At 67.9% G+C, this 56,301-nt stretch carries 57 protein-coding genes and 2 tRNA genes (2 of these 59 running past the window's edge); 23 read left to right on the forward strand and 36 right to left on the reverse strand.

Features of this window, described 5'->3' with window-relative positions; genetic code table 11:
* On the reverse strand, positions 1-948 hold the 5' portion of the coding sequence (locus ACLJRM_RS27050) for a ParB/RepB/Spo0J family partition protein (RefSeq protein WP_101610577.1). It extends 9 nt beyond the left edge of the window; only the first 948 of its 957 coding nucleotides appear in the window; it begins with the start codon at positions 946-948; its stop codon lies beyond the left edge, outside the window.
* A gap of 343 nt (positions 949-1,291) precedes the next feature.
* Here ACLJRM_RS27050 and ACLJRM_RS27055 point away from each other — a divergent pair, with 343 nt between their 5' ends.
* Entirely contained in the window at positions 1,292-2,260 is a 969-nt protein-coding gene (locus ACLJRM_RS27055) for a LysR family transcriptional regulator (protein ID WP_199192892.1), read from the forward strand.
* On the opposite strand, the gene ACLJRM_RS27060 is transcribed toward ACLJRM_RS27055, so the two are convergent.
* The 5 genes from ACLJRM_RS27060 to nfi form a co-directional block, all read right to left on the reverse strand.
* Entirely contained in the window at positions 2,208-2,540 is a 333-nt protein-coding gene (locus ACLJRM_RS27060) for a RidA family protein (RefSeq protein ID WP_199192890.1), read from the reverse strand. The genes ACLJRM_RS27055 and ACLJRM_RS27060 overlap by 53 nt on opposite strands.
* Positions 2,541-2,876: 336 nt before the next feature.
* Positions 2,877-2,950 (reverse strand) — tRNA-Leu (locus ACLJRM_RS27065).
* A gap of 137 nt (positions 2,951-3,087) precedes the next feature.
* The gene (locus tag ACLJRM_RS27070; RefSeq protein ID WP_101610579.1) at positions 3,088-4,416 is read right to left on the reverse strand and encodes an NAD(P)/FAD-dependent oxidoreductase; all 1,329 of its coding nucleotides are present in this window, start codon (positions 4,414-4,416) and stop codon (positions 3,088-3,090) included.
* Between the two features lie 84 nt (positions 4,417-4,500).
* Positions 4,501-5,193, reverse strand: coding sequence for a uracil-DNA glycosylase (locus ACLJRM_RS27075; RefSeq protein WP_410664627.1), 693 nt, complete (start codon positions 5,191-5,193; stop codon positions 4,501-4,503).
* A complete protein-coding gene (gene nfi / locus ACLJRM_RS27080; RefSeq protein ID WP_410664628.1) occupies positions 5,190-5,870 on the reverse strand; it encodes a deoxyribonuclease V in 681 nt (226 codons plus the stop codon). Before nfi ends, ACLJRM_RS27075 begins: the two co-directional genes overlap by 4 nt.
* A gap of 28 nt (positions 5,871-5,898) precedes the next feature.
* On the opposite strand from nfi, the gene ACLJRM_RS27085 reads away from it, so the two are divergent.
* Both ACLJRM_RS27085 and ACLJRM_RS27090 read left to right on the forward strand, forming a co-directional pair.
* Entirely contained in the window at positions 5,899-7,395 is a 1,497-nt protein-coding gene (locus ACLJRM_RS27085; protein WP_101610582.1) for a S10 family peptidase, read from the forward strand.
* Positions 7,396-7,679: 284 nt separating this feature from the next.
* Entirely contained in the window at positions 7,680-8,498 is an 819-nt protein-coding gene (locus ACLJRM_RS27090) for a hypothetical protein (RefSeq protein WP_410664629.1), read from the forward strand.
* Between the two features lie 106 nt (positions 8,499-8,604).
* On the opposite strand, the gene ACLJRM_RS27095 is transcribed toward ACLJRM_RS27090, so the two are convergent.
* The 12 genes from ACLJRM_RS27095 to ACLJRM_RS27150 form a co-directional block, all read right to left on the reverse strand.
* Positions 8,605-10,326 (reverse strand): S8 family serine peptidase, encoded by a 1,722-nt coding sequence (locus ACLJRM_RS27095; protein WP_101610584.1) that lies wholly within the window; start codon positions 10,324-10,326, stop codon positions 8,605-8,607.
* A gap of 76 nt (positions 10,327-10,402) precedes the next feature.
* The gene (locus tag ACLJRM_RS27100) at positions 10,403-11,401 is read right to left on the reverse strand and encodes an ABC transporter ATP-binding protein (RefSeq protein WP_410600451.1); all 999 of its coding nucleotides are present in this window, start codon (positions 11,399-11,401) and stop codon (positions 10,403-10,405) included.
* The gene (locus ACLJRM_RS27105) at positions 11,394-12,395 is read right to left on the reverse strand and encodes an ABC transporter ATP-binding protein (protein ID WP_101613508.1); all 1,002 of its coding nucleotides are present in this window, start codon (positions 12,393-12,395) and stop codon (positions 11,394-11,396) included. Before ACLJRM_RS27105 ends, ACLJRM_RS27100 begins: the two co-directional genes overlap by 8 nt.
* 5 nt (positions 12,396-12,400) lie before the next feature.
* Positions 12,401-13,354 carry an ABC transporter permease gene (locus ACLJRM_RS27110; RefSeq protein ID WP_101610586.1) on the reverse strand — a complete coding sequence of 318 codons (954 nt, stop codon included), beginning with the start codon at positions 13,352-13,354 and terminating at the stop codon, positions 12,401-12,403.
* Positions 13,347-14,273, reverse strand: coding sequence for an ABC transporter permease (locus ACLJRM_RS27115; RefSeq protein WP_101610587.1), 927 nt, complete (start codon positions 14,271-14,273; stop codon positions 13,347-13,349). The genes ACLJRM_RS27110 and ACLJRM_RS27115 overlap by 8 nt, the downstream gene beginning before the upstream one ends.
* 93 nt (positions 14,274-14,366) lie before the next feature.
* The gene (locus ACLJRM_RS27120) at positions 14,367-15,983 is read right to left on the reverse strand and encodes an ABC transporter substrate-binding protein (protein ID WP_101610588.1); all 1,617 of its coding nucleotides are present in this window, start codon (positions 15,981-15,983) and stop codon (positions 14,367-14,369) included.
* Between the two features lie 257 nt (positions 15,984-16,240).
* Positions 16,241-17,194, reverse strand: coding sequence for a Ppx/GppA phosphatase family protein (locus ACLJRM_RS27125; RefSeq protein WP_101610589.1), 954 nt, complete (start codon positions 17,192-17,194; stop codon positions 16,241-16,243).
* A gap of 75 nt (positions 17,195-17,269) precedes the next feature.
* Entirely contained in the window at positions 17,270-18,466 is a 1,197-nt protein-coding gene (locus tag ACLJRM_RS27130; protein WP_410664630.1) for a lytic transglycosylase domain-containing protein, read from the reverse strand.
* A gap of 184 nt (positions 18,467-18,650) precedes the next feature.
* Entirely contained in the window at positions 18,651-19,166 is a 516-nt protein-coding gene (locus tag ACLJRM_RS27135) for a DUF501 domain-containing protein (RefSeq protein ID WP_369862179.1), read from the reverse strand.
* 18 nt (positions 19,167-19,184) lie between these two features.
* The gene (locus ACLJRM_RS27140) at positions 19,185-19,547 is read right to left on the reverse strand and encodes an FtsB family cell division protein (protein WP_101610591.1); all 363 of its coding nucleotides are present in this window, start codon (positions 19,545-19,547) and stop codon (positions 19,185-19,187) included.
* A 186-nt stretch (positions 19,548-19,733) separates the two neighbouring features.
* Positions 19,734-21,020: a phosphopyruvate hydratase gene (gene eno, locus ACLJRM_RS27145; RefSeq protein WP_101610592.1), complete on the reverse strand. Its 1,287-nt coding sequence runs from the start codon at positions 21,018-21,020 to the stop codon at positions 19,734-19,736.
* Between the two features lie 93 nt (positions 21,021-21,113).
* The gene (locus tag ACLJRM_RS27150) at positions 21,114-21,590 is read right to left on the reverse strand and encodes a VOC family protein (RefSeq protein WP_410664631.1); all 477 of its coding nucleotides are present in this window, start codon (positions 21,588-21,590) and stop codon (positions 21,114-21,116) included.
* A 72-nt stretch (positions 21,591-21,662) separates the two neighbouring features.
* Here ACLJRM_RS27150 and ACLJRM_RS27155 point away from each other — a divergent pair, with 72 nt between their 5' ends.
* On the forward strand, positions 21,663-22,076 hold the full coding sequence (locus ACLJRM_RS27155) for a tetratricopeptide repeat protein (protein WP_101613510.1): 414 nt from the start codon (positions 21,663-21,665) through the stop codon (positions 22,074-22,076).
* A 9-nt stretch (positions 22,077-22,085) separates the two neighbouring features.
* Here ACLJRM_RS27155 and ACLJRM_RS27160 read toward each other — a convergent pair whose 3' ends face one another.
* Positions 22,086-22,655, reverse strand: coding sequence for a helix-turn-helix domain-containing protein (locus ACLJRM_RS27160; RefSeq protein WP_101610594.1), 570 nt, complete (start codon positions 22,653-22,655; stop codon positions 22,086-22,088).
* A gap of 54 nt (positions 22,656-22,709) precedes the next feature.
* Between ACLJRM_RS27160 and ACLJRM_RS27165 the strand changes: the two genes are divergently transcribed.
* On the forward strand, positions 22,710-23,630 hold the full coding sequence (locus ACLJRM_RS27165) for an NAD(P)/FAD-dependent oxidoreductase (protein WP_101610595.1): 921 nt from the start codon (positions 22,710-22,712) through the stop codon (positions 23,628-23,630).
* Here ACLJRM_RS27165 and ACLJRM_RS27170 read toward each other — a convergent pair.
* The gene (locus ACLJRM_RS27170; protein ID WP_101610596.1) at positions 23,603-24,310 is read right to left on the reverse strand and encodes a murein transglycosylase; all 708 of its coding nucleotides are present in this window, start codon (positions 24,308-24,310) and stop codon (positions 23,603-23,605) included. The two genes, ACLJRM_RS27165 and ACLJRM_RS27170, sit on opposite strands and share 28 nt — an antisense overlap.
* A 262-nt stretch (positions 24,311-24,572) precedes the next feature.
* On the opposite strand from ACLJRM_RS27170, the gene efeU reads away from it, so the two are divergent.
* From efeU to ACLJRM_RS27190, 4 genes are read left to right on the forward strand one after another with little or no spacing between them, the layout of a single operon-like run.
* A complete protein-coding gene (gene efeU, locus ACLJRM_RS27175) occupies positions 24,573-25,415 on the forward strand; it encodes an iron uptake transporter permease EfeU (RefSeq protein WP_410664632.1) in 843 nt (280 codons plus the stop codon).
* 5 nt (positions 25,416-25,420) lie between these two features.
* Positions 25,421-26,551 (forward strand): iron uptake system protein EfeO, encoded by a 1,131-nt coding sequence (efeO, locus tag ACLJRM_RS27180; protein WP_410664633.1) that lies wholly within the window; start codon positions 25,421-25,423, stop codon positions 26,549-26,551.
* A complete protein-coding gene (gene efeB, locus ACLJRM_RS27185) occupies positions 26,548-27,813 on the forward strand; it encodes an iron uptake transporter deferrochelatase/peroxidase subunit (protein WP_410664634.1) in 1,266 nt (421 codons plus the stop codon). The genes efeO and efeB overlap by 4 nt, the downstream gene beginning before the upstream one ends.
* A gap of 34 nt (positions 27,814-27,847) precedes the next feature.
* Positions 27,848-28,258, forward strand: a complete 411-nt coding sequence (locus tag ACLJRM_RS27190; RefSeq protein ID WP_101610599.1) for a PPOX class F420-dependent oxidoreductase — start codon at positions 27,848-27,850, stop codon at positions 28,256-28,258.
* Positions 28,259-28,323: 65 nt separating this feature from the next.
* Here ACLJRM_RS27190 and ACLJRM_RS27195 read toward each other — a convergent pair whose 3' ends face one another.
* From ACLJRM_RS27195 to ACLJRM_RS27220, 6 genes are read right to left on the reverse strand one after another with little or no spacing between them, the layout of a single operon-like run.
* Positions 28,324-28,896: a hypothetical protein gene (locus ACLJRM_RS27195; protein WP_410664635.1), complete on the reverse strand. Its 573-nt coding sequence runs from the start codon at positions 28,894-28,896 to the stop codon at positions 28,324-28,326.
* The gene (locus ACLJRM_RS27200) at positions 28,893-30,263 is read right to left on the reverse strand and encodes a hypothetical protein (protein WP_410664636.1); all 1,371 of its coding nucleotides are present in this window, start codon (positions 30,261-30,263) and stop codon (positions 28,893-28,895) included. Before ACLJRM_RS27200 ends, ACLJRM_RS27195 begins: the two co-directional genes overlap by 4 nt.
* Positions 30,260-31,063: an ABC transporter ATP-binding protein gene (locus ACLJRM_RS27205; protein ID WP_410664637.1), complete on the reverse strand. Its 804-nt coding sequence runs from the start codon at positions 31,061-31,063 to the stop codon at positions 30,260-30,262. Before ACLJRM_RS27205 ends, ACLJRM_RS27200 begins: the two co-directional genes overlap by 4 nt.
* A gap of 17 nt (positions 31,064-31,080) precedes the next feature.
* Positions 31,081-31,899, reverse strand: coding sequence for a zf-HC2 domain-containing protein (locus tag ACLJRM_RS27210; protein ID WP_101610601.1), 819 nt, complete (start codon positions 31,897-31,899; stop codon positions 31,081-31,083).
* Complete coding sequence (locus ACLJRM_RS27215; protein WP_101610602.1) at positions 31,896-32,438, reverse strand: RNA polymerase sigma factor; 543 nt, start codon at positions 32,436-32,438, stop codon at positions 31,896-31,898. Before ACLJRM_RS27215 ends, ACLJRM_RS27210 begins: the two co-directional genes overlap by 4 nt.
* A gap of 54 nt (positions 32,439-32,492) precedes the next feature.
* A complete protein-coding gene (locus tag ACLJRM_RS27220) occupies positions 32,493-32,909 on the reverse strand; it encodes a winged helix-turn-helix transcriptional regulator (protein WP_101610603.1) in 417 nt (138 codons plus the stop codon).
* A gap of 67 nt (positions 32,910-32,976) precedes the next feature.
* On the opposite strand from ACLJRM_RS27220, the gene ACLJRM_RS27225 reads away from it, so the two are divergent.
* The gene (locus ACLJRM_RS27225; RefSeq protein ID WP_410664638.1) at positions 32,977-33,891 is read left to right on the forward strand and encodes an NADP-dependent oxidoreductase; all 915 of its coding nucleotides are present in this window, start codon (positions 32,977-32,979) and stop codon (positions 33,889-33,891) included.
* Here ACLJRM_RS27225 and ACLJRM_RS27230 read toward each other — a convergent pair.
* From ACLJRM_RS27230 to ACLJRM_RS27245, 4 genes are all read right to left on the reverse strand, one after another.
* The gene (locus ACLJRM_RS27230; protein ID WP_101610605.1) at positions 33,888-34,808 is read right to left on the reverse strand and encodes a MazG family protein; all 921 of its coding nucleotides are present in this window, start codon (positions 34,806-34,808) and stop codon (positions 33,888-33,890) included. The two genes, ACLJRM_RS27225 and ACLJRM_RS27230, sit on opposite strands and share 4 nt — an antisense overlap.
* A complete protein-coding gene (locus ACLJRM_RS27235) occupies positions 34,805-35,809 on the reverse strand; it encodes a hypothetical protein (RefSeq protein ID WP_101610606.1) in 1,005 nt (334 codons plus the stop codon). Before ACLJRM_RS27235 ends, ACLJRM_RS27230 begins: the two co-directional genes overlap by 4 nt.
* Before the next feature lie 68 nt (positions 35,810-35,877).
* Positions 35,878-39,432, reverse strand: a complete 3,555-nt coding sequence (mfd, locus tag ACLJRM_RS27240; protein ID WP_101610607.1) for a transcription-repair coupling factor — start codon at positions 39,430-39,432, stop codon at positions 35,878-35,880.
* A gap of 56 nt (positions 39,433-39,488) precedes the next feature.
* A complete protein-coding gene (locus ACLJRM_RS27245) occupies positions 39,489-40,403 on the reverse strand; it encodes an LLM class flavin-dependent oxidoreductase (protein WP_101610608.1) in 915 nt (304 codons plus the stop codon).
* Positions 40,404-40,489: 86 nt separating this feature from the next.
* On the opposite strand from ACLJRM_RS27245, the gene ACLJRM_RS27250 reads away from it, so the two are divergent.
* Both ACLJRM_RS27250 and ACLJRM_RS27255 read left to right on the forward strand, forming a co-directional pair.
* Positions 40,490-41,254 carry a helix-turn-helix transcriptional regulator gene (locus ACLJRM_RS27250; RefSeq protein ID WP_101613514.1) on the forward strand — a complete coding sequence of 255 codons (765 nt, stop codon included), beginning with the start codon at positions 40,490-40,492 and terminating at the stop codon, positions 41,252-41,254.
* 47 nt (positions 41,255-41,301) lie between these two features.
* Entirely contained in the window at positions 41,302-42,486 is a 1,185-nt protein-coding gene (locus ACLJRM_RS27255; protein WP_410664639.1) for a PQQ-dependent sugar dehydrogenase, read from the forward strand.
* On the opposite strand, the gene ACLJRM_RS27260 is transcribed toward ACLJRM_RS27255, so the two are convergent.
* Positions 42,483-43,208: an SDR family NAD(P)-dependent oxidoreductase gene (locus tag ACLJRM_RS27260; protein WP_410664640.1), complete on the reverse strand. Its 726-nt coding sequence runs from the start codon at positions 43,206-43,208 to the stop codon at positions 42,483-42,485. The two genes, ACLJRM_RS27255 and ACLJRM_RS27260, sit on opposite strands and share 4 nt — an antisense overlap.
* Before the next feature lie 92 nt (positions 43,209-43,300).
* On the opposite strand from ACLJRM_RS27260, the gene ACLJRM_RS27265 reads away from it, so the two are divergent.
* On the forward strand, positions 43,301-43,822 hold the full coding sequence (locus tag ACLJRM_RS27265; RefSeq protein ID WP_410664641.1) for an isochorismatase family protein: 522 nt from the start codon (positions 43,301-43,303) through the stop codon (positions 43,820-43,822).
* 3 nt (positions 43,823-43,825) lie between these two features.
* Complete coding sequence (locus ACLJRM_RS27270) at positions 43,826-44,218, forward strand: NUDIX hydrolase (RefSeq protein ID WP_410664642.1); 393 nt, start codon at positions 43,826-43,828, stop codon at positions 44,216-44,218.
* Positions 44,219-44,224: 6 nt separating this feature from the next.
* Here ACLJRM_RS27270 and ACLJRM_RS27275 read toward each other — a convergent pair whose 3' ends face one another.
* The 3 genes from ACLJRM_RS27275 to ACLJRM_RS27285 form a co-directional block, all read right to left on the reverse strand.
* Positions 44,225-44,857: a hypothetical protein gene (locus ACLJRM_RS27275; protein ID WP_410664643.1), complete on the reverse strand. Its 633-nt coding sequence runs from the start codon at positions 44,855-44,857 to the stop codon at positions 44,225-44,227.
* A gap of 81 nt (positions 44,858-44,938) precedes the next feature.
* Positions 44,939-45,532, reverse strand: a complete 594-nt coding sequence (locus ACLJRM_RS27280; protein ID WP_146044282.1) for a TetR/AcrR family transcriptional regulator — start codon at positions 45,530-45,532, stop codon at positions 44,939-44,941.
* A 98-nt stretch (positions 45,533-45,630) separates the two neighbouring features.
* Positions 45,631-46,581 (reverse strand): acyl-CoA desaturase, encoded by a 951-nt coding sequence (locus tag ACLJRM_RS27285; RefSeq protein WP_101610615.1) that lies wholly within the window; start codon positions 46,579-46,581, stop codon positions 45,631-45,633.
* A 174-nt stretch (positions 46,582-46,755) separates the two neighbouring features.
* Between ACLJRM_RS27285 and ACLJRM_RS27290 the strand changes: the two genes are divergently transcribed.
* From ACLJRM_RS27290 to ACLJRM_RS27310, 5 genes are all read left to right on the forward strand, one after another.
* Positions 46,756-46,827, forward strand: a tRNA-Gln gene (locus ACLJRM_RS27290).
* A 43-nt stretch (positions 46,828-46,870) separates the two neighbouring features.
* Positions 46,871-48,619 (forward strand): sensor domain-containing diguanylate cyclase, encoded by a 1,749-nt coding sequence (locus ACLJRM_RS27295; protein WP_101610616.1) that lies wholly within the window; start codon positions 46,871-46,873, stop codon positions 48,617-48,619.
* A gap of 44 nt (positions 48,620-48,663) precedes the next feature.
* Complete coding sequence (glmU, locus tag ACLJRM_RS27300; RefSeq protein WP_101610617.1) at positions 48,664-50,151, forward strand: bifunctional UDP-N-acetylglucosamine diphosphorylase/glucosamine-1-phosphate N-acetyltransferase GlmU; 1,488 nt, start codon at positions 48,664-48,666, stop codon at positions 50,149-50,151.
* Positions 50,148-51,128: a ribose-phosphate diphosphokinase gene (locus ACLJRM_RS27305; RefSeq protein WP_101610618.1), complete on the forward strand. Its 981-nt coding sequence runs from the start codon at positions 50,148-50,150 to the stop codon at positions 51,126-51,128. Before glmU ends, ACLJRM_RS27305 begins: the two co-directional genes overlap by 4 nt.
* Before the next feature lie 130 nt (positions 51,129-51,258).
* Complete coding sequence (locus tag ACLJRM_RS27310) at positions 51,259-52,134, forward strand: TIGR03621 family F420-dependent LLM class oxidoreductase (protein WP_410664644.1); 876 nt, start codon at positions 51,259-51,261, stop codon at positions 52,132-52,134.
* Here ACLJRM_RS27310 and ACLJRM_RS27315 read toward each other — a convergent pair.
* Positions 52,128-52,745, reverse strand: coding sequence for an NAD(P)-dependent oxidoreductase (locus tag ACLJRM_RS27315; RefSeq protein WP_101610620.1), 618 nt, complete (start codon positions 52,743-52,745; stop codon positions 52,128-52,130). The genes ACLJRM_RS27310 and ACLJRM_RS27315 overlap by 7 nt on opposite strands.
* Before the next feature lie 94 nt (positions 52,746-52,839).
* Positions 52,840-53,961, reverse strand: a complete 1,122-nt coding sequence (locus tag ACLJRM_RS27320) for a hypothetical protein (RefSeq protein WP_410664645.1) — start codon at positions 53,959-53,961, stop codon at positions 52,840-52,842.
* Positions 53,962-54,302: 341 nt separating this feature from the next.
* Here ACLJRM_RS27320 and ACLJRM_RS27325 point away from each other — a divergent pair, with 341 nt between their 5' ends.
* The 4 genes from ACLJRM_RS27325 to ACLJRM_RS27340 all read left to right on the forward strand — a co-directional run.
* Entirely contained in the window at positions 54,303-54,914 is a 612-nt protein-coding gene (locus ACLJRM_RS27325) for a 50S ribosomal protein L25/general stress protein Ctc (protein WP_101613515.1), read from the forward strand.
* A gap of 10 nt (positions 54,915-54,924) precedes the next feature.
* Positions 54,925-55,521: an aminoacyl-tRNA hydrolase gene (gene pth, locus ACLJRM_RS27330; RefSeq protein ID WP_101610622.1), complete on the forward strand. Its 597-nt coding sequence runs from the start codon at positions 54,925-54,927 to the stop codon at positions 55,519-55,521.
* Positions 55,522-55,680: 159 nt separating this feature from the next.
* A complete protein-coding gene (locus ACLJRM_RS27335) occupies positions 55,681-56,040 on the forward strand; it encodes a DivIVA domain-containing protein (protein ID WP_101610623.1) in 360 nt (119 codons plus the stop codon).
* Positions 56,040-56,301, forward strand: partial view of a DivIVA domain-containing protein gene (locus ACLJRM_RS27340; RefSeq protein ID WP_101610624.1) — the 5' portion only. 68 nt of this gene lie beyond the right edge of the window; 262 of the gene's 330 nt are visible here — the first part of the coding sequence; the start codon lies at positions 56,040-56,042; its stop codon lies beyond the right edge, outside the window. Before ACLJRM_RS27335 ends, ACLJRM_RS27340 begins: the two co-directional genes overlap by 1 nt.

Consider the following 56,301-nt stretch of genomic DNA (forward strand, 5'->3'; position numbering starts at 1 on the left):
GGCCGCCGGCCTTTCCGGCCGGTGCTGCTCCAGCTGACGGGCGAACTCGCGCCAGGATTCGGCGCAGCTACGGGCGATGTCCGCCACCGCGACACTGCAGTGCTCGGGGATACCGTCGACCAGCCTGTCCCAGCCCTTCGTCCCGAGTACATGGACATCGAGCAACCGGAGCACGGTGCGTCCCGCTTCGGTGAACCGCAAGGACGGGTCCATGCGCAAGGCCTCCAAGGCCGCGACGGCGTCCTCGGCGAGCGAATCGGCCGTATACCCGTCACCGGCCTCGGAGGCCGCCTGGCCGCGATGCGGCGGAGCCGGGAACTTCTTGGCACGACGCTGCCGCAACGGAACCGGATCCTGACCACGCCGAAGCCGTTCGCGCACATCCCTCGCCGTGCTCACGGAGACGCCCGCGGACTGCGAGATCTGACGCAACGGAGCCTTCGGGTCACTGGCGATCAGGTCGCGTGCGCGGAGGCGGCCCTGTGCGGCGTTGAGCGGGCGGACGCGCCCGTCCAGGCCGACCCGCGTGTCCGGTTGCGGGACGTCCCCCGCCGAACGGGACCGGATGGCGGCCACGGTCTTGTGCGCGAGTCCCGTGGACTCCGCGATCGCGCGGTCCGACAGATGCGGATGGGAGCGGATGATCCGTGCCGCCGCGGACGCGCGATCGATGGGGGACAACGGCAGCCCGTGCGTGGAATTGAGCCGGACCGCCAGCAGGAACGCGTCCAGGTCGGTACCGTCGAAATACCGCACCGCGATCTGCTCTTCACCACGGAGCACGGCCGCCCGCAACCGGTGCATCCCGTCGATCACCCGCATCGTCACGCGATGCACGACGATCGGCGGCAAACTCGTGTCCAGCTCCGCCAGCTCACGCACATGCTCCACGTCTTCGCCACCGATCCTGGGCGAATCGGAGGGCAGCAGTGAGGCGATCGGCGCCATGACGACAGGGCCCCGATCATCTTCATGCCCGTATTCCCCGGCATCTCCGGTATTCACGTCCAAGACCTGTCCCCCGTCGAATCCCACGTTGGAAACGTCCGACCCGGATACCGCCCCCAAGACGGCATCTGACCTATGACTATCGTTTGACGCACCGAAAAGGAAATCGGTTGCCCTCGAAGGAAAAATTCCCCACCGGCGCGCGTTTCCCTTACATCCAACCAGATTCGTGTACTTCACCCTCCCACACCGGCCCCGGCACCACGCTCGGCTGCCCCCTCCTCTGCCCTTTCGTCGCCGAAGTCAAGCCGTCGCGTCCACGAACGGCGTAAGATCGATCGCTGTGCCTTCAGAGCTACCGGACCCGGTTTTGCTGCGAACGTTCGTTTCGGTCGCCGAACGCGGATCGTTCACCGCGGCGGCCTCCGCGGGTGGATACACCCAGTCCGCGGTTTCACGGCAAATGGCTTCCCTAGAAGATGTTTGGGGGGTGGAACTGTTCGCCCGGCGGGCTCGAGGAGTCCGGCTCACCCCGGCCGGAGAACATCTGCTGCCCCACGCGAAAGCGCTCCTCGAACGTTTCTCCGACACCATTCGCGCACTGGACGCCGTCCGGCGGCTCGACGTCGGGCACTTGCGGATCGGCGCTTTTCCCACCGCGAACCTGGCGCTGGTTTCCGGCGCGCTGAAACGTTTCCAGTCCCGGCACGAGGGAATCTCGCTGGCGCTACAGGAAGGGACCACCGAGCGCCTGCTGCGCCTGTTGGGTGCGGGCGACCTGGACATCGCCGTGGTCAGCACCCACAAGAATCCCGATCTCACCGGCATCCACCTGGATCATCTCGTCGAGGACCGGATACACGTCGCCCTGCCCGGAGAACATCGGCTGGCGTCGCGGGACGAGGTCCCCCTGGCCGAACTGGCCGACGAGCACTGGATCGTCGCGGACACGGTCGAAGCCGTGTCCGCGCTGCAGGCCACCTGCGCCACCGCCGGGTTCATCCCGCACACGCCGCTGCGCGCCGGCGAGTGGATGGTCAAACTCGAACTGGTGGCCGACGGGCTCGGCGTGGCCCTCGTCCCCGGCATGATGACTCCCCACATCCCGGCGAGGATCGCCGTGCGGCCGCTCGCCCCCGATCCGCCGAGACGGACCGTGTACGCGGCGGTTCCCCCGCACGCGCACCGATATCCGGCGGTGTCCGCGTTCCTCGAGGATCTGCGTTCCGTGGCCGCCGATCTGGCGAAGACCCCGGACCTCACGCCGGAAGCGAAACGACGAGATCGACTTCCAAAAGCGCGTCGGGATTGAACAGCCTGCTCACCTCGACGGTGGTGCTGGAGGGCGGCGTCCCGGTCAGATGTTGTTTACGAATGGCCAAGTAGCCCTGCAATTGGTCCATGTCGGTCAAGAACGTCCGGATGTTGACCACGTCGTCGAAACCGGCGCCGTGCGCGGCGAGGATCCTGCCGAGAATGTCGAAAACCTGCTCGGTTTGCTTGCCGACGTCGCCCTTCCCCACCAGCGCGCCTTGGTCGTCGACGGCGATCTGCCCGGAAACGTACAGCAGGGCGCCGGAGTCTCCATTCACGCGAACGGCGTGAGAGAAGGCCCCCGGAGGCGGCGCGGGTACGCCGGGCGGGTCACTGTGCACAATACGAGGCATTGCCGGACTCGTTTCGATCGACGCGGGCTCGCGGGCGGGAATCCTTTATGGCTACCGGAAATCCGCCGGCCGCTATGTTTCGGCCGACGGGTCCAGGTCATCGCACGACCACCTTATGGTCGTCCGCGGCACGCGACCAACGAGCGTTTCTCATGGCAATCATGCGAGATCGGCATGGCTCATCGGGGAATCGGTTCAGTTGAATTTTCACCCGACCGGCCACACTAGCCTGCCGAAGCGGCTTCGTGAGGATGCTGTTTGTGCCCCGGACGGGGATCGAACCCGCACTGGGTCGATTTTAAGTCGACTGCCTCTGCCAGTTGGGCTACCGGGGCACAGGCAAGCCTAGGCGATGCCCCGGGCGGGTGGTCACCGAGGCCAGGGGCTAGTTCTCCTGGCACACCCTGAACGCCGTGAAGGCCTCCTTCCCTACCTTGAGAGTAGGGAAGGAGGCCTTCACGGAGCTACGAGCTCAGGACTTCGACAGCCTGTCGAACTCTTCGCGCGGGTTGTTGATCTGGCCGAGCGAGATGACCTCGCGCCGGAACAGGCCACCGAGCATCCAGTCGAACAGGATGCGGATCTTGCGGTTCCACGTCGGCATCGCCTTGAGGTGGTACGCGCGGTGGAAGAGCCAGGCCGGGAAGCCCTTGATCTTCAGGTTCAGCGCGTCGGCGACACCCTTGTGCAGGCCGAGGCTGGCCACCGCGCCCAGGTTCTTGTGGTAGTAGTCCTTCGGCTTGCCGCCGCGGATCACCTTGATGATGTTCTTCGCCAGCAGGCGCGCCTGGCGAACGGCGTGCTGCGCGTTCGGCGGGCAGGTCGCCGTCGGATCCTGCTCGGTCCGCGAGAGGTCCGGCACGGCGGCGTTGTCACCGGCGGTCCAGACGTCGGGGTGCCCGACGACCTGCATCGCGGCGGTGGCCTCGACGCGGCCGCGCTTGTCCAGCGGCAGGTCCGAGCTCGCGAGCACCGGGTTCGCCTTCACACCGGCGGTCCAGATGATCGTGTCGGTGTCGAATTCGGTGCCGTCCGAAAGCACGACGTGGCCGTTCTCGAACGACTTCGCCGCTGTCGACAAATAGACCTCGATGCCGCGCTTCTCGAGCTGCTCGACGGTGTACACACCGAGCGTCTCGCGCACCTCGGGGAGGATCCGCCCGGCCGCCTCGACGAGCACCCAGCGGATGTCGTCGACCTTGAGGTTCGGGTAGTAGTTCTCCACCGCGAAGCGGGTCATGTCCTCGAGTTCGGCGAGCGCCTCGATACCGGCGAACCCGCCGCCGACGACGGTGAACGTCAACAGGCGCTTGCGCTGCTCGGGGTCGAGTGTGCTGGCGGCCTCGTCCAGCTTCGTCATGACGTGGTTGCGCAGGTAGATCGCCTCGCCGATGGTCTTGAAGGCGATGCCTTCCTCGACCAGGCCCGGGATCGGCAGGATGCGCGCGACGGCACCGAGCGCCACGACGAGAACGTCGTAGTTCAACTGCTCGACGTGCCCGTCGGCGGCCTCGACCGTGACGGCCTTGCGCTCGTGCTCGATCTTCGTCACGCGCGCGGTGAGCACGTGGCAGCGCTTGAGCACGCGCCTCAGCGGCACGACCACGTGCCGCGGTTCGATCGCACCGGCCGCCGCCTCGGGCAGGAAGGGGGCATAGGTCATGTGCGGCTGCGGATCAACGACCGTCACGGACGCTTCGTTGGCCCGGAGCATCTTCTGGAGCCCGTACGCCGTGTAGAGCCCGACGTACCCACCACCAAGGACGAGGATCCGTGTCGGTTCCGACTTAACACCAGCCATATTTCTATAGTCGCACCCATGCGCTGAGATCGCTCGTGTACCCCATCCCGCTGTGACCAGCGTCGCCACGGTTTCCGCACCGATTCAGTTCAGGCCCGCCGCCGAGGTCGCGGAGGCCATGACGTCGCACACCATGTCAAGGGTCAGCCTCCCGGTCTGGACATTGCGCTGCGACACGTGGTAGCAGCCGAAGAGGCGCAGGTCGCCGAGCCGTACCTCGGTCCCGTGGCCGAATTTCGGGCGTGGCGCGGGCACCGGCCAGCCCGCCTCGGCGAGCACCGGCAGCAGCGCCTGCCACCCGAACGCGCCGAGGACCACGACGGCCTTCAGCGTCGGTTTCAGCAACGCGAGCTCGTCCGCGAGCCACGGACGGCAGTTGTCCCGTTCCTCAGGTTCGGGCTTGTTCGCGGGTGGCGCGCATCTCACCGGGGCGACCATCCGGGTGCCCCTCAGTACGAGACCGTCACCCGGATGGGTCGACGTCGGCTGCGAGGCGACGCCGACCCGGTGAAGAGCCTTGAACAGGACGTCACCGGAGGGGTCGCCGGTGAACATCCGGCCGGTCCGGTTCGCACCATGCGCCGAGGGGGCGAGGCCGACGATCGCCAGCGACGCGTCCGGCGGCCCGAAGCCGGGCACCGGCCGGGCCCAGTAGGTCTCGTTCGCGAAGGCCGCGCGTTTGACCACGGCTATCTCCTCGCGCCACGCGACCAGCCGCGGGCAGGCGCGGCAGCCGACGACCTCGGCGTCGAGTTCGGCGATGGAGCGGTACCTCATAACGCCTCCTTCAACGCGTCTCGGGCGAGGCGGTCGGCGTGCCGGGTCGTCTCCGGCTGACGGAACGCGGGCGACAACCGCAACACCTGGCGGCACGCGTTGTCCAGGGAGATCTTGTGGCCGGTGGAGACGTAAACGGGCTTCACGCCGTCCTGGGTGCGCAGGACCATGCCGACGACCTCGCCGTCGTCCACGAGGGGTTCCTTGGCGCCGCGCTCCCGGCCCGGCTCGCCGTGCTCCCCGATGAAGCGGGTCTTGCCGACGCCGAGGGTGGGCAAGCCGGTCACGACGCCGAGATGACACGCCAGCCCGAACCGGCGCGGGTGAGCCAGGCCGTGCCCGTCGCAGACCAGGAGGTCCGGCGTGTGGTCGAGCGCGCGCAGGGCTTCGAGCAGCGACGGCAGCTCACGGAAGGCGAAAAGGCCCGGTTCGTAGGGGAACGAGACCTCGGAGACGACGGTCCGCTGTTCCACGACGCGGAATCCGGAGGTCTCGAGCGTGACCGCCGCGGCGGCGATGAGGCCGCTGCCCTCGTCGTAGGCGACGTCCAGCCCGGTGACCGTGACGATCTCTTGTGGACATCGATCCTCGGGATCGACCAGGCCACGCAGGGCTTCCTGGATCCCGATCGCTTCGGCGACCGTATTCGGCCGATCATGCGCAGAGACGATGTCCACCCGTACAGAGTGCCAGTAGGTTGGAGGCATGCCGGACACCAATCCCGAGGAAAAGGCCACCGACGAGAAGGACACCCCGTCGGTGGAAGCCAAGGTCGAACCGATCGACGACCTGGTCACCACGAAGCACACCCTGACGCTCAAGCGCAAGAAGCTCGCGTATACGGCCCAGACCGGGCGGATCGTGCTGCGGAAGGAGGTCACCACCGACGGCAAGTCCGAAGGCCACCAGGCCAAGGCCGAAGTGTTCGTGACCTCGTACACGCTCGACGACGCCGAGCCCGGCTCGCGCCCGGTCACGTTCGCCTTCAACGGCGGCCCCGGCTCCGCGAGCATCTGGCTCCACCTGGGCCTCCTCGGCCCGCGCCGCGTGCTGTCCGGCGACGTCGACGACCCGGCGGCGCCGCCGTACGGGCTGACCGACAACCAGGAAACCCTGCTCGCGCACAGCGACCTGGTGTTCATCGACCCGGTGTCGACCGGCTACTCGCGCGCCGTGGACGGCGAGAAGGCCAAGGACTACCACGGGTACACGGCCGACATCGAGTCCATCGGCGAGGTCATCCGGCTGTGGGTCTCGCGCAAGCAGCGCTGGCTCTCGCCGAAGTTCCTCGCGGGCGAGTCGTACGGCACGCTCCGCGCGGCCGGGCTGGCGGCGCACCTGCAGGAACGCCACGGGATGTACCTGAACGGGCTCCTGCTGATCTCGTCCGTCCTGGATCTGGGCACCCTGCGGTTCACCGAAGGCAACGACCTGCCGTATTCGCTCTACGTGCCGACGTACGCGGCGATCGCGCACTACCACGGCCTGCACGGCGAACGCCCGCTCGACGACGTCCTCGCGGACGCCGAGGACTTCGCGGCCAAGGAACTCCCCTGGGCCCTCGCCCGTGGCGCCCGTCTGTCCACACAGGACCGCGCCGAGGCAGTCGCGACACTCGCTTCGCTGACCGGACTGAGCGAGTCCTATGTGGACCGGGTGAACCTGCGGATCGAGCACGTCCGGTACTTCACCGAACTGCTGCGGAACAAGGGGCTCGTCGTCGGCAGGATGGACGGCCGGTTCACCACCTGGGAGCCGGACGGCGGCCGCGAGCACATGAGCGACGACCCGTCGATCTCGCGGATCATCGGCGCCTACTCGGCCGGACTCAACCACTACGTGCGCGCCGAACTCGGCTACGAGAACGACCTGCCGTACGAGGTCCTTTCGACGGACGTCTTCAAGGCCTGGTCGTACTCCGACTTCGAGGGCCGCTCCGTGTCCTCTGTGGACTCTCTCGCGACGGCCATGCGGATGAACCCGCACCTTCGCGTGCACGTCGCCTTCGGTCACTACGACGGCGCGACTCCTTACTTCGCTTCGGAGCACGTCCTCGCGCAACTGCAGATCCCCGAGGAACTGCGGGAAAACATCGACACGGCCTACTACCCGGCCGGGCACATGATGTACGTGCACGAGGCTTCGCGGGTCCAGCAGTCGAAGGACCTGGCCAAGTTCGTGAAGGCAGCCTCAGCCCGCTAACCCCTCCCCCTGCTCGTGTGTGGGCCTCACGCGCGCGCTATGAAAGGCCCGTTACTTGCAAAATTTGCAAGTAACGGGCCTTTCATAGCATCCGGGGGCGAAGTTCTGTCGGTCCTGTCGTTCAGCATGGCGGCATGTACCTATCCAGAGCTCCACTCGAAGATTCACAACTACGTCAACACAGCCGGCACGGCGTCATACGTGTGGCGACCCTGGAGGAACTCGGGGTCTCACAAAGCACGTCGTACCGAAGATGCCAGCCTGGCGGGAGGTGGACCCATCTCTTGCCAGGCATCGTCCTTCTCTCGAGGGAACAACCGAACGCGCGGCAACGAGTCGAAGCCGCGCTCCTGCACACCGCCGACCTGGGAGTCGTAACCGGCTTCGAGGCCGCCCGACGATACGGCCTGCGGCTGGCCGAACCACACGGCACGGTCCACGTGCTGATCCCCGGTTCCCACCACATCCGGAGTTCCAGATTCACGATCGTGGAAAGGACGATCGACATGCCCGCACGTCGCCTGCTCGCCGGTGTTCCACTGGCCGCCCCCGCTCGCGCGGTCCTGGACGGGGTTCGGCGAATACGTGAGGCCGACCCGGTACGAAGCCTGCTGATAGAGACCGTCGAGGCCGGCCTGTGTTCAGTCGGCGAACTCAGCGCCGAACTCGAAGTAGGCAGCAGGCGGGGAACGGCGCTTCCCCGTGCTGTACTCCGGGAACTCGAAGCCGATGTCAAATCCGTACCCGAAGCCGCCGCCTTGGCGATCTGGAACCGCGCGGGGCTGCCTCCGGCCGAGCGGAACGTCAAGATCTACGACGCCCACGGCAACTATGTGGGCATGCCCGACTCATGGTGCGACAAACTCGCCATGGCCTGGGAGATCGACTCGTACGCGTTTCATTTCGGCAGGGACGCGTTCCGGAAGACGCTCCATCGCAACAACCGGTATGCCGCCGCCGGGATCATCGTCGTGCAGACACTGCCCTCGCGGATACGCGACGAACCCGAGAAGGTCATCGCCGAACTGCAGGCAGCCGCGGAGGCCGCGGCACTGCGTCCGCGGCCCGACGTCTCGGTAGCCGAGGTCAAACGCGCCGCCTGAGAACCAGGGTCCCGGATGCTATGAAAGGCCCGTTACTTGCAAAATTTGCAAGTAACGGGCCTTTCATAGCACTACTGAAGCATGTCGAGCACCCAGCAGCGAGAGGTCAGCCTCGCAGGTACTGGGAACCGCGGGTCACGGCCGACCAGGCGTCAACCGCACCATGGCCGTAGAAGCCGTTGAACGAGGCGTCACCCGTGCAGGTGGCGGTGAACGACGCGTCCCGGCCTTCCTTCAGGTAGTCGACGGTCCGCGGCACCGGGCAGGCGATGTCCGAAGCCGTGCCCTCGAGCACCCGCTGCACCGCGTCCGGGTTCATCCCGAAGTCGCGGGAACCCTTGCCGTACTGCGAAACGATGAGCGCCGCGACACCGGTCGCGTGCGGCGACGCCATCGACGTCCCCTGCAGCCACTGGTAGTAGCCGACGCGGCCGTCGGCGGCGGTCGCCTTCTGAACTCCGGCGGTGACACCGTCGGGCGTGATGTTCCCGGCCGCGTCGATGTTGCCTTCCGCGACGCCGACGTTGCGCGGGTAGGTCGAGAGGATCTGGTTCTCGACCGTGCGGTACCACGGGGTGCCGAAGTAGTCACGGAAGTATCCGCCGGGCGCGGAGACCGAGATCTGCTCGACGCCGTAGTTCGAGTAGTCCGCCTTCGCCTGCGACGGGCCGAAGGACGAGACGCCGATCGTGTGCGGGCCTTCGATGGGCAGCGAGAGGCAGCTCGCGTTGTCGATCTGCCGCGAGTGCGTGCTGCCCGACGGGTAGCCCGGGCTCGACGCGTCCGGCTGCGGGGCGGCGAGGTCGCTGTGCTGGTTGCCCAGCGAGACGACCTGCGTGACGCCCTTGCGGTACGCGTAGTTCAGCGCACGGGTCGTCGCCTCGATGATGGTGCGCTGTTCGGCCTGCTGCGCGGGGGTGTCCGCGGCGTTCGCGGAGCAGTTGTACAGCCAAGGATCCGTGTAGAAGCTCATGTTGACGACGTCCACACCGGCGTCACCGGCGTAGGTGATCGCGTCCACGGTCGACTGCAGGAAGAAGAAGCCCGAGTCCTGGCCGGCGCGGATGTTCACCAGCGTCACGTTCGGCGCGACACCCGAGACGCCGAAGCCGTTCGCGGCGGCGCCGATGGTTCCGGCGACGTGCGTGCCATGCCCGTTGTCGTCGTGGTCCGCCGGGTCCTTGCAGCTGCGGAACTCACACGGACCATCGACGACGGCGCCGTTCACGTCGGCGACGATGTCCTTCGTGAAGTTCCGCGACGCGGCGAGGTCGAAGTTCGGCGCGATGTCCGGGTGGCTCGCGTCGACACCGGTGTCGATGATGCCGACCTTCACCCGCTTGTCGCCCGGCTGCTTGGTGCGCGAGAGGTCGGAACGGACGGACTGGAGACCCCAGAGCTGATCGTCGAGGGGGTCCATGCCGACGGCCTTCGGCTTCGCGGGCTTCTTGGCCGACGCGGCGCCGCGGCTCTCCTTCTCGACGACGTTCGGCTTGACCTTCGCCTTGCCGTTCTTCGGCGCGGTGCCGATCGGCTTCGCTTTGGCCGCACCGAAAACGGAGCGGTCGGCGGAGACCCGCTCGGCGAACCCGTTGGCGGGCGCCGACGCGGTGATCAGGCCGACGGCGGCGTTGCTGGTCACGACGGTGCCACCGGCGGCGCGGATCGCCTTTTCCACCGACGCGACGCTCTGGCCTTCACGGGCCAGAACGGAGAATTCGGTCGCCGCACCGGAAAGCTGCGGCTGCGCGGACGCCACCGGAGCCGCGACGATCGCGCCGAACAGCGGCACCGCGAGCGCAACGACAAGAGATCTGGATCTTTTCATTTCCTGCCTCCTGAAGAAAACGATTCATGAAAACTACGTCAGTGATCTCACACGATCAATGAAGTCCCTACCAAAGTCAGGGGACGACAGTTTTTTCCTCCGCGAAATGACAGGCGGACAAATGCCCACCGGTCCGCGTGATCAGTTCGGGTTCCTGATCCGCGCAAAGGTCCTGCGCCTTCCAGCACCGGGTACGGAACCGGCAGCCCGACGGCGGATCCAGCGGGCTCGGTACGTCACCCTCCAGACGGATCACCTGCCGCTGCCCTCGCAACGCGGGATCCGCGACCGGCACCGCGGACAGCAGCGCCTGCGTGTAGGGATGCGACGGATGCTCGTAGATCTCCTCTTCCGTCCCCATTTCCACGATCTTCCCGAGATACATCACCGCGACCCGCGTGGAAAGGTGACGCACCACGGACAGGTCGTGTGCGATGAACACATAGGAAAGGCCGAATTCCTTCTGCAATTCACCGAGCAGGTTCATCACCTGCGCCTGGATCGAAACGTCCAGCGCGGAAACCGGCTCGTCACAGATGATGACCTTCGGCCGCAAGGCCAGCGCCCGCGCGATCCCGATGCGCTGACGTTGCCCGCCGGAGAATTGGTGCGGATAGCGGTTGATGTGCTCGGGATTCAGCCCGACGACGTCGAGCAGCTCCCGCACCTTCGCCGCCCGCGAACCCTTCGGCGCCACCTCGGTGTGGATCTCGAAAGGCTCGCCGATGATGTCGCCGACGGTCATCCTCGGGTTCAGCGAGGTGTACGGATCCTGCAGCACGATCTGGATCTCACGCCGCAGCTTCCTGAGTTCGGCTCCCCGCAACGCGAAGATGTCACGGCCTTCGAAGGTCGCGAGCCCGCCCGTGGGTTCCTCCAGCCGCATCAGCACCTGGGCCAAAGTGGACTTACCGCAGCCGGATTCTCCCACCACACCAAGGGTTTCCCCCGGCATGAGATCGAAGGAAACCCCGTCGACAGCCTTCACGTGGCCGATGGTGCGTTTGAAGAGGACCCCGGCTCGCACCGGGAAGTACTTCACCAGGTTTTCGACGCGCAGAATGGGCTCAGACACGGCCGCTCACCACCTCGTCGGCGAAGTGGCAGGCGCTGACCCGGCCGAAGCCGAGGCTGTGCAGGGCGGGCCGTTCGGACTCGCACCGGCTCTCCGCCCGGGGACAACGCGGATGGAACGGGCAGCCGGGCGGGACGTTCAGCAGGCTCGGCGGCAGGCCCTTGATGGTCTCCAGCGTCTGTCCTTTGAGGTCGAGCCGCGGCAGCGAGGCCATCAGCGCCTCGGTGTAGGGATGCCCCGGCGAGCGGAACAGTTCGGCGACGTCGGCCTGTTCGACGATCCGGCCCGCGTACATCACCGCGATCCGGTCGGCGACCTCGGCGACCACCGCCAGGTCGTGGGTGATCAGGATCAGCCCCATCCGCCGTTCGGCCTGGATCTCCGCCAGCAGGTCCATGATCTGGGCCTGCACGGTGACGTCGAGCGCGGTCGTCGGCTCGTCCGCAATCAGCAGATCGGGATCGAGCGCGAGCGACATGGCGATCATCGCGCGCTGCCGCATCCCACCCGAGAACTGGTGCGGATACTCGCGGATCCGCCGGGCGGCGGCCGGGATGCGCACGGTGTCGAGCAGTTCGATCGCCCGCTTGCGCGCGTCCTTTTTGGACATCCCGAGCCGGACCCGCAGCTGTTCCTCGATCTGGAATCCCACGGTGAAGACGGGATTCAGCGCGGAGAGCGCGTCCTGGAAGATCATCGCGATCTCCCCGCCCCGCACTTCACGCCGCCGCTCCTCGGTGGCGGTGAGCAGATCCTCGCCGCGGTAGCGGACGGCGCCGCCGGTGACGACGGCGGGCGGACTGTCGAGGATGCCCATCACCGTCTGGGCGGTGACGCTCTTGCCCGAACCCGATTCTCCCAGCACGGCAAGGGTTTCCCCGGCGTGCACGGAATAGTCGACGCCGTTGAGCACCGTCGCGACGCCGTCCGAAGTCCGGAACTCGACGTGCAGGTCCTCGACTTCGAGGAGCAGTTCGTTTTCAGTGGAGGACAAGCCGATCACCGGGCCTTCGGGTCGAGCGCGTCGCGGATCCCGTCACCGAGCATGACGAACGCGAGCACGGTGACGGTGACGAACCCGGCGGGGAACAACAACATGTGCGGATTCACCCGGAAGTAGTCCCGCGCGTCGCTGATCATCACACCCCACGAAACGACCGGTGGCCGCACGCCGACACCGAGGTAGGCCAGTGTCGCCTCCGCGCCGATGAACGCGCCGAGCGCGATGGTCCCGTAGACCAGCACCGGGGCGACCGTGTTGGGCAGCAGGTGCCGGAACACGATGCGCGGGGTGCTCGCGCCGAGCCCGCGCGCGGCCTTGACGTAGTCGAGTTGCTTGGCCACCAGCGTCGCCGACCGCATGATGCGCATCGCGACCGGCCAGCTCAGCGCCGCGATCGACACGACCACCTGCACGATGATGGTGACCGCGCCGGGGTTCGTGCCGGGCGCGTTGAACGTGGTCAGGATGACGATGGCGCCGAGCACGAACGGCAACGCCGCGAAGATGTCGCCGATCCGGGAGAACAGGCTGTCGACGAGACGGCCGTAGTACCCGGCGACGATCCCGACGATCGAGCCGATCAGGATCGTCAGCACGGTCGCGAAGACACCGACCAGCAACGACGCCCGCGCACCGTGGATGGTCCGCGCGTAGACGTCGTAGCCCTGGTTGTCGTAGCCGAACCAGGCGTCCGCGGACGGCCCTTCGTTGGCGTGGGTCAGATCGCTGAACCCGGCCGCACGCGAACTGAACAGGTCGGGAGCGATCGCGACGAGCACGACGAACGCGATGATGACGGCGGAAATGACGAAGGACGGCTTGCGGCGCAGGGACCGCCAGGCGTCGCCGCCGAGACTGCGCGGCTTGTGCGCCACCGCGGAATCGTCGGCGACACCGGCGGCGGCGACGTCCACGGAGGACACGCCGCCGGCCACGTTCGGGTCAGTCATAACGGATCCTCGGGTCGAGAACGGCATAGAGCAGGTCGACGGTGAGACTCACCAGCAGATAGACCATCACCAGCAGGACGACGACGCCGGTGACGGTGGCGCCCTCCCGGTTCTGGATACCGCGGAAGATGAGCCCGCCGATGCCGTTGATGTTGAACACGCCTTCGGTGACGATGGCCCCGCCCATGAGCGCGCCGATGTCGGTGCCGATGAAGGTCAGCACCGGGATCACCGAGTTCCGGAGCAGGTGAACACCGACGACGCGGCTGCGCGGCTGTCCTTTCGCGACGGCCGTGCGGACGTAGTCGGCGTGCCGGTTCTCCGCGATACTCGTTCTCATCAGCCGGGCGATATAGGCCATGGACAGGCTGCCCAGCGCGATTCCCGGCACGATCAGTTCGCCGACCGTGGCGTCCTCGGACACGCTCGCCTCGATGAGGCCCAGTTCCGAACCCAGGATGATCTGCAGCACGATCGCGGTGACGAACACCGGGATCGAGATCAGGAACGTGGTGGACATCAGCACGAGGTTGTCGAGGAAACCCTTGCCGCGCAGGCCGGTCAGGATGCCGGCGGAGAGCCCGATGATCGCCTCGATGGCCACCGCGATCAGCGCGAGCCGCACGGTCACCGGATAGGCGTTCCCGATCAGCTCGCCGACCGAGACGCCGTTGAAGGTCTCGCCCCAGTCACCGGTGAACAGGTTCCCGAGGTATTTGAAGTACTGGACGAAGATCGAATCGTCGAGGTTGAACTTCGCGGTCATCATCTCGATGTAGGCGGGCGGGCAGGCGACCTGACCGCATTTGCCGGCGAACGGGTCACCGGGTACCGCCCACACGAGCGCGTAGATGAGGAAAGTGGTGCCGAAGAAGACCGGGATGAGCTGGAGCAGTCGACGGAGGATGTACTGGGACATGGGCGTGCCGTCCTGGAGATCGCGTGGTGGGAGCTGGGGTTCCGGCCGGCCGGGAGCGGTGATCCGCCACTCCCGGCCGGCACGACCACACGGTTACTTCGCGGCGACCTCGATGGACGAGTAGTCCGCGAGACGGCCGTAGTCGAGCTTCGCGACCTTGAGCCGGTTCGACTTGCCGCCGACGCCCTTCTCCTCCCACACGGGGATCTGCGGCAGATCCTTCGCGATCTGGTCCTCCGCCTGCTGGTACAGCTTGATCGCGGCCGCCTTGTCGGCGGTCTGGTCCGCCTGCTTCAGCAGCGCGTCGACGGCCGGGCTGTTGTACGTCGAGTCGTTCGACGAACCGGTGCTCTTGTAGCGCGGGTTCAGGTAGTTCTCGATCGACGGGTAGTCGGCCGACCAGTCGGAACGGCCCATCCCGGTCAGCTTCCGGCCGTTGACGATGCTGCGCCACTGGCCGAAGTCGGTCGCCGGGACGAAGTCGCATTCGACGCCGAGCGCGTTCTTGATGCTGTTGCACGCCGCGACCAGCGGTTCCTTACGGCCGCCGTCGGCGTTCGACGCGATGGTCAGCTTGCCGGTGTACCCGGACTTCGCCCAGTACTCCTTGGCCTTCACCGGGTCGAACTTGCAGAACTCGCAGACGCCCGGCCGGTAACCCTCGATACCGCGCGACACGTAGCCGTCGGCCGCCGCGTAGGTGTCGTTCATGACGGTCTTGACGATCTGCTCGCGGTCGATCGCGAGCGCGATCGCCTTGCGCAGGTCGAGGTTGTCGTAACCCGGGACGTAGTACGGGATGGCGAGCGCGGCGATGCCGAGCAGCTTGCCTTCCACCAGACGGTCACCGAGGTCGGTCTTGTACTTCCCGCCTGCCTTCGCAGCGGGCGGGAGCGCCTCCATGAAGTCGAGGCGGTTGCTCAGCAGGTCCTGGTACGCGGTTTCCTGGCTGGTGTAGATGCGGACTTCGAGGTCCTTGAACTTGACCTTGTCCTCGCCCTGGTACTCGTCGTACCGCGTGAGCTTCATGTTCTGGTTCGGCGTGCGCGAAACGAACTTCAGCGGTCCGTTCCCGATCGGGGCCTTGGCGAACGCCTCCGGGTCGGCGAAGAACTTGTCCGGCAGGGGCGCGAAGGCGAGGTAGCCGATCTTGGTGGCGAACACCGAGAACGGGCCCTTCAGGGTGACCTGGAACTCGTAGTCGTTCACGACCTTGAGCCCGGACATCTCCTTGACGGCGGGCTCTTTCGCGCTGATCTCGTCGTAGCCCTGGATCTGCTCGAAGAAGGACGCGTTCTGCATGCCGTTCTTGCCGTTGGCGCTGTAGTTCCACGCGTCGACGAAGTTCTTGGCCTTGACCTCGGTCCCGTCGTGGAACTTCCAGCCCTTTTTGATCTTGATGTCGAAGACCTTGGAATCGGTCGTGGTGATCGATTCGGCCATCAGGTTGTACGGCTCGGCGGTGTCGGATTTGTAGCCGACCAGCGCCGAGAAGACCGGCTTGAGGGCTTTGGACCCGCCGAGTTCGTTGGTGTTGGCGGGGATCAGCGAGTTCTCCGGCTCGGTGCCGTAGACCGAAACCGCCGCGTTGGCGTCGGTGGCACCGGATCCCTTGTCTTCCTTGGACCCACCACCTCCACAGGCCGTCAGCAGCAGGGCCGCCGTGGCCACCACCGCCGTCGCTCCCCAGAACCCGCGTGAAGCCCGCATGTCCCCTCCAACTCTCGTCGTCGGATAGTCCGGCGAGCGCTGGTCGCGCCCTACCGCCCAGAAGGTGAGACGACGCTATGGGACAGGTGAAGCCGATCACAGTGCGTTGGCGTTGCAAATGTGTGACGGTGTGCCGGACCACCCGGTTAGAGCACAACGTTGGTAGGAACAGGGTTGCGCCGAACGGCCTAATCCGGACTGGAGGTCACCACTTGATCACCGAAAGAAATGGCTTCACGTAAGAGAAAACCGGGCGATCAGGCCAGCGACAGGGCGATCCCGTCGAGGATGTCGTGCTCGGAGATCACCAGTTCGCCGGGACCACTGCGCGTGGCGAACTGCTCGGCCAGCACCTGCACGATCACCGAGCCGCCGCCGATCACGTCGACCCGGCCGGGGTGGATCACCGGGTTCGCGGCACGGGTCGCGTGGTCGGCCGTGAGGAGCGACTGGGCGACGCGGTCGATGTCGGCGCGGGAGAGCTTGGAAAGGTGGGTGCGCTCTGAGTCGTACTCCGAGAGGCCCTGCGCCACGGCCGTCAGGGTCGTGACCGTCCCGGCGACACCGATCCACGTCTTGGCGGTGGACACGTCCACGACGTCGAAGGCCTCGGCGAGCACCTTGGCGGCCAGCTCACGGGCTTCGGCGATCTCGTCCGCGGTCGGCGGGTCGGACTTCAGCGCGCGTTCGGTGATCCGCACGCACCCGATGTCGACCGACTTCGCCGCGATGACCTCCGCCTTGCGGCCGTCCCAGGTGCCGACCACGAGTTCGGTCGAGCCACCGCCGACGTCGACCACCACGAAGGGACCGTCGTCGGGATCCTGCTCGCCGACGGCGCCGGTGAACGACAGCCGCGCCTCTTCGTCGCCGCTGATCACTTCGGCTTCGGTTCCGAGCACCTCGCGCGTCATCGCGAAGAACTCGTCGCGGTTGCTCGCGTCGCGAGTCGCCGACGTCGCGACCATGCGGACCTTCTCCACACCCTTGCGGCGCGCGGCGATCGCGTAGTCGGCCAGTGCCTTGCGGGTGCGCTCGAGCGCCTCGGGGGCCAGCTTGCCAGTGGCGTCCACACCCTGGCCGAGGCGGACGATCCGCATCTCGCGGTGCAGGTCGCGCAGGTCGACCGTCCCGTCGTGACGCGGGGTCAGCTCGGCGACGAGCAGGCGGATGGAGTTGGTCCCACAGTCGATCGCGGCAACACGAGGCATGCCTGGAGATTACAGCGGAGCGAAGCTCCTCCCCTGAGGGTGGTGGCAGGGGCGTGGATGGATAGACAACCCCGGTCAGGTGGGGTCGGGGGCTTTGCTGCTCGATGACACCGTCGTCGTCGTTGTGGTCGTCGTCGGCGAGGAACAGGTCGTCGGCGGCGTGGTCGGGGCCGTGGTCGTCGCGCTCGTGGTCGGACTCGGCACCGTCTCCGTCACGGTGGACGTCGGGCACTGCGGCGGCTTCGAGCTTGTCGGCGGTTTCGACGACGAAGAAGAAGAGCTCGTCCCCGGCTGGGTCGAAGACGGCGGAGGCGTCACCGAACCGGGCGGTGTCGACGGCACCGGAGGCGGCGGCACCGAGGCGGGCGGCGGGGCGGCCCCGGCGTTCGGCGCGCCGATCGGCACCCTGCTGTCCGGTGTCGGCAGCACACCCGTGCGGTAGGCCTCGGCCCAGATCAGCACGGTGTTCACGTAGGTGTCGGAGTTGTTGTAGCGGAAGACGGCCGTGCGCAACTGGTCCGGTTTGGACAGATCGAGCCCACCGGAGCACAGGTACCGGCCGGTGCCCAGCGCCGCGTCGAAGATGTTGTTCGGATTGGACTCGCCGTCGCCGTTGCCGTCGGAGGCGTAGCCCTTCCAGGTGGAGGGGATGAACTGCGTCGGACCGACGGCGCGGTCCCAGACCGTGTCGCCGTCGTACTTGCCGCCGTCGGTGTCCGGGATGGCCGCGAACGGGCCGGCGCCGTTGAGTTGCGGGCCGAGGATCGGTTCGAGGGTGTTGCCCTTGGCGTCGACGTAGCCGCCGCGCGCGTGGTTGGACTCGATCCGGCCGATACTCGCGATCAGCGCCCAGTCGATGTGACAGCCGGGCTGTTCGGCGATGAGGATGTCGGCGGCGTTGCGGTAGGCGGCGAGCGCGGTGACCGGGATGCCGAGTGGTCCGTTGGGGAGTTCGTCCGCGGGGAGCGGGAGCGGCGTCGGCGCGTTCGGCAGGCTGCCGTCGACGCCGATCTGGTGGACGAGCGGGTTCTTCGGGTCATAGCCGCCGACGAGGGCGACGTTGTCCGAATGGATCGTGCTCGCCGTCGCGGCCCAGCTGCCGGCACCGACGACCGCGGCACAGGCGGGGACGATGGCGAGGACACCTCCGGTCACCGCGGCGATCGTGCGGTGCCGGAGACAGAGTCTCCGGGCGGCTCGAGGTACGTGTCTCAGGCGAGAGCCCATGGATACAGCACCGGTCACCGCGCCTGGCACGTGCCTCACGCGCATACCTCAGAACCCTCCCGGCGGATCACGACTCGGCGATCCGTTACTTGCCCACCCCGACAACCCGCAACTGGTGCACAGCCTGCCGCATGCGGTGACCGGTTTCACCCCATAGGGGAGGACCAGTTGGTCGACAACGGGTGAATTAACCCACCTGGAGGAACTATCTGTACAGCAGGGGCAGGTGTTACCCCTGGCAGTCACCCGACGGCCAGCCGTTCGCTTTGAGCAGCGCGAGGGTTTCGTCCCCGAACGGGTTCACCCCGGGGCCGACGGCGAGTGTGTGCGCCAGGTGGACGTGCAGGCATTTGACGCGTCCGGGCATCCCGCCCGCGCTGACCTCGTGCCCGAGCGAATCGATGGCGTCGCGTTCGGCGAGGTAGCTCTCGTGGGTCCGCTGGTAGGCGGCCGCCAGCTCGGGGTCCTCCGCGAGCCGGTCGGTCATCTCCTTCATCAGCCCGGACGCCTCGAGCGTGCCGACCATCGAGGTCAGCTTCGGGCAGGTCAAGTAGTAGAGCGTCGGGAAGGGGGTGCCGTCGTCGAGGCGGGGGCTCGTCTGCACGACCGACGGGTGACCGCTCGGGCAGCGCGCGGCGACGGCACGCAGCGCACGGGGTACCCGGCCGAGCTGTTCCGCGATGATCTCGCGGTCGGCGTCGGTCACAGGGTCGTATGAAGACTTTTCCGTGCTGTTCACGCCCATAAGGCTAAAGGGAGAGCTTCAGTCGCCCGCGACCTGATCCCACAGCTTCTCGTACCAGGAGCCCGCGGGCACCGGCTGCTGGCCTTGCGGCTGCCCTTGCTCGGGCGCCTTGTCCTCGGGGAGCTGCACGATGTACGGCGTCTCGCCGGGCTTCACGAAACCGAAGCGTTTACGCGCCTCCGCCTCGATCTGCGCGGGGTCGCTCAGCTCGGCCTTGCGGCCTTCCAGCTGGGCGACGCTCCGCTGCAGCTCGGACTGCAGCTGCTGCTGCTCGGTCACCTCGGACTTCTGGCTGAGGTACGTGCGCAGCGGGACGGCGATGGTGAACGCGAGCGCGCACACCACGATCGCCACCACCGCGGCCCGGCGGGTGGTGGACATGCCGAGCACCTTCGCGGCACCCGATGCCCGTTTCGCCGCCAGGCTGCGGCGCAGCCGGGTTCGGGCGCGGACCTCCGTCGTCGTCGTACGGCGGGCGCGCTCCGGACGGCGGCCCCTGCCGGAGCCACCGCCTTCCGCGCGCCCGTTACGACGGGTCCGCGCCCTCCCCCGGTCCGCCATAGCTCGTTATCCCTCGGCGCTGAACCGGGGAAATGCCAGGTCGCCGGCGTAGCGCGCCGCGTCGGCGAGGGTTTCCTCGATCCGGAGCAGCTGGTTGTACTTGGCGATCCGCTCGCCGCGCGCCGGAGCGCCGGTCTTGATCTGGCCGACACCGGTCGCGACGGCGAGGTCCGCGATGAAGGTGTCCTCGGTCTCGCCGGACCGGTGGCTCATCATCGACTTGTAGCCGTACGAGGTGGCCAGCGAGATCGCGTCGAGGGTCTCCGACAGCGTGCCGATCTGGTTGACCTTCACCAGCAGCGCGTTGGCGGCGCGGCGGGTGATGCCCTCTTCGAGGCGGTCCGGGTTGGTGACGAACAGGTCGTCGCCGACGATCTGGACCTTCTCGCCGACCTCGGCGGTCAGCTGGACCCAGCCGTCCCAGTCGTCCTCGCTCAGCGGGTCCTCGATGGACACGAGCGGGTAGTCGCGCAGCAGTTCGGCGTAGTAGGCCGACATCTGCTCGGCGCTCTTCTTCGCACCTTCGAAGGTGTACGCGCCGTCGGAGTAGAACTCCGTCGCGGCGACGTCGAGCGCGAGCGCGATGTCCCGGCCCGGGGCGTACCCGGCCTTCTCGATCGCCTGAAGGATCAGGTCGAGCGCCTCGCGGTTGTTCTTCAGGCTGGGCGCGAAGCCGCCTTCGTCGCCGAGGCCGGTCGCCAGGCCGCGGCCCTTCAGGACCGACTTCAGCGAGTGGTAGACCTCGGTGCCCCAGCGCAGGGCCTCGCGGAACGACTCGGCGCCGATCGGCGCGATCATGAACTCCTGGATGTCCACATCGGTGTCGGCGTGCGCGCCACCGTTGAGGATGTTCAGCATCGGCACCGGCAGCACGTGCGCGTTCGGCCCGCCGAGGTAGCGGAACAGTTCCAATTCGGCCGAATCGGCGGCGGCCTTCGCGACGGCGAGCGAAACACCGAGGATGGCGTTCGCGCCGAGGCGGCCCTTGTCCGGGGTGCCGTCGAGATCGACCAGCTTCTGGTCGACGATGCGCTGGTCCACGGCGTCGGTGCCGACCAGGTCCGGGCCGATTTCGTCCAGGACGGCCGCGACCGCGCGCTCGACACCCTTGCCGTTGTACCGGCCGGTGTCGCCGTCACGCAGCTCGACGGCTTCGTGTTCGCCGGTGGACGCACCCGAGGGGACCGCGGCCCGCGCCAGCGTGCCGTCGTCGAGAGCCACCTCCACTTCGACCGTCGGGTTGCCTCGCGAGTCAAGAATCTCGCGAGCGCCTACCTGCTCGATGAGCGCCACGCCATGCTCCTCATGTGGGTTGTGCCTGCGGTGACCGGCCCCAGCCTAGCCGTCGGCACGGTTCACCCGTTGGAGGCACGCGCCACACAGGACCTACTCGGCGACTGGTTCACCTGCGCGGACTTCACGCCAGCCCGACGGCAACTCGACGGTGTCGGAGAACTGCTGCCAGAAGGTCCAGCTGTTGCCGCCGATGTCGGAGACGGTGAACACGCGGGCGCCGTAGGGCTGATCCTGAGGCGCGTCGAGGTCGGCGTCGTCGCCGAGGGCGGCGCGAATCCGCTCGTACTGCGCGTCGGCGTCGGCGACGTAGATGATGTTCAGCTGGCCGACCGGGCCGTCGACACCCTTGCCGTCCCAGTATTCGGGTCCGACCCCGGCCAGCTGGATCTTCGCCGGACCGGCGCACAGCGTGGCCTGGAACACCTCACCGGAGGCGTCGGCGAAGCGCACCTCCTCGGTGAACCCGAACACTCTGACCAGCCACGCGACCGCTTCGGTCGCGTCGGCGTAGTAGAGGTACGGCGCGAGACCGAGGTATTCGGGCCTGTCCTCTTCGGCACTGCTCATGGCAAGACAGTCCACCATGACCGTTTCAGCTCCTCGTGAACGGCCCTGCCCAGGGGTATCGTGGAGCGGACCATGATGGATGCCGAACCCGCCCCAGAACCTGGTCCGGACTCGTCCGGCGAATCGCGGTTCCGTGCCTTCCGACAGGCCGAGGCCCTGGTCGAAAGCCGCAGGCCGCTCGATGCCCTCAAGGCCCTCCAACCGTTGCTGGAGGAGGAAACCGACAAACCGAGCGTGCAACTGCTGGCGGGCCGCGCGTACTTCCACTCCGCACAGTTGCGGCGGGCCGAGCGCGCCTTCAACCGGGTGCTGGAGCTGGACCCCACCGATCATTACGCCCGGTTCGTGTTGGGGCGGACCCTCCAGCGCCTCGGCCGGTTGACCGAGGCGCTCGCGCAGATGCGGATCGCGTCGGCGATGCACCCGATCCCGGAGTACCTGGAGGCGATCAGCGAGGTCAGCGCGCGGATCGCGTTGCGCGACTGACGCCGGTTCTCAGGTGGACTTGGCCCGCAGGTGGGCCCGCTCACCCTGCTTGCCGAAGAGCACCAGCAGTTCCACCGGCCCCGGCCCCGCGCTTCCGAACCAATGCGGCACCCGCGTGTCGAATTCGGCGGCCTCGCCCGGCCCCATCGTGAAGTCACGGTCGCCGAGCACCGCCCGCAACCGTCCACTGAGGACGTACATCCACTCGTAGCCCTCGTGTGTCCGTTGCACCGGTTCGATGTTCTCGACCGGGATCAGCAGTTTGAACGCCTGCGGCTGACCGGGCTGCGCGCTCAGCGACCAGGCGGTGAACCTGCCGAACTTCTGCGGTTTCATCCGGACCCGCGGATCGGACGGCTCGGGTTCGCCGACCAGTTCGTCGAGCGGGACCTTGTGCGCCTCCGACAGCGTCAGCAGCAGCTCCAGGGTGGCCTTCCGGGTACCCGATTCGAGCCGCGAAAGCGTACTGGCGGAGATCCCCGTCGCCTCCGAGAGCGCGGAGAGGGTGGTGCCGCGTTCCTTGCGGAGCTGCTTGAGCTTCGGGCCGACCTCGGCGAGCCGCCGTTCGATGTCCTGCATGCCCCCAGTTTGCCAAACCGGCAATGAACTTTGCCAGATTTCGACGGAAGTCGGATGCTCGGGACCATGAGCAACGAATTCGACGTGGTGATCATCGGCGGTGGTGTCGCGGGCCTCAGCGCGGCCTTGGTACTGGGCAGGGCGCGGCGGAAGGTCGCCGTGATCGACGGCGGGACGCCGCGCAACGCGCCCGCCGCGCACGCGCAAGGTTTCCTGACCAGGGACGGCATCCCGCCCAAAGAACTCCTGGCGATAGGCCGTGACGAAGTGCGCGGATACGGCGTGGAACTCATCGACGACGTCGTCCACCGGCTGCGGCACGACAAAGCGGTGGAGCTGGCGAGCGGCCGGGTCGTCAGCGGGCGCCGGATCGTGATGACCACCGGGCTGGCCGACGAACTGCCGGACGTCCCCGGTGTCGCGGAGCGGTTCGGCACCGACGTACTGCACTGCCCGTACTGCCACGGCTGGGAAGTGCGCGATCAGCGCTTCGGCGTGCTCGCGACCTCCGAGAAGTCGGTCCACCAGGCGCTGATCGTCTGGCAGTGGAGCAAGGACCTGACGTTCTTCACGCACACCCAGGAGATCTCGGCGGACGACCGGGCGAAGCTGACCGGACTGGGCATCCGGATCGTCGACGGGAAGGTGTCCGAGCTCGCCGTCGAAAACGACCGGCTGGCCGGGGTCCGGCTCGTCGACGGCGACCTCGTCGAACGCGACGTCGTGTTCGTCGGCCCGAAGTTCGTCCCGCACGACCGGCTGCTCGCCCAGCTCGGCTGCGCGCGCACCGAAGACGGTTTCGTCGCGGTGGACGCGCAGGGCCGGACGAATGTGGACGGCGTCTGGGCGGCGGGGAACGTCGTCGACCCGATGGCGCAGCTGGTCGTCGCGGCGGGCGACGCCTACCGGATGGCGGCCGCGCTCAACTTCGACCTGGTGCTCGAGGATCAGGGCGCGACGCTGGCGTCCGCGTAGGCGTCGGCCGCGCTGAAGACCTCCTGGGCGTACGGAACGGCGGGGTTGAACATCCGCATCGACTTCCACCATCCCTCCGGGGTGGCGACGTCGTCGCCGGCGGCGCACAGGTAGCGGGCGGTGGCGAAGGCGGCGTCATCGAGGTTCTTCGGATCCGGCGGCTTCCCGTCACTGGTGGCACGGACAGCGTGCTTGGCCCAGATATCGGGCGTGAGCGTGATCGGGCCGGGCCTGCCCTGCGCCGTCTCGACGTGGGAAACACCGGCGAGGGTCGCCCAAGAGAGGTGACAGCCCGGCTTCTGCCGCCGAAGCCACATCTCCGCCCGTCCGTAAGCGGAAAGGTCGGTGGCGGACAGCCGCGTCTTCGCGGCCACCCGGTTCGCCCAGATCTCGAGTTCGGCCGCGTCGGAAACGGTGGGCCGGTCGGGCGGCGCGGCCAGCCCGGCTCGCGGCGTCGCCACCCCAGGCTGCGGTTTCTGGTCGGGAACCGCGAGCGCGGGCTGCGGTTCCGCCGGCGGGGGCGGCTCGTCCCCACCCGGCCGGCTCATCCCGACGGTCATGATCAGCACCACGCCGGTCAGCACGAGCCCGCCCGCGAAAGCGAGCCTGGGGACGTACGGCGGCAGAGGGCGCGCTGGGTGCTCCGGGGCGTCGATGCTCGACTGGGTGGTTTCGGCCACCCGGTCAGGTTACTTCGCCACACTGCCGGGGGATGACCCATTCGGAGGAGCAGGTCAGCGGACGGTAAACCGGCGGTCGTGGCGCCGATTCGTTATGTGATCCGCGCGGTGCGCGCTGACCTGCGGATGCTTTCCGCGCGCCCGTCCGATCAAGGCCCGTTCAAGCGGTTCGTCCACATTCACCATCCCTCGGCTGAGCTGGACTTTCAGGCAAGGCTTACCTAAAACCAGGAGGTTCAGTCAGACGACCAGGGAGAACGACGTGTGGTTCGCGAGTGCGCTCATCGGCCTGCGTGAAGGCCTGGAAGCCGCCCTCGTCGTCAGCATCCTCGTCGCGTTCCTGGTCAAGACCGACCGGAAGCACGCGCTGCGCTGGGTGTGGCTCGGTGTCGGCGTCGCCGTCCTGCTGTCGGTCGGGATCGGCGCGATCCTCACTTACTCCACCGCTCAGCTGTCCTTCGAGCAGCAGGAACTGCTCGGCGGCACCCTGTCGATCGTCGCGGTCGGTTTCGTGACGGCGATGATCTTCTGGATGCGCAAGGCGTCGAGGACGATCGCCGCCGAACTGCGCGGGAAGCTGGACGAAGCGCTCAACGTGGGCCCGGTCGCCGTCCTCGTCCTGTCGTTCTTCGCCGTCGGCCGCGAAGGCCTGGAAACGGCGGTGTTCTTCTACTCGACCGTGCAGACCGCCCAAGGCGGGACGACCGAACCGCTGATCGGTTTCACCGCGGGCATCCTCACCGCGGTCGTGCTGGCGTACCTGCTCTACCGCGGCGCCGTCCGGTTCGACCTCGGCAGGTTCTTCACGATCACCGGCGTCCTGCTGGTGTTCGTCGCGGCGGGCGTGCTCGGCTACGGCCTGCACGACCTGCAGGAGGCCGCCTTCCTGCCCGGTCTGAACACACTCGCGTTCGACGCGTCGAACGTGCTGCCGGAGACCAGCTGGTACGGCGCGCTGCTCAAGGGGATCTTCAACTATTCGCAGCAGACGACGGTCCTGCAGGCCGTCGCGTGGGTCGCGTACGTGGCGATCGTGCTGCCGCTCTTCCTCAGGTCCAAGAAGAAGGCCGCGACGGCTCCCGTCGCGGCCGCGGTTAAGGAGTGACCACCGTGTCCCGTCGATTCCCGCTCGCCGCTCTCGCCGGCGTCGGCGCCCTGGTGCTCACCGCCTGCGGTGGTGGTGAGGAAACCCCCGCCGCGGCCGGCGGCCCGATCAAGGTCGAAGCCTCGGACAGCGCGTGCGCCGTCTCGGTGAACACCGCGAGCGCGGGCAACGTGACCTTCGAAATCACCAACAAGGGCAGCAAGGTCACCGAGTTCTACCTCTACGCCGAGGGCGACCGGATCATGGGCGAGGTCGAGAACATCGCGCCCGGGCTGAACCGGCGGCTCATCGTCGAGGTCGCCGAAGCGGGCAAGTACCAGACCGCGTGCAAGCCGGGGATGACCGGCAACGGCCTCCGCGGCGACTTCACCGTCACCGGTGGTGGTGCGAAGCAGACCGACCCGAACTCGCAGAAGGCGCAGGCGGTCAAGAGCTACGCGGAGTACGTCGCGAACAACACCAAGGCGCTCGACGAGGAGACCACCAAGTTCGTCGCGCTCGTGAAGACGGGCAAGGCCGACGAGGCGAAGGCCGCCTACGCCCGCACCCGCGTCTACTTCGAGCGGGTCGAGCCGGTGGCCGAGAAGTTCGGCGACCTCGACCCGAAGATCGACGCGCGCGAGGCCGACCTCGAACCGGGCCAGAAGTTCACCGGTTTCCACCGGCTGGAGAAGGACCTTTGGGTGAGCGGGCTGCAGCCCGACGCGCCCCAGATCGCCGACCAGCTGCTCGCCGACGTCAAGGAACTCGTCACCAAGTCGGCCGCGCTCGAACTGAACGCGCTCGACCTGGCCAACGGTGCCAAGGAACTGCTCGACGAGATCGCCACCGGCAAGATCACCGGCGAAGAGGAGGCGTTCTCGCACACCGACCTCTCGGACTTCCAGGGCAACCTCGACGGTTCGAAGGCCGCGATCGCCTCGCTGCGCCCGCTCCTGCAGGCGAAGGACCCGGCCCTGGTGTCCACTTTGGACAAGGAGTTCGGCAGCGTGCAGGCGTTGCTGGACAAGCAGCGCGAAGGCGACGGTTTCAAGCTGTACACCGCGCTGAGCCAGGACCAGATCAAGGAATTCGCGTCGGCGGTCGACGCGCTGAGCGAGCCGCTGAGCAAGGTCGCGGAGGTCGCGGCGCAATGACCGGGACGGAGGACACCCGGGTCTCCCGCCGGAAGCTGTTCGGCATGGCGGGAGCGGGTGCCGCTCTCGTCGGAACCGGCGCGGCCGCCGGATTCGGGGCGAACCGGCTGCTCGGCGGGGACAGCCCGGCACAGGCCGCGCAGAGCGTCGTCGAGTTCCATGGCGAGCACCAGGCCGGGATCGTGACGCCGGTCCAGGAGAACCTGCATTTCGTCGCGCTGGACGTGACGACGAAGGATCGCGAAAAGCTCGTCAAGCTGCTGCGCACGTGGACGGACGCCGCCCGGCGGATGACCGCGGGCCGGGAGGTCGGGACGGGCGGCGCCGTCGGTGGCGCCCCCGCCGCCCCGCCGAGTGACACCGGCGAGGCCCTCGATCTCGCGGCGTCGTCGCTGACGCTGACGATCGGTTTCGGCCCTTCGCTGTTCGACGACCGGTTCGGGCTCGCCTCGAAACGGCCCGCCGCGCTGATCGATCTCCCCCTGTTCCCGGCCGACAAACTCGACCCCGCGCGCAGCGGTGGCGACGTCTGTATCCAGGCGTGCGCGGACGATCCGCAGGTCGCGGTGCACGCGATCCGGAACCTGGTACGGCTGGGCTTCGGCGTCACGGCGGTGCGCTGGTCGCAACTCGGGTTCGGCCGCAGTTCGTCGACGTCGCGGGCACAGTCCACGCCGCGGAACCTGTTCGGGTTCAAGGACGGGACGCGCAACGTCAAGGCCGAGGAGGCCGACGTCCTGCGCGACCAGGTGTGGGCGACGGCCGAAGACGGGCAGCCGTGGATGGCGGGCGGGTCGTTCCTGGTGGCCCGCCGGATCCGGATGCACATCGAGACCTGGGACCGGGAATCGTTGCGAGGGCAGGAAGGCATCGTCGGCCGGTCGAAGGGCGCGGGCGCGCCGCTGGGGCAGGCCGCCGAGTTCGACGAGCCCGACTTCAACGTCGGCGGCGCGGGCGGCGAAAAGCTGATCCCGGAGGATTCGCATGTCCGGCTCGCCTCGCACGAGAACCTGAACGGGGCACGGATCCTGCGGCGCGGCTACAACTTCGTCGACGGTTCCGACGGTGTCGGGCACCTCGACGCGGGGCTGTTCTTCCTCGCCTTCAACCGGGACACTCGCAAGCAGTTCGTGCCGATGCAGCAGGCGCTGTCATCGAAAGACGCGATGATGGAGTATCTCCAGCACACCGGATCCGCTCATTTCGCCGTGCCACCGGGCGTACGCGAAGGTGGTTTCTGGGGCGAAGGCCTGTTCCCTTGACCTCCAGTTAAGTGGAGGTCGCACACTGGCTTCCATGTTCAGTGAAGCGGAACTCGACTACCTCGCCACCCAGGGACTCGGACGGCTCGCGACGGCTCAGCCGGACGGGACGCTGCAGGTCAGCCCGGTCGGCTATGCCTACAACACCGAGACCAGGACGATCGACATCACCGGCTACGAACTGGCGAAGAGCAAGAAGTTCCGGAACGTGGCCGCCAACGGGCAGGCCGCGTTCGTGGTGGACGACATGCCGTCACAGGACCCGCCGAGGATCCGCTGCCTCGAGATCCGCGGCCGGGCCGAGGCGCTGACAGGCGCCCGCACGGCCGACGGCCATTTCGACGGCGCGGTGATCCGGATCCACCCCTCGCGGATCATCAGCCTCGGCGTCGACGACCCGGACCACGACCCGCTCGACCTCGTCCCGCACAACCGGAACGTCTGACCGGCGGATGTCATGAAAGGGGCTTTCCTGACGAATTCCGTCAGGAAAGCCCCTTTCATGACACTTCAGCGGCGATTACCGAAGACCGCGTAGGTCCCCAGGCCCACCACACCGAGTACCACGGCGGTCCACGTGGCCGCGGGGACGCCGGCGGGCTGGAGAAACCAGGTGATCGCCAGGTGCGCGGTGTCCGTGCCCGACGTGGTGGCCCAGACCACGAAGGAGACGACGAACACGAACAGCGGCAACGCCCACCCGAAGGCCCCGCCGAACAGCACCGCGGAGATCCCCGCGAGGCCGAGCAGTCCGCCCGCGTTCCGCGTGATGATCTCCACCGGCACCTGCTCCGCCTCCCACAGCCGGGGCAGGAGCACGGCGCCGAAACCGAGGCCGCCGATCAGGAGGAGATGCAGGCCGCGACGGGGAATCCACCGGATCGCGGCGGTCCGGTCGAGATCGGCGTCCTGTCCGCTCAGCCCGGTCGCCATCACCGCGACCGCGGCCGTGAGCGCCAGGGAAACCGGGATCATCGACCAGTGGTCCCTGGCCAGGAACCAGATCACCGCCGTGGTCACCACCAGCGCCGCGAACGAGGCCGGCACGCTCCGCGACCGCGCGTACAGCACCGCCCACCTCATCGGGCCCCACCGAGCAGGATGTCGAGCTGGTTACCCCGGCAGGCCAGGCCCGCCTGTCGCACCGCGATGATCCGCTCTCGCTGCACGTCGGCCGGGAGGGCACGGAAGGTCTCCTGCTTCTGGACGACCTCGTTCTTCACCTCGTCGCTCCAGTAGCCGCTCAGCGTCTTCCACTCGCCGAGGAACCAGTTCGAGGTGATCGATCGCGCGGTGAGTTCGTCTATAAAGGACTTGTCGACGCCATGGGTGGAGTAGCAGGTCGGCGTCCCGGCGCCGGCGACCAGCGCCCGCGTCACGTCTTCCGGGACCAAGAGCGAACGGACGGACCAATCCAGCAGGTCCACGTAGACGGTGTCGGCGGCACGCGGCGGCACCTCGTCGTAGCCCAGCCGCCGGTCCTGTGCCGCGACCTTGACCGGCGCGTCCGGCAGTGTTCCCAGCAGCCGTAACGCCTCCTTGCCCGGCCCGGCGAGACGGGGCAGTTCGGACTCGAGCATGCGGGGGACGCAGACCGGGCCGTCGCAGATCATCGCCGTCGCGTGCGGGTCGATGACCTTGCCTTCGGCCGTGGTGCCGGGAAGAACGGGCAAGGCGATCCCGACCGCCACCAGCGCGGGGACGACGGCGAGTGCCTTCGCCCGCTTGGAGCGGACCGCCAGCAGGAGGAACCCTGTCGCGGCCAGTCCGGCGAGCCAGATCACCTGCCCGAGATCCATCCGGCCCGCGGTGGTGTTGAACGGATCGTCGACGACGTCCATCGCGGGAGAGAGCAGCGAGACCCGGAACGGCACGAACCCGGACAGCAAGCTGCCCTCCCCCGCGGCGAGCTGGAACAGGATCGCGGCCGCGAACGCGGCGACGGCCACCGCGGGCGCGGTCAGCGGATGCGGCAGCAACCGGCCGATCCCGAGCCCGATCCAGGCGCCCGCGAGCATCCCGAGGACACCGACCACGACGATCGGCAGCCAGCCGAAGGTGAAGAACCCGCCGTTGAAGATCGCCTGGACGGCGCCGACTGCGAAGATCAGCAGGTAGCCCAGCACCAGCAGGCCGCCCAGCGCGCCGGCGAGTTTCGCGGCCCGCTGCCAGCCGGGCCGCGGCAGGGTGGTCATGAGTTCGGCCGTGCCGGACCGGCTGTCCCGCATCCCCTGGATGACACCGGCGCCGATCGCGATCGGCCACAGGAACACCAGCAGGAACCGGCTCCATTCCGCGGCGGGCACCCAGTGCTCGTTCCACGCGATCGGTGATCTCGTCCACGGACCGGAGAACGAGTACAGGAATCCGAACGCGACGACGAGGATCGCGAGCGTGGCCCAAGGTGCGATGGAACGACGGAGTTCGATCCGCAGAATCCGCGTGTTCACCAGTTACCCCTCCCCGGCTCGTGCCCGAGCAGCGCCGAATAACCGCGCTCGATCGGGCTGTCGCCGACGTACTCCGCGGTCCCGGCGGCGGCCATTTCGTCCGGGGTCCCCTGGAAGACGAGTTTGCCGTTTTCGAACAGGACGACGTCGGTGCACGCCGTGGCGACGTCTTCGACGAGGTGCGTCGAGACGACGACGCAGGTGTCACGCCCCATTTCCTGCATGAGTTCCCGGAACCGCACGCGCTGCGCCGGATCGAGTCCGGCGGTCGGCTCGTCCAGCAAGAGGAGGTCGGGGTCGTTCACGATCGCCTGGGCGATCCCAACCCGCCGCACCATGCCGCCGGAAAGCGTCTTCATCTTGTCGTCGGCGCGATCGGCGAGGCCGACCCGTTCGATCGAACGCTGCACTGCTCCTGGGATGTCCTCTTTGGACATTTCCTTGAGCCACGCGATGTACTCGACGAACTCGCGGACGGTGAAGCGCTTGTAGTAGCCGAAATTCTGCGGCAGATAGCCGATCCGACGGCGCAGGCGGCGCTGATCGGTGAGCCCCCCGACGGACTCACCGAGCAGCGCCAGCCTTCCCTCCGCCGGCCGGAGCACCGTCGCCAGCGCCCGGATCAGCGTGGTCTTCCCCGCCCCGTTCGGGCCGAGCAGACCGTGCACCCCCGTGCCCAGTTCCAGGTCGAGCCCGTTCACGGCGAACTTGCGTTTGCCGACCCGGACCTTCAGTTCCTCCGCCTCGATTTGCCACGCGTAGGTCGTGGGTGCGACCTCCGCGGCCCCGACAGCACGCATCATGTTCTCCCCTTCGTTCATCGTTCGGATCCGCTGAGCAGGCCGAAGGCGCTTCGGCGGAGCACCACCACGGCCATGGTCAGCGCGAAGATCACGCCCCAAACCGGAAGCAGGTCGGGTTCGAGCACGGTGGCTCGTCCTTGCGAAGCCACCGCGGGCGCCAGGACCACCACCACCCAGATCCCGGCCAGGACATACGCCGCGCGGGTCACCCCGATCAGCCCGCCGAGCGCGAGTGTCCCGGTGGTGAAGGCCAGGCTCGGCAGGAGAGCGAGCCCCCCGAAGCCATCACCGCCGAGCCAGCTCGCGAGGGCCTGCATCGGCAGCACTACGGCGAGGACAGCCGTCGTCCGGCGCAGCAGCAGGTAGAACCCGCCCCTCGGCGCGGAAGTGACGAGTTCGTAAGCGGGATCGAGGCCCTTGGACCAGGACACCGCGACCCCGAGCACCGGCAGCACCGGTGAGAAGAGCTGGACGAACGAGTAGTTCCGGCTCCACGTGAAGCCGGCCCAGTCCAAGAGGAATCCCGTCGCCGGGAGCAGGATGATCATCACCAGCCACGGCAGCATCACCGGCGTCACCCAGGTGTGCAGCCGCCCGGCCCACCGGCTCCGTGACCGCCCCGGCCCCGTTTCGGCGAGTTTCGGGCCCAGCCCCGCCCAGACGTCGTCCACCAGCGCCGACACCGTGGGCAGGCTGACCGCGGACAGTCTCCCCCGGCATTCCGCGCAGGTTTCGAGATGGGCTTCGATCGCCCAGACCTCGTCACCGGCCAAGCCTTCGTCCCCGCGGACGTAACCGGCGAGAAGCTGTCCGGACACGTGTTCCTTGTTCACGACAGCGCCTCCCGCATCGCGATCCGAGCCCGCCTGGCGCGGGTTTTGACGGTTCCTTCCGGCACGCCGAGCAGGACCGCGGTCTCCCGGACGGTCAGCCCGTCGAGCACCATGGCCTGCAAGACCTGCCGTAGTTCGGGAGCGAGCCGGCGCAGCGCGTCGCCGACGTGGTCGCCGACCGCACCGGCCAGCGCCTCGTCTTCAGCGGCGGGCGCCACGGCCGCCTCCGCGACCGGCAGCGGCAGCGCGTGCTTCGCCCGACGGCGGAAAGCGTCGACGAGCCGCCTCGCGGCGATCGTCCACAACCAGCCGACTGCGCTCCCACCGACGGCCGCACCGGCGAACGCGCCGGCCGCACGCCAAACCGCGAGGTAGGTCTCCTGCATCACCTCGGCGACGATCTGCTCGTCGGCGCAGCGACGGCGCAGGCGTACGGCCAGCCACGGCGACGTGCGGCGGTAGAGCTCCTCGAACGCCGCGCGGTCACCTTTGGCCGTGCGGCGGACGAGCTGCTCTTCGTCCGGTTCCGTTCCCTTCACACCCGGCAAGACGCCGAGTCCGCCGAATCGGTTCTCACCCGATTGTGTTCCGCATCACAGCGGCCGTACCGCTTCGGACGCTTTCTCGTCGAAAGCTGAGCGTGCGGCGAAGATCTGGTCGACGTTCTCGACGGCCCATTCGGCGACGGCGTTCGTCAGCCTGCCGACATCGACGCCGAGCGGAGTGAGCCCGTACTCGACCCGCGGCGGGACGGTGGGATAGACGTCCCGCCGGATCAGCCCGTCCCGTTCCAGGGAGCGAAGGGTCTGGGTCAGCATCTTCTGCGTGATCCCGTCGAGCAAACGGCGAAGTTCGCTGAACCGCATCGGCCGCTCGTAGCGCCGGATCGCACCGAGAACGTAAAGCGCCCACTTGTTCGCGAGCACCTCGATGACCGTCCTGGACGGGCAGTCACGGCCGTGCACCGCCACCCATTCTTCGAATATCCGCCGCTCATCGAAGGTACCCATGAGGTACCTAGATACCAGTGCGGTGCCTACTTCACAACGGGTACCGGGCAGCGACATGCTCGTCCCCATGCGAAAGATCCAGCAAGTCTCGTTCGGCGGACCCGACGTTCTCCACCTCGCCGAATCGGAAAAGCCTGTTCCTGGCGAGGGTCAGGTCCTCGTGCGCGTCCACGCCGCAGGAGTGAATCCGGCGGATTGGAAGATCCGGAACGGGCTGGTCGTCGGCGATCTGCCGCTGACCGTGGGACTCGACTTCTCGGGCGTGGTCGATTCCGCCGGAACGCGGTTCCAGCCCGGCGACGAGGTCTACGGCGTCACGTTCCCGCCGAACGGCTCGTACGCCGAATACGTCGCGGTCAGCGAGGACGCGCTCGCGCTGAAACCGCGAAGTCTCGATCACGTCCACGCGGCCGCGCTCCCGATCGCGGCGCTGACCGCGTGGCAGCCGTTCACCAGGCTGTTCCCGGTCGGACCGGGACACCGCGTGCTCGTCCACGCCGCGGCGGGCGGGGTCGGGCATCTCGCCGTGCAGATCGCCAAGGCCAAGGGCGCGTACGTCATCGGCACCGCGCGCGAGGCCAAGCACGACTTCCTCCGTGAGCTCGGCGCGGACGAACTGATCGACTACACGACCAGCGATTTCGCGAAGTCGCAGGACCTCGACGTCGTGCTGGACCCGATCTCCGGCGAATACGGTCCCCGGTCGCTGGAGACGCTCAAACCGGGCGGTTCGCTGATCGACATCGTCGGGCATGGTCCGGACCGGACGGAGGTCCGGCGGAAGGCCGAGGACCTCGGTCTCCATTTCGCCGAGTTCTACGTCGCCCCGTCCGGAACGGATCTGGCGGAAATCGCGACTTTGGCCGACGCCGGTTCCCTGCGGGTCTCGATCGCCGAGGTCCTCCCGCTCGAACAAGCGGCGAAGGCGCACGAACTGAGCGAATCCGGACGCGTCCAGGGCAAGCTCGTCCTGACGATCTAGCTCGGCCAGAACTTGCGCCAGCCGTCGGCCTCGAGCGTCGTCGGTTCGAGACCGGCGTCTCGGGCGGCCTGTTCGGCATCGCGGATGTCTTGCGCGAAGCGCTTCGCGACGGCACGGAGTTCGCCTTCGGGGTCGATCCCTGCCCGGCGAGCGGTCGCGGCGACCCGGAACAACTGGGCCGCCGCTTCGGAACCTTCGGGGAACAGGTCGAGCGGGATCCCGGCCCGGCCGCTGCGCTGCCCGAGCTTCCCGGCCAGCGCCACGGCGGGCTGGCCGAGCGCGACGCCGTCCACAATGGACTGGCGGCTCTTCTCGGCCTGCTTCAGTTCTTCCCACTTGAGATTCTGGTGGTCGACGGTCTCGACCCGCGGGGCGTCGGTGAAGACGTGGGGGTGACGTCCGACGAGCTTCGCGACCAGATCGGACGCGACCTCGTCGATCCCGAACGGATCGGTCGCGTCCTCGATGGCGACGCGCGCGTGGAACAACACCTGGAGCAGGACGTCACCGAGTTCTTCGCGCAGGGCGGCCCGGTCGCCTTCCTCGATCGCGTCGAGCAGCTCGTAGGTTTCCTCGACCAGGTATTGACGCAGCGACTCGTGCGTCTGGACGGCGTCCCACGGGCATCCGCCCGGCGAGCGGAGCCGGTCCATCACCTCGGCGGCCTCGACCAGCGGCGGAACGGGCGCTTCCAGCACCCGGGCACCCGCCCTGATCAGCGCCGCGGCCTTCGGTTCCCGGCGCGAACCGGCGATGAGCACGAGGCCGCGCACCTGTGCGTCACCGAGCGCGGGCACGCCGAAAACGCCGGGATCGACATCCGACGCCGCGTACACGGCGTCGCTGTTTCGCAGGATCGGGAGTGCCGCGGCGGGCAGTGTCGCCCCGCGGGCGATCACGACGACGGCAGCGGTCACGGGTTTTGCGGGGTGGCGCCGTGCACCGGCAGCACGATGCCCTTTTTCGAAGCTTCGTTGGGCGCGAGGTCCATGCCCACGACATCCCACACGCCGTAGCGCGGGTTGACCTTGAGGTCGACCTGGTCCAGGTACGGCTGGAGGAGCCGGATACCCACGTTGGCCAGCTGCTGGGCGGTGGGCTGCGCGGCCTGATCCGACGCGACGGGCTTGTCGGCGGCCCGCTCACGCACCACGACGACGACCCACAGCGGCTGCTGCGGCGTCGGCTGGAACGCGGCGACGGTGTTGGGCTCGAGCCCGAACAGGACGGTGGCCGCGGTCGCGGGCGACTGCATCGCCGGCAGCTTCTGACCGGTGCCTGCCTGCGTGTCGGACGTCTTCTGGTCCTGCGCGATCAGTTCCGCGGCCGCGTTCGGCGAGGCGGCGAACTTCCGGGCCTTCTCGATCGCCTGCTCGCGCAGCTTGTCCGCGTCGGAGCCGGTGGCGTCGGTCGAGGAGACCGAGCTGAAATCGAAACTGACGGTGAGCTTGTCCAGGTACTTCATCGCGAGCTGGGTCTGCAGCGCCGCGTCGACCAGGGCTTCGCGGTGATCCCGCACGCGCGCGACGAGCTGCTGCACGCTGATCGCGGGATCGTCCTGCTGCTTCGCCTCCATCGGCTTCGCCAGCGGATCGTTCTGCAACGCGGCCACGACGAGGGACTCGTCGACGCGGACGCCTTCGCGCTGGGCGGCACGCTCAGTGAGGTCGTGGAGGATCTCCTGGCGCACGATCTCGCGGCCGACGAGGTCGAGCTTGTGCTCCTTGGCGAGCTGCTGCCCGTACGGATGCTCACGGACGGCCTTGTCGATCAGCTGCTGCACGCGATCGACCGAAACGGACTTGCCGTCGACGATCACCGCCGCACCGACCTGTCCCGGTCCGGCGTTGCATCCGGCGAGAAGGAGAGAACCGGCAAGAACCCCGACCAGCGCACGACGGCGCCCCATGATCCGCATCACAGGGCCTACCCTCTCATACCGGCCCCAGCGAGAGAACCAGGTCGTAAGTCGCGATTCGGGTTCGCTCACGCGACGGGTGCCGGTGACTTCATCAGGTTCGTCAACAGCTTCGCGCACCAATCCAGCAATTCCTCGTCCCGCAACGCCGGGGCGCCGATGCGGCCGCCGGCCGCGCCCTCGGTCGGCTTCGGCACGGAGACCGTGTTCGTCACCGCTTTGAAGAGAGCCTTGGGATACAGGCGCTTCAGCCGCACCATCTGCGAATCCGCCAGCGGCAACGGCGCGAACCGGATCGACGAGCCCTGGACGGCGACCTCGGTGACACCCGCCGCGCGGCAGGTGTGCCGGAACGCGGCGACGGCGAGCAGCCGTCGCACGGCGGCGGGCGGCTGGCCGTAGCGGTCGACCAGTTCCTCGCGCACGGCGTCGAGCCCGGCCTGATCGGGCGCGGCCGCGATCTTGCGGTACGCCTCCAGCCGCAACCGCTCACCCGGGACGTAGTCGTGCGGGATGTGCGCGTCCACCGGGAGGTCGACCCGGACATCGGCGAGTTCTTCTTCCTCCGCCGTGTCCGCGCCCGCGTGCCGCCGGAACGCGTCGACCGCTTCGCCGACGAGCCGCACGTACAGATCGAAACCGACACCGGCGATGTGCCCGGACTGCTCCGCGCCGAGGATGTTGCCCGCGCCGCGGATCTCCAGGTCCTTCATCGCCACGGCCATCCCCGCGCCCAGTTCGGTGTTCTGCGCGATGGTCGCCAACCGGTCGTGCGCCGTTTCGGTGAGCGGCGCTTCCGGCGGGTACAGGAAGTACGCGTACCCGCGCTCTCGACCGCGCCCGACCCGGCCGCGCAGCTGGTGCAGCTGCGCCAGGCCCAGCAGGTCCCCTCGTTCCACCAGCAGCGTGTTGGCGTTCGAGATGTCCAGCCCGGTTTCGACGATCGTGGTGCAGACGAGCACGTCGTACTCGTTCTCCCAGAAACCCTGGATGATCTTCTCGAGTTTGTCCTCGTTCATCTGCCCGTGCGCGGTGACGACACGCGCCTCCGGCACCATCTCGCGAATACGCTTCGCGGCCTTTTCGATCGAGGAAACCCTGTTGTGCACGTAGAAGACCTGGCCGTCGCGCAGCAGTTCACGCCTGATCGCGGCGCCCACCTGCTTGTCGTCGTACGCGCCGACGTAGGTCAGGATCGGGTGCCTGTCCTCGGGCGGGGTCAGGATCGTGGACATCTCGCGGATCCCGGCGAGCGACATCTCCAGCGTCCGCGGGATCGGCGTCGCCGACATCGTCAGGACGTCGACGTGTGTCCGCAGCGCCTTGATGTGTTCCTTGTGCTCGACGCCGAACCGCTGCTCCTCGTCGACGATCACCAGGCCGAGGTCCTTGTACCGGATCCCGGTCTGCAGCAGGCGATGCGTGCCGATCACGATGTCGACGTCACCCGAGGACAGCTGTTCGAGGATCGCGTCGGACTCGACCTTGTTCGTGAACCGCGAGAGTCCCCTGATCTTCACCGGGAACGAACTCATCCGTTCGGTGAAGGTGTTGAGATGCTGCTGCGCGAGCAGTGTCGTGGGCACCAGCACCGCGACCTGCTTCCCGTCCTGCACAGCCTTGAACGCCGCGCGCACCGCGATCTCGGTCTTGCCGTAGCCGACGTCGCCGCAGATGACGCGGTCCATCGGGACACCGCGCTCCATATCCGACTTGACCTCGTCGATCGCGGCGAGCTGGTCGTTGGTCTCGGTGAACGGGAAGGCGTCCTCGAGTTCGCCCTGCCACGGGGTGTCCTGCCCGAACGCGTGCCCGGGCGCGGCCTGTCGCGCGGCATAGAGCTGCACCAGTTCGGCGGCGATCTCCTTGACCGCCTTCTTCGCCTTGGCCTTGGTGTTCTTCCAGTCGGACCCGCCGAGCTTGTTCAGCGTCGGCAGCTCGCCGCCGACGTAGCGGGAAACCTCGTCGAGCTGGTCGGTCGGGACGAAGAGCCGGTCCCCGGGGTGCCCGCGCTTGGAGGAGGCGTACTCCAGCAGCAGGTACTCGCGGGTCGCGCCGGCGACGGTGCGCTGCACCATCTCGACGAATCGCCCGATGCCGTGCTGGTCGTGCACGACGTAGTCGCCCGTCTTGAGGGCGAGCGGGTCGACGGCGTTGCGCCGCCGCGACGGCATCTTGGTACTGAAGTCCTTTGTGGACGTTCCGGCGCCGGAACCCCGGCCGGTCAGGTCCGACTCGGACAGCACCACGAGAGCGCGCTCCGGCGACACGAAGCCGTCCGAAAGCCCGCCGCACGTCACCGTGACGACGCCCGCCGTCAGCGGCCCGGTGAGACCTTCCGCCAGTGACGCGGGCACGTCTCCCGCCGACAGCTGCTCGACCGCGCGGGCCGCGGTGCCGTGCCCGGCGACCACGAGCACGGCCGTCCCGCCCGCGGCCGTATGCGCGCGCAGGTCGGTGGTCGCGCGCTCGACCTCGCCGCGGTAGTTCGGCGCGGCCTCGATCGAGACGTTGTAGACATCGGGATCGTCGCTGGCCAGCTGCGTCAGCGTCCACCACGGACGCTTCGTCTCCTGAGCGCGCTTCGCGATCTCCGCGAGGTCCCGGTACGCGGACGCGCCGAGGTCGATCGGCGCCTGACCGCCCGCGGCGGCCGTGGTCCAGGACGCCTCGAGGAACTCCTGCCCGGTGCGGACCAGGTCGGCCGCGCGGGCGCGGATCTTCTCCGGATCGGCCAGCAGCACGTGCGTGCCCTGCGGCATCGCGTCGGTCAGCAGGTCCAGCTCGCCCTCGCACAGCACGGGGATGAGCGCCTCCATGCCCTCGACGGGGATCCCGCCGGACAGCTTGGTGAGCATCTCGGTGAGCTGCGCGTCCGCCTCGTACGTCGTCGCCAGCTCGGCGGCCTTCGCCCGCACCGACTCGGTGAGCAGCAGCTCACGGCACGGCGGCGCGCTGACGTGCTGGATCTCCCCCGGCAGCGATCGCTGGTCGGACACCGCGAACGCGCGGATCTCGCTGACCTCGTCGCCCCAGAACTCGACCCGCACCGGATGCTGCGCCGTCGGTCCGAACAGGTCGAGGATGCCGCCGCGCACGGCGAACTCGCCGCGCTTCTCGACCATGTCCACCCGTGTGTACGCCAGCTCGACCAGCTGCTCCAGCAGCCCTTCGAAGCTCTGCTCCTCGCCGACGACCAGGTCGATCGGCGCGAGCGAACCGAGCCCGGGCGCCATCGGCTGGATGAGGCTGCGGACGGTCGCGACGACGACGCGCAGGGTGTCGGCGCCGGTCTTCAGGCGATGCAGCACCTCCAGCCGCCGTCCAACGGTGTCCGCCCGCGGGGACAGCCGCTCGTGCGGCAGCGTCTCCCAGGACGGGAAGTCGACGACAGCGTCTTCGCCGAGGAACGACTTCAGCGAGGCTGTCAGTTCTTCGGCCTCGCGGCCGGTGGCGGTCACCGCGAGCACGGGGCGGCCGGCGCCCTCGTCCGCGGCGAGGGCGCCGGCGACCAGCTGGCGGGTGGCGATCGCACCCTGCAGCTCGAGCACCGGGGCACCGGCCCGCTCGACGACCCCGCGAAGGGCCGGATCGGGAAGGATGGAATGAAGGAGTCCGGACAATGGAGCGTTTGTCACCGTCCCAGCCTACGTGGGGGCACCGACAGTCCGCCGCGCGATTACCTGGGCAAGGCCTCGACCACCTTCGGAAGCTGCTCGTCGAACTCCGCCGGTTCCTGCGTCGCGATCCGGATCAGCACGTGTTCGGCACCCGCGTCCCCGTATTCGCGAAGCCTCTCGGCGACCTCTTCGCGGCTGCCCGCGATCTGCACTTGGATCTTCTCGACGAAGTCCAGCGGAACGCCGTAATTGCGCTGCGCGTAGTCCTCCAGTCGCTCACGTGCCCGGATCGGGTCATCTTCGATGAGCACTGTCGCGAACAACGCGGGTGTCACGGGACGTACGGCTGCTTCGCGGATCTTCGCGAGGCCGTCGACGTAGTCCGTGACGTCGGGCGGATACGGCAACCAGCCGTCGTAAAGCCGCCCCGCGCGCTCCAGCGCCCCTGGGGTGAACGCGGCCAGCCACACCGGCGGACCACCCGGACGGTGCGGCTCCGGGTACTCCGGAAGGGTGTCGTAGTGCAGCACCGCGCCATGGAACGGACCGCTGTTCCCGCTCCAGACGTGCCGCCACAGCGCGACGATGTCGTCGAGCCGGGCGCGACGGCGCTCCCAGGGAACGCGGGTGAAGGCGAATTCGGGTTCGCTGCGGCCGGCGAACCCTGCTCCGACGCCGAGCGTGATCCGGCCCTGGCTGAGCAGGTCCAGTGAAAGGATCGCGTTCGCGGAAAGAAGCGGATCCCGCAGTGCCGGAAGCAGCGCGGCCGTGCCGAGCGTGACCCGCTCGGTTCTGGCCGCGAACGCGCCGAGCAACGTCAACGGATCGATAGGGGCCTTCGCCAAGGTGTCGCCGACCCAGACCGAATCGAGGCCGAGGCGTTCGGCTTCGACCGCGACGGCGACCATTTCCGGCGCGGTGCGCCCGGCGTCGAGGATGGACCGATAAGTGGGGACGACCAGACCGAATTTCATGCCGGAAGCATCTCCGTGACGGGGAATCGTCTCAATTCCCTCGAGGGAATAGCGGCGCCGTCGGCGCTTCGGCCAAGATGGCGACCATGGTTTCCGGATTCGGCCCCGCGCTGCGGGGCTGGCGCGAACGGCGGCGGCTTTCCCAGCTGGAACTGGCATTACGGGCCGGAACCACCCAACGGCACGTGAGTTTCCTGGAGGGCGGCCGGTCGATCCCCGGCCGCGGTTTGGTGCTGCGCGTCGCCGAATCGCTCGAACTCCCGCTCCGGGAGCGCAACGGCCTGCTGCTCGCGGCCGGCTTCGCTCCTGGCTTCCCCGAAACGGCGCTGGACGACCCCAGGCTCCTGCCGGTCCTCGACGGCATGCGGCGGCTGCTCGACGGGCACCGGCCGTACCCGGCCATCGTGGTCGACCGCTACGGCGTCCTCGTCGCCCGCAACGACGCGCTCGACCTGCTCTTCGAGGACGTCGCACCGGAACTGCTGGAAGAACCGGTCAACACCCTGCGGCTCGCCCTGCATCCGAAGGGAATGGCGCCACGCGTGCGGAACCTCGCGGACTGGGCGCGGCACATCCTGGAACGGCTGACCCAGGAGATCGCGCACGCGCCCGACGAGCGGCTCACCGAACTGCTGGCCGAACTCGAAGGTTACGTTCCGGAGCCGGGGCCGCCCGGTCCCGATCACCTCGGGTTCGCCGTCCCGATGCGCCTGTCCACATCGGCGGGCGAACTGCGGCTGATCACGGCCATCACGACGTTCGCGACCGCCGCCGACGTCACGGTGTCGGAACTGAAACTGGAGACGTTCCTTCCCGCCGACGCCGAAACGGCGAAGATCCTGACCGGATGACCGGTTCGTTCCTCGCGGGCGATTGAGCACGATGGCATGCTGATGCCATGCGCACTCCCGCCGTCGTCGCGATCACGTCCCTGTCTTTGCTGGTCACGGCCTGTTCCGGGGCGTCGAGCGAAACGGTGCAGAGCGCACCGCCGGTCACCTCGAAACCTTCCGTGACGAAACTGAAGGTCGAGCAGGTGACGGCCGGGCTCGAACACGGCTGGGACGTCGGCTTCCTGCCGGGCGGGAAGATCCTCGTCACCCAGCGCCCGGGGAAGCTGGCCCTGGTCGAGGGCGGCACGAAACGCGACGTCGCCGCCGATTTCTCCGACGTCCACGTGCGCGGCGAGGGCGGCCTGATGGGGATGGTGATCAGCAAGGACTTCGCGGCTTCGCGGGAGTTCATCACCTGCCAGACCCACAAGGAAGGTGACAAGGCCGTCGACATCCGGCTGGTCACCTGGCGGCTCTCCGAGGACGGCGCGAGCGCCACGAAGGTCAAGGACCTGCTGACCGGGCTGCCGGTGAACTCCAGCGGCAGGCATTCGGGCTGCCGTCCCGCGTTCGGCGCGGACGGTGCGCTGCTCGTCGGCACCGGCGACACCGCGCGCCCGGCCTTCCCGCAGGACCGCACGAACCTCGGCGGCAAGGTGCTCCGCATCGACGCGAAGACCGGGAACCCCTTGCCGGACAACCCGTTCATCTCGTCCGCGAACCCGAACGAACAGCGTGTGTTCACCTTCGGGCACCGCAACGTCCAGGGCGTCACGGTCCGGCCGGGCAGCGGGCAGGTGTTCACCGCCGAGCACGGCCCGACCATCGACGACGAGGTCAACCTGGAACGCGCCGGCGCGAACTACGGCTGGGACCCGTCCAAGGGCGGCACCGAAACCAGCTACGACGAAGGCGTCCCGATGACCGACACGCAACGGTTCCCGGACGCTGTCAGTCCTTTGTGGACGACCGGGGAGATCACCGAGGCGATCTGTGGCGCCGAGTTCCTCACCGGATCGCAGTGGGGCGCGCTCGAAGGCTCCCTCGCCGTGACGGCGCTGAAGGGGCAGAAGCTGCTTCTGTTCCGCCTCGACGACGCGGGCAAGGTCACCGAAGTGACGCTGCCGCCGGAGTTCGACGACAAGTTCGGCAGGCTGCGCGCGGTCCGCAGCGCCCCGGACGGCTCCCTTTACGTGACGACCTCGGAAGGCAAGGACGACAAGCTGCTGCGCGTCACCCCCGGCGTCTAACGGCCGAGGTGCGCGCCGCCGTTGACGTGGACGACCTGGCCGGTGACGTGCCGCGCGGCCGGGCTCGCCAGGAAGGTCACCACTTCGGCGACGTCCGCGGGGTCACCGGCGCGTTTGGTCAGCGTGTTGCCGACGAGCCAAGCCCGGCGCTCGTCGGACAGCTTGCCGTGAAAGAACTCGGTGTCCCCGATCAGTCCGGGCGCGACGATGTTCGCGGTGATCCCCCGCGGCCCGAATTCCCTTGCCACGTCGACGTTCCACGCCTCCAGCGCGGCCTTGGCGGCGCCGTAGGAACCGGCGCCGGTGTGCGCGGCGATGGAGCCGATCGTGACGATCCGCGCGCCGTCGGCGAGCCTTTCCCGCAAGGCACGGGTGACCAGCACGGCGCTGAAGACGTTCGCGTCCAGATTGGCCTGCCAGTTCGCGGCGAACGCTTTCAGGTCCCCGGCGGGCCCATTCCGGAAATCGGTGTTCCCGCCCGCGTTGTTGACCAGGACATCGACGTGCTCCGGCAGTTCGGCCAGCGCCCTTTCCACCGCGTCCGGGTCGGCCGCGTCGAACGGGACCGGATTCGCCCCGAGCAACGTGGCGGCCTCGGTGAGGACCTGTTCGCGACGGCCGGTGATCGTCACCCGCTCGCCCAGCGCGGCGAACGCCGCCGCGACCGCGTAGCCGATTCCCGTTCCGCCGCCGGTGACCACTACTTCTCTCCGCTGCCCCATGGGCTCCAGCATAGGGACGCCAGGCGCTGCCGGAGTAAGTCTGCGCGAAGACCGCGAGCAAGACTTACTCCGGCAGCGCCTAGGCTCCCGCCATGACGAAGATCGACCCGGCGACGACCGCGCTCGTCCTGATCGACCTCCAGACGCGGATCGTCGCGCTGGAGACTGTCCCGCTCGAAGGCACCGAAGTCGTGTCGAACGCCGTTCTGCTGCGTGACGTCTTCAACGCGGCCGGTTCGCCGATCGTCCACGTGCAGGCGCACCGGCCGTACGTCAAAGAGCAGCCGCCCGGTAGCGAACTGGTCGCCGAACTGACGCCTCGCGAAGGCGAGCACCTGATCACCAAGCACACGATCGGCGCGTTCTATGGCACCGGACTCGACGAACTCCTGCGCGGGTTCGGCGTGAAGACCCTGGTGCTCGGCGGGATCGCCACGGAATACGGCGTCGAATCGACGTTGCGCGCCGCGGTCGATCACGGCTACGAGACCATCGCCGTTTCGGACGCGATGACCGGGATCGCCGCGATCTCCCACGAGTCCGCGATCACCAAGGTGTTCCCGAGGCTGGGCGAAGTCCTGACGACCGCCGAGACCGCCGCGGCGCTGGGCTGAACCGTGATCGACAAAATCGCGTGGCTTCACCTGGTGGACGGCAAGGTCCTCTGCGCCCGTTCTCGCGGCAAGTCCTTGTTCTACTTACCCGGAGGCAAGCGGGAGCCCGGCGAAACCGACACGGAGACACTCGTCCGCGAGATTCGCGAGGAATTGGCCGTCGAGATCGACCCGTCCAGCGTCGAGCCCGCCGGGACCTTCGAAGCGCAGGCCGACGGGCAAGCGCCGGGGGTCGTGGTCCGGACGACCGCCTACACCGCCGAGTACACCGGGACGCTCGCGGCCAGCAGTGAAATCGACGAGATCGCCTGGCTCGCCTACGCCGACAGGGACCGGGTCTCCGCCGCGGGCAAGGTCATCTTCGACCGCCTGAGGGAGACCGGCCTCCTGCGCTGACGACCGCTACTTGAGCTTGTCCAGGCACAGCACCCTCGACTGGGGGAGCCCGCCACCCGATCGCTGCCACGCGATCTTCTCGTCGGTCGACGGCACCTGGGTGCAAACGGTGCTGTCGTCGACGAGGTACGCCGTGCTCTTCTCGATGGCGAGGACCTTGTAGCCGGCGGTCCCGCAGTCCACCTTCGTGAGCTTCTTCGCCTTGACCACGTCATCGGGGAGACAGTCACCGACGACCGGCGGCCGCTCACCCGGGTTCTTCAGGTCTTCCAAGCACAGCAGGGTGCCGTCGCTGCCCGTCTTCTTTCCCTGGAAGAAGTACGCGTCGGTCGTGGGGTAATCGTCGCATTCCGACCCGCCCGAGAGCTTGAGCCCGATTTCCGACTTGTTCTCCTGTTTGCCGACGACCTTGAAGTTCGCGTCGGGCTGACCGCATTCGGCCTTTTCGACGCTCTCCGCGTTGTTGGTGTCACCCTTGAGGCAAGCGCCGACCTCGGTGCTCGACGCCGTGAACGGATTCGCGACGAGGAACGCGACCAGGGCGATGACGCCGAAGATGGCCAGGCGGATGACGGGCCTCAGCCACGTTTTCTTCCGCGGCACCATCTGTTCCACGGCGGGCGCAGGGTAGTTTTCCATGGTGTTCCCCCAGCTTGATGATCTCTATGGGGGCCATAGCGCTCATCGGGCGGGAAACGTTACTACCAGGCGACGCAGATCTCAGCGCAGCCGCAGCTTCGGCTTGTGCTCCAAATTGGACAGACCGTTCCAGGCGAGGTTGACCAGATGCGCGGCGACCTCGTCACGCTTCGGTTTCCGGGCGTCGAGCCACCATTGCCCGGTCAAGGCGACCATCCCGACGAGCGCCTGCGCGTACAGCGCGGCCAGCTTCTCGTCGTAGCCCCGCGCGGCGAACTGCTGCGCGAGGATGTGCTCGACCTGGCTGGCGATGTCGTTCAGCACCGTGGAGAACGTGCCCGTCGAACTCGCGACCGGCGAATCCCGCACCAGGATGCGGAAGCCGTCGTGTGAGTCCTCGACGTAGGAGAGCAACGCGATCGCCGCCTGCTCCAGCATCACCCTCGGGTGTCCACCGTGGAGGGTGGAGACCATCCGGTCGAGCAGCGATTGCGTTTCGCGGTCCACGACGACGGCGTAGATGCCTTCCTTGCCGCCGAAGTGTTCGTACACCACCGGTTTGGAGACGTTCGCGCGATGCGCGATCTCCTCGATGGAAGTGCCCTCGAAACCCTTTTCCGCGAACAGGGCTCTGGCGACGTTGAGAAGTTGTTGCCTGCGCTCGGTACCCGTCATCCGCACACGGGCCACCGGAGCGACAGGACGCGCTCCGGTGACCGCTTCACGTTTGGTTCGCCGTCTCCCCGCCATTGGAGAAGACTAACGTGACCTCGCTATTTGCTTTCGGCGGCGATGCGCGCGAGGCGCTGCGGGGTCGGCCAGCGCACGTCATAGGCCCAGCCGAACTTCTCGAAGATCCAAATGAGACGCGCGGAAATGTCGATCTGACCGCGCTGCACGCCGTGCCGGGCCGAAGTCGGGTCCGCGTGGTGCAGGTTGTGCCACGACTCGCCGAAGGAGAAGATCGCCAGCGGCCAGAAGTTGGCCGACTTGTCACGGGCGGCGAACGGGCGCTCGCCGATCATGTGGCAGACCGAGTTGACCGACCAGGTCACGTGGTGCAGCACGCAGACGCGCACCAGACCGGCCCAGAAGAACGCGGTCACCGCGCCCCAGAACGACCAGGTGATCAGTCCGCCGAGCACCGCGGGCATGACCAGCGTGAGCAGGCTCCACAGCCAGAACAGGTCGTCGACCTTCTTGATGGCCGGGTCCTTCACCAGGTCCGGCGCGAACCGCTCCGCGTTGGTCTGGTCGCGCTCGAACAGCCAGCCCATGTGCGCGTGCCAGAAACCCTTGGCGATGGCGAGCGGCGTGGTGCCGAACAGCCACGGGGAGTGCGGGTCGCCGTCGCGGTCGGAGAACGCGTGGTGGCGACGGTGGTCGGCGACCCAGGTGATCACGGGGCCCTGGACGGCCATGCTGCCGGCGATCGCCATCGCGACGCGCAGCCACGGCTTGGCCTTGAACGAGCCGTGCGTGAAGTACCGGTGGTAGGACACGGTGATACCGAGGCCGCTGATCGCGTAGAAGACCACGAAGATGGCGACGTCGACCCAGGTCAATCCCCAGCCCCAGGCGAACGGGACGGCCACGAGCAACGCGGCGAGCGGGAAGATGACCCCGAGGTAGACCGAGAGCTGCACGCCGCCCGATCGCGTCCCGTCGAGAACGGGCTTGGGGCCCTTCGCGGGCTTCTGGGAACGGTCGAGGGTAGCCGTCATGCAGTCACTTCTTTTCTACGCGCGACCCTTGAGGGCTTACCTAAGGGTGACCTTACCTACGATGCCGTAAGTTACGGTACAGGAGGTTTCGTCCCCTGTGGAGTGCCCGCGACTGTGAGGCAACCCCCGGGCGCACGCGGGCGTCTCCGGCATGGCTATTCTGACCAGGATCGATCCGCCGTAGTGTAATCGGCAGCACTTCAGATTTTGGTTCTGACAGTTCAGGTTCGAATCCTGGCGGCGGAGCAGACGAACAGATGACCAGCGGCGTTTTCAACGGTGGGGGTGTGTGCGGCTGACCGAGGACGCGACGACCAGCAGCAGGCGGCCGGCGCTTGCGGAGATGTCCGACGCCTGGCTCCATGGTCGCGCGCGCGAACTCGGCGCGGCCATCCAGCGCGTCAGCTTCGCCGAACAGCTGGACATCGTCACCAGCCTCGACGAACTCCTCGACGAGACGCAGCGCCGTGGCGAACCTTTGCTGGTGGCCCAGCTGCTGCGCTACTCCGCGATGGCGAGGCTGGTCACCCGCGGTCTCGCCGCCGAAGCCGAGCCCAGGCTCGACGAGATGCTCGCGCACACCCGGCGTCACGGCCTCGCCCTGATGCGCGCGGACGCGCACGCGATGCGCGGACGGCGCCTGGTGATCGCCAAACAAGAGGACGCCGCTCTCACCGAGATCGCCAGGGCGCTGGCCATCCTCGACGACTCCGCGGTCCCGGACCGCCAGGTCGGCAGGCGCAACTGGGACCGGATGCTGTCCACGACCCTGGTCGACTGCTGGCTGGTGCTGAACCAGCTGGGCGTCTACGAGGCGGCCGAGGAGGCCATCGCCCGCGCCGCGCAGGCGATCCGCGACAGCGCGAGCCCGCACGAGATCGCGCTCCAGCTGATCAACCGGGTCAAAATGCTGCTGGGCTGGGGCCTGCGGCTCGAACGCATCGAGCGGTACGACGAAGGAGCGGACAAGTTCCGCACCGCGGCTTCGATGGCGCAAGCCGCCGAGGGCCCGTTCACCGAGTCGCTGTTCCCGCGCAAGGCCGGGGTGCCCGCGATCGACCAGGTCGGCGTGCTCGCCGCGGCGGCCGCGCTGGCGTCACCCGATTCGTCCCACATCGAGCGGCTGAAAGCGCTGCTGCATCCGGAACTGGTGTTCCCGCACGAACGCGAGATCATCGCCATCGCGCTGGCCCGCTGCCTGGACAACGTCGCCCGCCGCGAGGACGCGCTGCAGGTGCTCAAAGAGGTTCGCGAGGACAACGAGGACGGCTCGCTGCCCTCGATGCGGTTGAACCTCGCCCGCGAGCTGGCCAGGCTCGACACCGCCCCGGACTACGCGTCCGGCGCGAGCCAGTCGCTCATCGACTACGCGACCATCCTGGAAACGGAGATGTGGTCGCTGCGGGAATCGCAGATCGCCACGCTCAACGCGCGCCGGGAGCACGAACGGCTGTCCGCCGAGCACGGGGCGATCACCCAGCAGGCCCTCCAGGACCCGCTCACCGGGCTGCCGAACCGGCGCGCGCTCGACGAAAAGCTGCGTTCGCTGGCGTCGTCCGCGGACGCCCAGCCGCTCGCGGTCGCGCTGGTGGACCTCGACGGATTCAAGGACGTCAACGACAAGCAGTCCCACGCCGAGGGCGACAACGTGCTCCGTGTCATCGCGAGCACGCTGCGCGACGCCCTGCGCGGCGACGACGTCGTCGCGCGATACGGCGGAGACGAGTTCATCGTGCTTCTACCTGGGGCTCCGGCGTCGGCGGCGAAGCAGGCGCTAGGTCGTTCTGTGAATGCCGTCGCATCTCTGCCGCACCACCTTTCGCACGGCGTCACCCTCTCCGTCGGCCTGGTTTCGCTCCGCCCGCAGGAGCGGGCCGAACAGGTCCTCGCCCGCGCCGACGCGGCCATGTACCAGGCGAAACGTGGCGGCGGGAACCAGGTTTCGTCGGTGAACTCGATGGCCATCGATCCGGTCACCGGATGGCCCGGCGAGGATGCTCCGACCGACCCCGCGTGGGACGCCGAGCAGCCCACGTAGGATCAATGCCCGACAACCACCGTTGGTGAAATGTTGGGAGTGCCGTGACCGGCCCGCTGAGCACGTTGATCCTCGCCGCGGGTGAGGGCACCCGTATGCGCTCGTCCACCCCGAAGGTGCTGCACCCGATCGCCGGCCGTCCCCTGGTCGAGCACGCGGTGCGGGCCGCCGCGGGGCTGAGCCCCGAACACCTCGTCGTGGTCATCGGCCACGGTCGCGACTCGGTCGGCGCTCGGCTGGCGAAGGTCGGCGAGGCGCTCGGCCGCGAGGTCGTCACGGCCGTCCAGGAGGAGCAGAAGGGCACCGGGCACGCCGTCTCGTGCGCGCTCTCGGCGCTGCCGGGCGGGCTGACCGGCACCGTCGTCGTCAGCTACGGCGACGTCCCGCTGCTCGACACCGAAACACTCGCTTCCCTGGTCGCGGAGCACACCGCGACCGGGAACGCGGTCACCGTGCTGACCGCGGTCGTCGAGAACCCGACCGGTTACGGCCGGATCATCCGCGACGGAAACGGCGTCGTCACCTCGATCGTCGAGCAGAAGGACGCCACCCCCGAACAGCACGAAATCGCCGAAATCAACTCCGGCGTCTACGCCTTCGACGCGTCGGTCCTGGTCGACGGGCTTTCGAGGCTTTCGACCGACAACGCGCAGGGCGAGCTCTACCTCACCGACGTCCTCGGCATCGCCCGCGGCGACGGCAAGGGCGTCGGCGCGCTGGTCATCGACGACCCGTGGGTGACCGAAGGCGTCAACGACCGCGTGCAGCTCTCCGTCCTCGGCGCCGAGCTGAACCGGCGCATCGTCCGCGGCTGGCAGCGGGCGGGCGTCACCGTCGTCGACCCGTCGAGCACCTGGATCGACGCGGGCGTGACCCTGTCGCGCGATGTCGTCATCGAGCCCGGCGTGCAGCTGAAGGGCTCGACTTCGGTCGGCGAGGGTGCGCAGATCGGCCCGGACAGCACCTTGGAGAACGTCTCCGTCGGCGCGGGCGCGTCGGTGGTGCGGACGCACGGTTCGGATTCGGAACTGGGCGACGGCGTGAAGGTCGGCCCGTTCACCTATCTCCGCCCCGGCACCAAACTGGGGACCAAGGGCAAACTCGGCGCTTTCGTCGAAACGAAGAACGCGGACATCGGCGCCGGGACGAAGGTTCCGCACCTGACCTACGTCGGCGACGCGACCATCGGCGAGAACAGCAACATCGGGTGTTCCAGCGTTTTCGTGAATTACGACGGCGTGCACAAGCACCACACCACGATCGGCTCCCATGTTCGGCTCGGCGCGGACAACACGTTCGTCGCCCCGGTGACCATCGGCGATGGCGCCTACAGTGGGGCGGGCACCGTGATCAGGCAAGACGTGCCCCCGGGCGCGCTCGCCGTGTCCACCGGGCCGCAGCGCAACATCGAAGACTGGGTGACCCGGCGCAGGCCGGGCACACCCGCGGCGGAAGCAGCTTCCGCCGCGAAGCAGGACACCACCGCCGTGTCCGATTCAAATAAGGGAAACGACGGGGAGTCGCCAGCATGAGTTCGAAGTCCGGCACACCGAAGAAGAACCTGATGCTCTTCTCCGGGCGCGCACACCCGGAGCTCGCCGAAGAGGTGGCCAAGCACCTCAACGTGACGGTCGTCCCGCAGACCGCGCACAACTTCGCCAACGGCGAGATCTTCGTCCGGTTCAACGAATCGGTGCGCGGGACCGACGCGTTCGTGATCCAGAGCCACCCGGCGCCCATCAACGAGTGGGTGATGGAGCAGCTGATCATGGTGGACGCCCTCAAGCGGGCGAGCGCCAAGCGGATCACCGTGATCATGCCGTTCTACCCGTACGCGCGGCAGGACAAGAAGCACAAGGGCCGCGAGCCGATCTCCGCGCGCCTGATCGCGGACCTGTTCAAGACCGCCGGCGCCGACCGGATCATGACGGTCGACCTGCACACCGCGCAGATCCAGGGCTTCTTCGACGGCCCGGTCGACCACCTGCTCGCGCAGAACGTGCTGGCCGCGCACATCAACAAGACCTACCAGGACGAGAACATCACCGTCGTCTCGCCGGACTCGGGCCGCGTGCGGCTGGCCGAGAAGTGGGCGGCTCAGCTGGGTGACCGGCCGATCGCCTTCATCCACAAGACCCGCGACCCGGACAAGCCGAACCAGGCCGTCGCCAACCGCGTCGTCGGCAAGGTCCGCGGTCAGCTGTGCGTGCTGATCGACGACATGATCGACACCGGCGGCACGATCGTGAAGGCCACCGAGGCCCTGCTCGACGAAGGCGCGTCCGACGTCGTCATCGCCTCGACCCACGGCATCCTGTCCGACCCCGCCACCGAGCGGCTGTCGAACTGCAAGGCGCGCGAGGTGATCGTCACCAACACGCTGCCGATCCCGGAGGAGAAGCGGTTCCCCGGCCTGACCGTGCTGTCCATCGCGCCGCTGCTGGCGCAGGCGATCCAGCAGGTCTTCGAGGACGGGTCTGTCACGTCCCTCTTCGACGGCAACGCCTGATCCGAAACGAAGCAAGGGACCTTTGCTCTCACTCTCTTCCTGAGAGTGAGAGCAAAGGTCCCTTGCTTCGTTTTCGGCTCCTCGCGAAACAGGGCGCGCCGGGCCGTCCGGCGTGGCTAGGTTTCCGTTCATGGGGAAATTCAAGTTCGGTGTGAACCTGTGGGGCGCCGAGAACCGCGAAGACTGGGTCGCGAAGTGCCGGCGCGTCGAGGCCCTCGGCTTCGACGTCATCTCCGTGCCCGATCATCTCGGCCCAGGACGAAACGCGCCTTTTCCGGCCCTGACCATGGCCGCCGCCGTGACCGAGCGGCCACGCGTCGGCACTCTCGTCTCCAACGTGCCCTTCTACAACCTCGCGCTCTTCGCGCGCGAAGTCACCACGACGGTGAAGATGACGGGCGACCGGCTGGACCTCGGCCTCGGCTCCGGTCACATGAAATCGGAATTCGACGATGCCGGCCTGCCGTGGATTCCGGCCAAGGAGCGCATCGAGTACCTCGCCAAGGGCCTCGACCACCTGCGCGAACACTTCGCCGCCGAAGGGATCACGCCCCCGCCGTTGCTCCTCGCGGGCAACAGCGATGGCGTGCTCTCCCTCGCCGCCCGCGAAGCCGATATCGCCGGCTTCGCGGGCCTTCGCCAAGCACCGGGGAAACCGCCTGGCACTTTCCGGCTCGACGACGCCGAGCGCATGGACGAACGCGTCGCCTTCTTCCGCTCGCACCTCGACGGCCGGGATCCCGAGCTGAACATGCTCGTCCAGCGGGTCGTCGTCACGGAAGGCCGGCGCGCGGCCGCGGAGTCCTGGCGTGAAGAGCTCAAGGACCAGGACGCCCTCGACGTGGACACTCTGCTCGAAACGCCACAATTGCTGTTCGGGACCGTCGACGAGATGGTCCGGCAGCTCGAGGAACGTCGCGAGCGGTACGGCTTCTCCTACATCACGGTGTTCGAACCGATGCTGGAAACGTTCGCTCCGGTCGTGAAGGAACTGTCCGGTCAGTAAGCGACGCAGAAACGCTGACGGCGGCGCTCCGGCTTGTCGATCTCGTCGACGAACGCGATCGCGTAGTCGGCGCCGCTGATCTTCGACCCACCGTTCTCGTCGGTCAGGAGCACGTCACCGCCGAGCCGGAAGTCACCGGTCCGCTCACCCTCGGCCCACGCGCCGAACTCGGCGGCCGGGCTGACGTAGAACCAGTCGATGTCCTCGGGAAGCTTCCGGAACGCTTCCAGCACCTCCGCGTGCGCCCCAGCCTCGCCCTTGTACGCGTCCGGGAACTCGGGGGTGTCGATCAGCCGCGGCCCGCCCTCGGCCACGTGCAGGCTGCCCGCCCCGCCGACCACGCCGATCCGCGCGCCGTTGTCCTTCGCGACCCGAGCGATCGAGGGCACCGCGTCGAGCAGGCCGCCCTGACCGTGAACCGCGATCACCAGGACGTCGGCGCCCTTGGCGACGTCGGCGAGGAACGCCTCGTCGTACAGCGACCCTGCCTTCGCTCCTTCGCCTTCAGCGTTCCTCGACACCACCAGGACCTCGTGGCCGCGGCCGCGTGCCTCCGCGGTGATCTTCCCGCCCGCGTACCCGGTTCCTCCGAACACAACCAACTTCGCCATCACGTTCTCCCTTTCATCGGCGACAACGCCGATGCTAAGAACGCGTGATCGACTACTTCAACGTATGTAACTCACCCGTGGGTGAGTGTGCAGGTCAGCCGCCCAGCGTGGCGAACTCGGACTTGAGCTTTTCGCGGACACCGTTCACGTCGACCGGCACCCGGACCTCGCCGCGAGGAGACGGCTTCGCCTGCACCTGGTAGCTGGCGTTCCGATTCGGCAGCTTGAACTTGACCTCGCAGGACATGCTCGTCGTGGTGTCCGGTGCCGCGTTGGCGTCCGCGGTGCAGGCCTGCGCGCCGAGTGACTGGGCCGTGAACTCGACGGTCAGCGTCAGGTGCACGGGCGTCTTGCTCGCGCTGCCGATGACGGTGTTGGCCACGTCGATCGTCGCCCGGCAGGTTCCGACGAAATCGGTGCAGTCCAGTTTGTCGTTGACCACGCTGACGCTGACCTGGACGAGCGCGTCGAACGGCTGCCCGACACCGCCGACAGCGCCGTCCAGATCGGTCTGGAGCTTCTTGAGCGCGTCCCCGGTGAGTGGCTCGACCCGCATCTCGGCACCGAGCGTCTTGCCGCCCGCCGCGTCGACGAGGGACGGCGCGAAACTGACCACGCGATGCGGCGCCGCGGTGGTCACCCGCAGCGTCCCGAGCCCGCTCCCGACGTCGTAGACCTCGGTCCCGTCGGGCAACTTCGACCGCACCGGATCGGTCAGCCGGTTCATCGCGGACACCGCGGTCCGGAGTGTCGACGCGGCCTTGCGCGGGTTGAGCACCTCGACGGCGTTCACCGGCAGATCCGAACTGTCGGTGCGGACCCAGTTGGTGCCGTACTGGTCACTGTTGCCGAGCCCGTGCGCCTTCCAGTACTCCGGCGTCGCCGAGAGGTACAGCTGCTTGTCGGCCGAGATGACCTGGATGCTCTGGCCGTCGACCGGCAACGCGCCTTGCGCGCTTCCGTTGCGGGTGATCCGGAACTGCAATTCGGCGGGTTTGCCCGAAGCGTCCTTGATCGTCGACTTGTAGACAACGGCAGGTGCCTGCTCGAGCGCCTTCAACGCGCTCTCGACAGCACCTCGCTGCTCCGTGCGCCGATCCACCCGCTGCTGCTCGGCGGGCGAGATCCCGGCCGCCCCGTCGATCGCGACGTCGCAACCGGCCACGAAGCAGCACAAGACGGCGACCGCGCCGATCCTCAACCGTCGTGCCGGCATTCCGCCCCCTGTGTCTCGCGTGCGCAGAGATCACACCTTAGAAAAGGGGTCACGCACCACCGCATTCGCGGGTTCCCGAAGCAGCTGTCACCGACTTGTCACCTGAACGAGCCACCCGGCGGGACCCCGGCACGACCGGTTGGTCTACACTTTCCCGGTCTCGGCGAGGCGGGTTCCGTGAGCACCTGGTGCCCGACGTGATCGACGCGGCGGCTTGAGTGGCCACACGCGATCGAGCACGCCCGTGGAACTCGCCGCCGAACACCAGAACCGCCCCGAACCATCCCCACCCTCAGCATGATTTCGCTGAACATGTTGGTGAATTGAAGGAGTGCTACACCGTGTCCGAGGTACGCCTGTCCGTCGAGCCCCGCACCGAATTCGGCAAGGGTGCCGCGCGCCGCACGCGTCGCGCCGGCAAGATCCCCGCGGTGCTGTACGGGCACGGCTCGGACCCGCGCCACTACGCCCTGCCCGCCCTCGAGTTCGCCCGCGTCGTGCGTGAGAACGGCAGCAACGCCGTCATCACCCTCGACCTCGAAGGCAAGAGCGAGCTGGCGCTGACGAAGACCATCGTCGTCCACCCGCTGAAGAACTACATCGAGCACGTCGACCTGCTGGTCGTCATCCGCGGCGAGAAGGTCACCGTCGACATCCCCGTCGTCGTCACCGGCACCCCCGGCCCGGGCACCCTGGTCACCACCGACCTCGACGCCATCCAGATCGAGGTCGAGGCGCTGCACATCCCCGAGCAGGTCGAGGTCTCGGTCGAGGGCGTCGTCGCCGGCACCCAGATCAACGCTTCGGACGTCATCCTGCCGAAGGGCGCCTCCCTGGTCACCGACCCCGATGCCCTGGTCGTCGCCGTGAACGAGTCGCCGTCCGAATCCGCGCTCGAGGGCGAAGACGCCGCTGCCGAGGCGGAAGAGACCGCCACCGAGACCGCCGAATAAAGTCACTCGTGTGACCGAAGCAGTACTTCCCGGGGCCGGCGAGCAGATCCTGCTCGCCGGCCTTGGCAATCCCGGCCCCCAATACGCGGGCAACAGGCACAACGTCGGCTTCATGGTGCTCGACGAGCTCGCCGGCCGTGTCGGCGGCAAGTTCAAAGCCCACAAGAGCGGTGCCGAGATCCTCGAAGGCAGACTCTCCGGGCAGCGAGTGATCCTGGCCAAGCCGCGCTCGTACATGAACCTCTCGGGCGGCCCCGTCGTCGGCGCGGCCCGGTTCTACAAGATCCCCCCGGCCGGTGTCGTGGTCGTCCACGACGAGCTGGACGTCGACTTCGGCGCCCTCAAGATGAAATTGGGCGGCGGTGACAACGGCCACAACGGTCTCCGCTCGATCACCAAGTCTCTCGGCACCAAGGACTACTACCGCGTCCGTTTCGGCGTCGGACGTCCTCCGGGACGGCAGGATCCGGCCGATTTCGTGCTGAAAGACTTCTCAACGGTCGAACGCAAAGAGCTCGCTTTCGAGATCGATCGTTGCGCCGACGCCGTTGAAGCGCTTATCAGCACCGGCCTCGCCACGGCCCAGAACACCTTCCACGCTGGGTGAACCCGCTCACATGGCGGTGTGTTACATCTCGTCACTCGAAGGCGTTTCACCACGCCCCTGATCGAGTCGTGGAATAGCGCGGACTCTTCCGGGAAACTCTCAAACCCGTTAGGACGGAATGCGGAGATCGCATTCCCCACCGAAACCGGAGAGAGTTTCATGTCGTTTACGGCCGAAGACATCACCGGCGCCACTTTCCCGAACGCCCCGATCGGGCGGCGCGGATACGCCAAGCACGAGGTCGACGCGTTCCTGGAGCGGATCGCGGACACGATCTCGGACCGGGACGACCTGACGGCGGCCGAGGTCCACCACGTCATGTTCTCGCGTCCGTTGATCGGGAAGCGCGGCTACGACGAGCGTGAAGTCGACGATTTCCTCGACAAGGTCGAAGGACAGCTCGCCCACCGGACCGGCCAGCACGTGCTCGGCGTACCCGGCGCGCGTGAAGAGGGCCAGGCGACCGCCGAACGCGCCGTTCCGGACCGCGGTCCCGTCGAGTTCCTGCGGGAGCGCTAGTGCCCGTCACCGCGTTCGAGGCCAGAACCCGGCAGTTCGACCGGGCGCCGATCGGCGCCCGCGGCTACTACGAACCCGCGGTCGACGCCTTCCTCGAACGGGTCGCCGCGACTCTCGACGGCGACGACGACCTGTCGGTTTCGGACGTCCATAACGTGGCGTTCGCCAAAGCGCCGCTCTCGAAGCGAGGCTACGACCCGACAGCCGTCGACGCGTTCCTCCGGGACGTCGAAGGCACGCTAGCCGGGCTTTCCCAGGCCG

The sequence above is a fragment of the Amycolatopsis sp. lyj-84 genome, from assembly GCF_046549075.1.
GTDB lineage: Bacteria > Actinomycetota > Actinomycetes > Mycobacteriales > Pseudonocardiaceae > Amycolatopsis.

Coding starts and splice junctions, on each gene's coding strand:
- ACLJRM_RS27070 (WP_101610579.1), bottom strand. CDS start 4,416: ATGGCTGGTGTTAAGTCGGAACCGACACGGATCCTCGTCCTTGGTGGT.
- ACLJRM_RS27075 (WP_410664627.1), bottom strand. CDS start 5,193: ATGAGGTACCGCTCCATCGCCGAACTCGACGCCGAGGTCGTCGGCTGC.
- ACLJRM_RS27085 (WP_101610582.1), top strand. CDS start 5,899: ATGCCGGACACCAATCCCGAGGAAAAGGCCACCGACGAGAAGGACACC.
- ACLJRM_RS27095 (WP_101610584.1), bottom strand. CDS start 10,326: ATGAAAAGATCCAGATCTCTTGTCGTTGCGCTCGCGGTGCCGCTGTTC.
- ACLJRM_RS27110 (WP_101610586.1), bottom strand. CDS start 13,354: ATGACTGACCCGAACGTGGCCGGCGGCGTGTCCTCCGTGGACGTCGCC.
- ACLJRM_RS27115 (WP_101610587.1), bottom strand. CDS start 14,273: ATGTCCCAGTACATCCTCCGTCGACTGCTCCAGCTCATCCCGGTCTTC.
- ACLJRM_RS27120 (WP_101610588.1), bottom strand. CDS start 15,983: ATGCGGGCTTCACGCGGGTTCTGGGGAGCGACGGCGGTGGTGGCCACG.
- ACLJRM_RS27125 (WP_101610589.1), bottom strand. CDS start 17,194: ATGCCTCGTGTTGCCGCGATCGACTGTGGGACCAACTCCATCCGCCTG.
- ACLJRM_RS27130 (WP_410664630.1), bottom strand. CDS start 18,466: ATGCGCGTGAGGCACGTGCCAGGCGCGGTGACCGGTGCTGTATCCATG.
- ACLJRM_RS27135 (WP_369862179.1), bottom strand. CDS start 19,166: ATGGGCGTGAACAGCACGGAAAAGTCTTCATACGACCCTGTGACCGAC.
- ACLJRM_RS27140 (WP_101610591.1), bottom strand. CDS start 19,547: ATGTCCACCACCCGCCGGGCCGCGGTGGTGGCGATCGTGGTGTGCGCG.
- ACLJRM_RS27150 (WP_410664631.1), bottom strand. CDS start 21,590: ATGAGCAGTGCCGAAGAGGACAGGCCCGAATACCTCGGTCTCGCGCCG.
- ACLJRM_RS27155 (WP_101613510.1), top strand. CDS start 21,663: ATGATGGATGCCGAACCCGCCCCAGAACCTGGTCCGGACTCGTCCGGC.
- ACLJRM_RS27160 (WP_101610594.1), bottom strand. CDS start 22,655: ATGCAGGACATCGAACGGCGGCTCGCCGAGGTCGGCCCGAAGCTCAAG.
- ACLJRM_RS27165 (WP_101610595.1), top strand. CDS start 22,710: ATGCTCGGGACCATGAGCAACGAATTCGACGTGGTGATCATCGGCGGT.
- efeB (WP_410664634.1), top strand. CDS start 26,548: ATGACCGGGACGGAGGACACCCGGGTCTCCCGCCGGAAGCTGTTCGGC.
- ACLJRM_RS27190 (WP_101610599.1), top strand. CDS start 27,848: ATGTTCAGTGAAGCGGAACTCGACTACCTCGCCACCCAGGGACTCGGA.
- ACLJRM_RS27195 (WP_410664635.1), bottom strand. CDS start 28,896: ATGAGGTGGGCGGTGCTGTACGCGCGGTCGCGGAGCGTGCCGGCCTCG.
- ACLJRM_RS27205 (WP_410664637.1), bottom strand. CDS start 31,063: ATGCGTGCTGTCGGGGCCGCGGAGGTCGCACCCACGACCTACGCGTGG.
- ACLJRM_RS27220 (WP_101610603.1), bottom strand. CDS start 32,909: ATGGGTACCTTCGATGAGCGGCGGATATTCGAAGAATGGGTGGCGGTG.
- ACLJRM_RS27225 (WP_410664638.1), top strand. CDS start 32,977: ATGCGAAAGATCCAGCAAGTCTCGTTCGGCGGACCCGACGTTCTCCAC.
- ACLJRM_RS27235 (WP_101610606.1), bottom strand. CDS start 35,809: ATGCGGATCATGGGGCGCCGTCGTGCGCTGGTCGGGGTTCTTGCCGGT.
- ACLJRM_RS27245 (WP_101610608.1), bottom strand. CDS start 40,403: ATGAAATTCGGTCTGGTCGTCCCCACTTATCGGTCCATCCTCGACGCC.
- ACLJRM_RS27250 (WP_101613514.1), top strand. CDS start 40,490: ATGGTTTCCGGATTCGGCCCCGCGCTGCGGGGCTGGCGCGAACGGCGG.
- ACLJRM_RS27255 (WP_410664639.1), top strand. CDS start 41,302: ATGCGCACTCCCGCCGTCGTCGCGATCACGTCCCTGTCTTTGCTGGTC.
- ACLJRM_RS27260 (WP_410664640.1), bottom strand. CDS start 43,208: ATGGGGCAGCGGAGAGAAGTAGTGGTCACCGGCGGCGGAACGGGAATC.
- ACLJRM_RS27265 (WP_410664641.1), top strand. CDS start 43,301: ATGACGAAGATCGACCCGGCGACGACCGCGCTCGTCCTGATCGACCTC.
- ACLJRM_RS27275 (WP_410664643.1), bottom strand. CDS start 44,857: ATGGAAAACTACCCTGCGCCCGCCGTGGAACAGATGGTGCCGCGGAAG.
- ACLJRM_RS27280 (WP_146044282.1), bottom strand. CDS start 45,532: ATGACGGGTACCGAGCGCAGGCAACAACTTCTCAACGTCGCCAGAGCC.
- ACLJRM_RS27285 (WP_101610615.1), bottom strand. CDS start 46,581: ATGACGGCTACCCTCGACCGTTCCCAGAAGCCCGCGAAGGGCCCCAAG.
- ACLJRM_RS27305 (WP_101610618.1), top strand. CDS start 50,148: ATGAGTTCGAAGTCCGGCACACCGAAGAAGAACCTGATGCTCTTCTCC.
- ACLJRM_RS27310 (WP_410664644.1), top strand. CDS start 51,259: ATGGGGAAATTCAAGTTCGGTGTGAACCTGTGGGGCGCCGAGAACCGC.
- ACLJRM_RS27315 (WP_101610620.1), bottom strand. CDS start 52,745: ATGGCGAAGTTGGTTGTGTTCGGAGGAACCGGGTACGCGGGCGGGAAG.
- ACLJRM_RS27320 (WP_410664645.1), bottom strand. CDS start 53,961: ATGCCGGCACGACGGTTGAGGATCGGCGCGGTCGCCGTCTTGTGCTGC.
- ACLJRM_RS27335 (WP_101610623.1), top strand. CDS start 55,681: ATGTCGTTTACGGCCGAAGACATCACCGGCGCCACTTTCCCGAACGCC.